The 55181-nt window shown below is 57.9% G+C and carries 59 protein-coding genes (1 of these 59 only partly in view); 35 read left to right on the top strand and 24 right to left on the bottom strand.

Annotation, left to right across the window (positions count from 1 at the left end):
• From flhA to ACR0LX_RS07510, 5 genes are all read right to left on the bottom strand, one after another.
• Positions 1 to 1885, bottom strand: partial view of a flagellar biosynthesis protein FlhA gene (flhA, locus tag ACR0LX_RS07530; RefSeq protein WP_480783170.1) — the 5' portion only. Its footprint begins 203 nt before the window's first position; the window shows 1885 of its 2088 coding nt (coding positions 1-1885); the start codon lies at positions 1883 to 1885; its stop codon lies beyond the left edge, outside the window.
• A gap of 9 nt (positions 1886 to 1894) precedes the next feature.
• Positions 1895 to 2566 (bottom strand): lytic transglycosylase domain-containing protein, encoded by a 672-nt coding sequence (locus ACR0LX_RS07525; protein WP_480783169.1) that lies wholly within the window; start codon positions 2564 to 2566, stop codon positions 1895 to 1897.
• Between the two features lie 72 nt (positions 2567 to 2638).
• Entirely contained in the window at positions 2639 to 3067 is a 429-nt protein-coding gene (locus ACR0LX_RS07520) for an Lrp/AsnC family transcriptional regulator (protein ID WP_480783168.1), read from the bottom strand.
• 35 nt (positions 3068 to 3102) lie between these two features.
• Positions 3103 to 4326, bottom strand: coding sequence for an MFS transporter (locus ACR0LX_RS07515; protein ID WP_480783167.1), 1224 nt, complete (start codon positions 4324 to 4326; stop codon positions 3103 to 3105).
• A gap of 3 nt (positions 4327 to 4329) precedes the next feature.
• A complete protein-coding gene (locus tag ACR0LX_RS07510; RefSeq protein ID WP_480579313.1) occupies positions 4330 to 4593 on the bottom strand; it encodes a metal-sensing transcriptional repressor in 264 nt (87 codons plus the stop codon).
• Positions 4594 to 4725: 132 nt separating this feature from the next.
• On the opposite strand from ACR0LX_RS07510, the gene ACR0LX_RS07505 reads away from it, so the two are divergent.
• The 8 genes from ACR0LX_RS07505 to ACR0LX_RS07470 all read left to right on the top strand — a co-directional run bounded on the left by ACR0LX_RS07505 (position 4726) and on the right by ACR0LX_RS07470 (position 10637).
• Positions 4726 to 5340 carry a ribonuclease D gene (locus ACR0LX_RS07505; RefSeq protein WP_480579315.1) on the top strand — a complete coding sequence of 205 codons (615 nt, stop codon included), beginning with the start codon at positions 4726 to 4728 and terminating at the stop codon, positions 5338 to 5340.
• Positions 5337 to 6299, top strand: a complete 963-nt coding sequence (locus tag ACR0LX_RS07500; RefSeq protein WP_480783166.1) for a KpsF/GutQ family sugar-phosphate isomerase — start codon at positions 5337 to 5339, stop codon at positions 6297 to 6299. The genes ACR0LX_RS07505 and ACR0LX_RS07500 overlap by 4 nt, the downstream gene beginning before the upstream one ends.
• Positions 6300 to 6309: 10 nt before the next feature.
• Positions 6310 to 6909 (top strand): LPS export ABC transporter periplasmic protein LptC, encoded by a 600-nt coding sequence (gene lptC / locus ACR0LX_RS07495; protein ID WP_480579319.1) that lies wholly within the window; start codon positions 6310 to 6312, stop codon positions 6907 to 6909.
• Between the two features lie 3 nt (positions 6910 to 6912).
• Positions 6913 to 7404 (top strand): LptA/OstA family protein, encoded by a 492-nt coding sequence (locus tag ACR0LX_RS07490; RefSeq protein ID WP_480579321.1) that lies wholly within the window; start codon positions 6913 to 6915, stop codon positions 7402 to 7404.
• Positions 7404 to 8162, top strand: a complete 759-nt coding sequence (lptB, locus tag ACR0LX_RS07485) for an LPS export ABC transporter ATP-binding protein (protein ID WP_480783165.1) — start codon at positions 7404 to 7406, stop codon at positions 8160 to 8162. The genes ACR0LX_RS07490 and lptB overlap by 1 nt, the downstream gene beginning before the upstream one ends.
• A 252-nt stretch (positions 8163 to 8414) precedes the next feature.
• Positions 8415 to 8978 (top strand): ribosome hibernation-promoting factor, HPF/YfiA family, encoded by a 564-nt coding sequence (hpf, locus tag ACR0LX_RS07480; RefSeq protein WP_480579325.1) that lies wholly within the window; start codon positions 8415 to 8417, stop codon positions 8976 to 8978.
• Positions 8979 to 9035: 57 nt separating this feature from the next.
• Entirely contained in the window at positions 9036 to 9500 is a 465-nt protein-coding gene (locus ACR0LX_RS07475) for a PTS sugar transporter subunit IIA (RefSeq protein WP_480579327.1), read from the top strand.
• 105 nt (positions 9501 to 9605) lie between these two features.
• Positions 9606 to 10637, top strand: a complete 1032-nt coding sequence (locus ACR0LX_RS07470; RefSeq protein ID WP_480783164.1) for a hypothetical protein — start codon at positions 9606 to 9608, stop codon at positions 10635 to 10637.
• Here ACR0LX_RS07470 and dalA read toward each other — a convergent pair.
• Positions 10634 to 11149: a divisome-associated lipoprotein DalA gene (gene dalA / locus ACR0LX_RS07465; RefSeq protein ID WP_480579331.1), complete on the bottom strand. Its 516-nt coding sequence runs from the start codon at positions 11147 to 11149 to the stop codon at positions 10634 to 10636. The two genes, ACR0LX_RS07470 and dalA, sit on opposite strands and share 4 nt — an antisense overlap.
• Positions 11150 to 11317: 168 nt before the next feature.
• On the opposite strand from dalA, the gene ACR0LX_RS07460 reads away from it, so the two are divergent.
• Positions 11318 to 11917: a L,D-transpeptidase gene (locus ACR0LX_RS07460; RefSeq protein ID WP_480579333.1), complete on the top strand. Its 600-nt coding sequence runs from the start codon at positions 11318 to 11320 to the stop codon at positions 11915 to 11917.
• Positions 11918 to 12057: 140 nt separating this feature from the next.
• Positions 12058 to 12240, top strand: a complete 183-nt coding sequence (locus ACR0LX_RS07455; RefSeq protein WP_010442520.1) for a hypothetical protein — start codon at positions 12058 to 12060, stop codon at positions 12238 to 12240.
• Between the two features lie 64 nt (positions 12241 to 12304).
• On the opposite strand, the gene hemH is transcribed toward ACR0LX_RS07455, so the two are convergent.
• Together hemH and ACR0LX_RS07445 are read right to left on the bottom strand one after the other, a co-directional pair.
• Positions 12305 to 13354, bottom strand: coding sequence for a ferrochelatase (gene hemH / locus ACR0LX_RS07450; RefSeq protein WP_480783163.1), 1050 nt, complete (start codon positions 13352 to 13354; stop codon positions 12305 to 12307).
• A gap of 55 nt (positions 13355 to 13409) precedes the next feature.
• The gene (locus ACR0LX_RS07445; RefSeq protein WP_480783162.1) at positions 13410 to 14240 is read right to left on the bottom strand and encodes a class I SAM-dependent methyltransferase; all 831 of its coding nucleotides are present in this window, start codon (positions 14238 to 14240) and stop codon (positions 13410 to 13412) included.
• On the opposite strand from ACR0LX_RS07445, the gene ACR0LX_RS07440 reads away from it, so the two are divergent.
• Genes ACR0LX_RS07440 through ACR0LX_RS07425 form a run of 4 tightly spaced genes read left to right on the top strand, consistent with a single transcriptional unit; the run spans position 14221 to position 16567 of the window.
• Positions 14221 to 14985, top strand: a complete 765-nt coding sequence (locus ACR0LX_RS07440) for a double zinc ribbon domain-containing protein (RefSeq protein WP_480783161.1) — start codon at positions 14221 to 14223, stop codon at positions 14983 to 14985. The genes ACR0LX_RS07445 and ACR0LX_RS07440 overlap by 20 nt on opposite strands.
• A gap of 38 nt (positions 14986 to 15023) precedes the next feature.
• Positions 15024 to 15281, top strand: a complete 258-nt coding sequence (gene grxC / locus ACR0LX_RS07435) for a glutaredoxin 3 (protein ID WP_480579341.1) — start codon at positions 15024 to 15026, stop codon at positions 15279 to 15281.
• Positions 15281 to 16111, top strand: coding sequence for a carbon-nitrogen hydrolase family protein (locus ACR0LX_RS07430; protein ID WP_480783160.1), 831 nt, complete (start codon positions 15281 to 15283; stop codon positions 16109 to 16111). Before grxC ends, ACR0LX_RS07430 begins: the two co-directional genes overlap by 1 nt.
• A gap of 15 nt (positions 16112 to 16126) precedes the next feature.
• Positions 16127 to 16567 carry a MarR family winged helix-turn-helix transcriptional regulator gene (locus ACR0LX_RS07425; protein ID WP_480783159.1) on the top strand — a complete coding sequence of 147 codons (441 nt, stop codon included), beginning with the start codon at positions 16127 to 16129 and terminating at the stop codon, positions 16565 to 16567.
• Positions 16568 to 16577: 10 nt separating this feature from the next.
• Here the strand turns inward: ACR0LX_RS07425 and ACR0LX_RS07420 are convergent, their stop codons facing one another.
• A complete protein-coding gene (locus ACR0LX_RS07420) occupies positions 16578 to 17003 on the bottom strand; it encodes a hypothetical protein (RefSeq protein ID WP_480783158.1) in 426 nt (141 codons plus the stop codon).
• A 103-nt stretch (positions 17004 to 17106) separates the two neighbouring features.
• Complete coding sequence (gene ubiG / locus ACR0LX_RS07415; protein WP_480783157.1) at positions 17107 to 17853, bottom strand: bifunctional 2-polyprenyl-6-hydroxyphenol methylase/3-demethylubiquinol 3-O-methyltransferase UbiG; 747 nt, start codon at positions 17851 to 17853, stop codon at positions 17107 to 17109.
• Positions 17854 to 17901: 48 nt separating this feature from the next.
• Between ubiG and pip the strand changes: the two genes are divergently transcribed.
• The 6 genes from pip to infB all read left to right on the top strand — a co-directional run bounded on the left by pip (position 17902) and on the right by infB (position 25190).
• Positions 17902 to 18879 (top strand): prolyl aminopeptidase, encoded by a 978-nt coding sequence (pip, locus tag ACR0LX_RS07410; protein WP_480783156.1) that lies wholly within the window; start codon positions 17902 to 17904, stop codon positions 18877 to 18879.
• Positions 18876 to 19697, top strand: a complete 822-nt coding sequence (locus ACR0LX_RS07405; protein WP_480783155.1) for an ABC transporter substrate-binding protein — start codon at positions 18876 to 18878, stop codon at positions 19695 to 19697. Before pip ends, ACR0LX_RS07405 begins: the two co-directional genes overlap by 4 nt.
• Before the next feature lie 160 nt (positions 19698 to 19857).
• Complete coding sequence (rimP, locus tag ACR0LX_RS07400; protein WP_010442531.1) at positions 19858 to 20448, top strand: ribosome maturation factor RimP; 591 nt, start codon at positions 19858 to 19860, stop codon at positions 20446 to 20448.
• Positions 20448 to 22061 (top strand): transcription termination factor NusA, encoded by a 1614-nt coding sequence (nusA, locus tag ACR0LX_RS07395; RefSeq protein WP_480783154.1) that lies wholly within the window; start codon positions 20448 to 20450, stop codon positions 22059 to 22061. The genes rimP and nusA overlap by 1 nt, the downstream gene beginning before the upstream one ends.
• 22 nt (positions 22062 to 22083) lie before the next feature.
• Entirely contained in the window at positions 22084 to 22707 is a 624-nt protein-coding gene (locus ACR0LX_RS07390; RefSeq protein ID WP_480579355.1) for an RNA-binding protein, read from the top strand.
• A gap of 8 nt (positions 22708 to 22715) precedes the next feature.
• Entirely contained in the window at positions 22716 to 25190 is a 2475-nt protein-coding gene (gene infB, locus ACR0LX_RS07385) for a translation initiation factor IF-2 (RefSeq protein WP_480579357.1), read from the top strand.
• A gap of 173 nt (positions 25191 to 25363) precedes the next feature.
• Here the strand turns inward: infB and ACR0LX_RS07380 are convergent, their stop codons facing one another.
• The 5 genes from ACR0LX_RS07380 to ACR0LX_RS07360 all read right to left on the bottom strand — a co-directional run bounded on the left by ACR0LX_RS07380 (position 25364) and on the right by ACR0LX_RS07360 (position 30508).
• Positions 25364 to 26554 (bottom strand): S41 family peptidase, encoded by a 1191-nt coding sequence (locus ACR0LX_RS07380; RefSeq protein ID WP_480783153.1) that lies wholly within the window; start codon positions 26552 to 26554, stop codon positions 25364 to 25366.
• Between the two features lie 137 nt (positions 26555 to 26691).
• Positions 26692 to 27519 carry an alpha/beta hydrolase gene (locus ACR0LX_RS07375; RefSeq protein WP_480783152.1) on the bottom strand — a complete coding sequence of 276 codons (828 nt, stop codon included), beginning with the start codon at positions 27517 to 27519 and terminating at the stop codon, positions 26692 to 26694.
• Between the two features lie 87 nt (positions 27520 to 27606).
• Positions 27607 to 28635 (bottom strand): L-threonine 3-dehydrogenase, encoded by a 1029-nt coding sequence (gene tdh, locus ACR0LX_RS07370; RefSeq protein ID WP_480783217.1) that lies wholly within the window; start codon positions 28633 to 28635, stop codon positions 27607 to 27609.
• A gap of 14 nt (positions 28636 to 28649) precedes the next feature.
• Positions 28650 to 29834, bottom strand: coding sequence for a glycine C-acetyltransferase (locus tag ACR0LX_RS07365; RefSeq protein WP_480783151.1), 1185 nt, complete (start codon positions 29832 to 29834; stop codon positions 28650 to 28652).
• Between the two features lie 110 nt (positions 29835 to 29944).
• Positions 29945 to 30508, bottom strand: coding sequence for a helix-turn-helix domain-containing protein (locus ACR0LX_RS07360; protein ID WP_480783150.1), 564 nt, complete (start codon positions 30506 to 30508; stop codon positions 29945 to 29947).
• Between the two features lie 117 nt (positions 30509 to 30625).
• Here ACR0LX_RS07360 and ACR0LX_RS07355 point away from each other — a divergent pair, with 117 nt between their 5' ends.
• Positions 30626 to 31801 (top strand): acetyl-CoA C-acyltransferase family protein, encoded by a 1176-nt coding sequence (locus tag ACR0LX_RS07355; RefSeq protein ID WP_480783149.1) that lies wholly within the window; start codon positions 30626 to 30628, stop codon positions 31799 to 31801.
• Positions 31802 to 31897: 96 nt separating this feature from the next.
• Here the strand turns inward: ACR0LX_RS07355 and ubiB are convergent, their stop codons facing one another.
• Entirely contained in the window at positions 31898 to 33427 is a 1530-nt protein-coding gene (gene ubiB, locus ACR0LX_RS07350) for a 2-polyprenylphenol 6-hydroxylase (RefSeq protein WP_480783148.1), read from the bottom strand.
• Positions 33428 to 33430: 3 nt separating this feature from the next.
• On the bottom strand, positions 33431 to 34183 hold the full coding sequence (gene ubiE / locus ACR0LX_RS07345; RefSeq protein ID WP_480783147.1) for a bifunctional demethylmenaquinone methyltransferase/2-methoxy-6-polyprenyl-1,4-benzoquinol methylase UbiE: 753 nt from the start codon (positions 34181 to 34183) through the stop codon (positions 33431 to 33433).
• 162 nt (positions 34184 to 34345) lie between these two features.
• Here ubiE and ACR0LX_RS07340 point away from each other — a divergent pair, with 162 nt between their 5' ends.
• The 7 genes from ACR0LX_RS07340 to recF all read left to right on the top strand — a co-directional run bounded on the left by ACR0LX_RS07340 (position 34346) and on the right by recF (position 41597).
• Complete coding sequence (locus ACR0LX_RS07340; RefSeq protein WP_480783146.1) at positions 34346 to 35017, top strand: hypothetical protein; 672 nt, start codon at positions 34346 to 34348, stop codon at positions 35015 to 35017.
• Positions 34975 to 35826, top strand: coding sequence for a bifunctional DNA-formamidopyrimidine glycosylase/DNA-(apurinic or apyrimidinic site) lyase (gene mutM / locus ACR0LX_RS07335; RefSeq protein WP_480783145.1), 852 nt, complete (start codon positions 34975 to 34977; stop codon positions 35824 to 35826). Before ACR0LX_RS07340 ends, mutM begins: the two co-directional genes overlap by 43 nt.
• A 66-nt stretch (positions 35827 to 35892) precedes the next feature.
• Entirely contained in the window at positions 35893 to 36669 is a 777-nt protein-coding gene (locus ACR0LX_RS07330; RefSeq protein WP_480579375.1) for an enoyl-CoA hydratase, read from the top strand.
• A gap of 231 nt (positions 36670 to 36900) precedes the next feature.
• Positions 36901 to 37164 (top strand): 30S ribosomal protein S20, encoded by a 264-nt coding sequence (rpsT, locus tag ACR0LX_RS07325; RefSeq protein ID WP_142638226.1) that lies wholly within the window; start codon positions 36901 to 36903, stop codon positions 37162 to 37164.
• A 547-nt stretch (positions 37165 to 37711) separates the two neighbouring features.
• Positions 37712 to 39094, top strand: a complete 1383-nt coding sequence (dnaA, locus tag ACR0LX_RS07320) for a chromosomal replication initiator protein DnaA (protein ID WP_480783144.1) — start codon at positions 37712 to 37714, stop codon at positions 39092 to 39094.
• 224 nt (positions 39095 to 39318) lie between these two features.
• The gene (gene dnaN / locus ACR0LX_RS07315; protein ID WP_480783143.1) at positions 39319 to 40440 is read left to right on the top strand and encodes a DNA polymerase III subunit beta; all 1122 of its coding nucleotides are present in this window, start codon (positions 39319 to 39321) and stop codon (positions 40438 to 40440) included.
• 59 nt (positions 40441 to 40499) lie between these two features.
• On the top strand, positions 40500 to 41597 hold the full coding sequence (recF, locus tag ACR0LX_RS07310; RefSeq protein WP_480783142.1) for a DNA replication/repair protein RecF: 1098 nt from the start codon (positions 40500 to 40502) through the stop codon (positions 41595 to 41597).
• On the opposite strand, the gene ACR0LX_RS07305 is transcribed toward recF, so the two are convergent.
• Positions 41594 to 42160, bottom strand: coding sequence for a carboxymuconolactone decarboxylase family protein (locus ACR0LX_RS07305; RefSeq protein ID WP_480783141.1), 567 nt, complete (start codon positions 42158 to 42160; stop codon positions 41594 to 41596). The genes recF and ACR0LX_RS07305 overlap by 4 nt on opposite strands.
• A 100-nt stretch (positions 42161 to 42260) precedes the next feature.
• On the opposite strand from ACR0LX_RS07305, the gene ACR0LX_RS07300 reads away from it, so the two are divergent.
• Together ACR0LX_RS07300 and gyrB are read left to right on the top strand one after the other, a co-directional pair.
• A complete protein-coding gene (locus ACR0LX_RS07300; protein ID WP_480783140.1) occupies positions 42261 to 42833 on the top strand; it encodes a TetR/AcrR family transcriptional regulator in 573 nt (190 codons plus the stop codon).
• Between the two features lie 101 nt (positions 42834 to 42934).
• A complete protein-coding gene (gyrB, locus tag ACR0LX_RS07295; protein WP_480579387.1) occupies positions 42935 to 45352 on the top strand; it encodes a DNA topoisomerase (ATP-hydrolyzing) subunit B in 2418 nt (805 codons plus the stop codon).
• 379 nt (positions 45353 to 45731) lie between these two features.
• On the opposite strand, the gene ACR0LX_RS07290 is transcribed toward gyrB, so the two are convergent.
• A complete protein-coding gene (locus tag ACR0LX_RS07290) occupies positions 45732 to 47582 on the bottom strand; it encodes an adenylate/guanylate cyclase domain-containing protein (RefSeq protein ID WP_480783139.1) in 1851 nt (616 codons plus the stop codon).
• 285 nt (positions 47583 to 47867) lie between these two features.
• On the bottom strand, positions 47868 to 48503 hold the full coding sequence (locus tag ACR0LX_RS07285; protein WP_170641766.1) for a cation diffusion facilitator family transporter: 636 nt from the start codon (positions 48501 to 48503) through the stop codon (positions 47868 to 47870).
• Between the two features lie 73 nt (positions 48504 to 48576).
• On the opposite strand from ACR0LX_RS07285, the gene ACR0LX_RS07280 reads away from it, so the two are divergent.
• Positions 48577 to 48993 carry a MerR family transcriptional regulator gene (locus tag ACR0LX_RS07280; RefSeq protein WP_170492529.1) on the top strand — a complete coding sequence of 139 codons (417 nt, stop codon included), beginning with the start codon at positions 48577 to 48579 and terminating at the stop codon, positions 48991 to 48993.
• 22 nt (positions 48994 to 49015) lie between these two features.
• Here ACR0LX_RS07280 and ACR0LX_RS07275 read toward each other — a convergent pair whose 3' ends face one another.
• A complete protein-coding gene (locus tag ACR0LX_RS07275; RefSeq protein WP_254429233.1) occupies positions 49016 to 49234 on the bottom strand; it encodes a GDCCVxC domain-containing (seleno)protein in 219 nt (72 codons plus the stop codon).
• A gap of 4 nt (positions 49235 to 49238) precedes the next feature.
• Positions 49239 to 49562 carry a hypothetical protein gene (locus tag ACR0LX_RS07270; protein ID WP_480783138.1) on the bottom strand — a complete coding sequence of 108 codons (324 nt, stop codon included), beginning with the start codon at positions 49560 to 49562 and terminating at the stop codon, positions 49239 to 49241.
• Between the two features lie 99 nt (positions 49563 to 49661).
• Here ACR0LX_RS07270 and ACR0LX_RS07265 point away from each other — a divergent pair, with 99 nt between their 5' ends.
• The 3 genes from ACR0LX_RS07265 to ACR0LX_RS07255 all read left to right on the top strand — a co-directional run bounded on the left by ACR0LX_RS07265 (position 49662) and on the right by ACR0LX_RS07255 (position 52211).
• Positions 49662 to 50060 carry a MerR family transcriptional regulator gene (locus ACR0LX_RS07265; RefSeq protein WP_170724271.1) on the top strand — a complete coding sequence of 133 codons (399 nt, stop codon included), beginning with the start codon at positions 49662 to 49664 and terminating at the stop codon, positions 50058 to 50060.
• 103 nt (positions 50061 to 50163) lie between these two features.
• Positions 50164 to 51567: a sensor histidine kinase gene (locus ACR0LX_RS07260; RefSeq protein WP_170676366.1), complete on the top strand. Its 1404-nt coding sequence runs from the start codon at positions 50164 to 50166 to the stop codon at positions 51565 to 51567.
• Positions 51564 to 52211 carry a response regulator gene (locus ACR0LX_RS07255; RefSeq protein WP_170762969.1) on the top strand — a complete coding sequence of 216 codons (648 nt, stop codon included), beginning with the start codon at positions 51564 to 51566 and terminating at the stop codon, positions 52209 to 52211. The genes ACR0LX_RS07260 and ACR0LX_RS07255 overlap by 4 nt, the downstream gene beginning before the upstream one ends.
• A 75-nt stretch (positions 52212 to 52286) precedes the next feature.
• On the opposite strand, the gene ACR0LX_RS07250 is transcribed toward ACR0LX_RS07255, so the two are convergent.
• Positions 52287 to 53150: a hypothetical protein gene (locus tag ACR0LX_RS07250; RefSeq protein WP_480783137.1), complete on the bottom strand. Its 864-nt coding sequence runs from the start codon at positions 53148 to 53150 to the stop codon at positions 52287 to 52289.
• Positions 53151 to 53308: 158 nt separating this feature from the next.
• On the bottom strand, positions 53309 to 54190 hold the full coding sequence (locus tag ACR0LX_RS07245; RefSeq protein ID WP_480783136.1) for a cation diffusion facilitator family transporter: 882 nt from the start codon (positions 54188 to 54190) through the stop codon (positions 53309 to 53311).
• Between the two features lie 234 nt (positions 54191 to 54424).
• Between ACR0LX_RS07245 and ACR0LX_RS07240 the strand changes: the two genes are divergently transcribed.
• Entirely contained in the window at positions 54425 to 55123 is a 699-nt protein-coding gene (locus ACR0LX_RS07240) for a hypothetical protein (protein WP_480783135.1), read from the top strand.
• Positions 55124 to 55181: the final 58 nt, after the last annotated feature.

The following is a 55181-nucleotide window of genomic DNA, read 5'->3' as shown; positions in this document are numbered from 1 at the left end:
ACAGATTGGGCGGCAAGGCCACATCCGGGCCAGCATGGGGCGTGTCAATCTGGTAGGTGGTAAACGTATCCTCCCATTCCGGGGCCAGCTGGATCAGCGGGATCGAGCCGTCGTCGCGCTTCATGTCGGCGACCAATTGGAAGCCAAGCTGTTGACGGACCAGCTCGCAGATGCCTTCGGGCTGAGTCGTGGTCAGGCGCGCTTCGGCGATGCTTTCGAGGATCAGCGCCATATTTCGGATTGAAACGCGTTCGTCCAGAAGCAGGCGCAGAACCGAATGCAGCGTGTCGATAGGGACCTTGTCGGGGATCAGCTCGTCCAGCAGTTTCTGGTTCGCCTCGGCCCGGACCGGGTCGCTGAGCCGGGTCATCTCTGACAGCAGTCGGCGCAGCGACTTCAGGGTCAGCAGGCGCGGGAAGTTCTGCTTGATGATCTCCAGAAGATGCGTGGCAAGGATTTCAGGCGGGGTGACGATGGTTGCACCGCTGAGCGCTGCGGTTTCCTGGTCTTTGGGCAGAATCCAACGTGCCGGGGCACCGTAGACCGGTTCGGTCACATCGGTGCCCTCGGGCAGAAGATCGGCACCGTCCTGCACCAGCGCCAGCACCAGGTCGGAATTCAAAACGCCGCGTGCCTGCTCGACCCCGTGTACCTTTATCACGTAGGTGCCGATGGGCAGCTCGGCCCGGTCGGTCAGGCGGATTTCGGGCAAGATCAGGCCGAAGCTGGAGGCGACATAGGTCCGCATATTGGCGATGCGTGCATCCAGACCGGTCCCGGGGTTCAGCACCATGCTGACCAGATCGGGCGCAAATTCCAGATGCAGATCATCAAGGTCAAGAATATCGCCAATGGCTTGCGAAACCGGCGTTTCGGTCTGTGGGGGCGGGGTCTGTGCCGCCTCGGCCTCGGCCTTTTGGGTCTTGCGGACGGAATACGCCGCATAGCCCAGAACGCTTGCGCCAAGGATGAAGGGCAGGAACGGCAGGCCCGGGACCAACGCAAACAGCACCATCAGACCCGCCACCGTTCCCAACGCGGCCGGGTGCCGCCCCAGTTGCGAGAATATCGCGTTGTCCGTCGCACCCTGGGTGCCGCCACGCGCCAGCAGCAGCGCTGAGGCGATCGAGATGATCACGGCCGGGATCTGCGATACCAGCCCGTCGCCAACGGTCAGAATGGCATAGGTTTCAAAGGCCGATGTAACCGGCATGCCGTGCACGATCACACCCATCACCAACCCCATCACGAGGTTCAGCAGCGTGATGAGCAACCCGGCGATTGCGTCCCCCTTGACGAATTTCGAGGCGCCGTCCAGCGAACCAAAGAATGTCGTTTCCTGCTGCTCGCGCTCGCGTCGTTCTTTGGCCTGCTGGTGGTCGATCGCCCCGGCGGACATGTCGCTGTCGATGGCCAGCTGTTTGCCGGGCATCCCGTCCAGCGCAAAGCGCGCGCCAACCTCGGCCATGCGGGCAGCCCCCTTGGTGATGACCATGAAGTTTACGATCAGCAGGACGCCGAACACGACAAGCCCCAGAAAGATGCTGCCGCCCATGACGAACTGGGCGAAGCCTTCAATGACATCTCCGGCGGCGTTGGTGCCGGTGTGCCCCTGACCAATGATCAGTTTCGTGGACGAGACGTTCAGCGACAGCCGCAGCATCAGCGAGGCCAGCAGGATTGTCGGGAAGGACGAAAAGTCCAGCGGTCGTTCGATGAACAGCGTGAGCGAGAAGATCAGGATCGCCAGCGCAAATGACGCCGCAAGCCCGACATCAAGAACCCAGGCCGGCATGGGCAGGATCATCATCACGATGACTGTCATCAGTGCCAGCGCCAGCAGCACGGTCGGCGAAAACAGGGTGCGTATGTCGATCCGGGGCAAGGGCTGCTCCTAATTGAAGGCGATGAATGCGGTGGCGGTGCCGGAGGCGGGCATCAGCGAACCCAGAACGCCCCGTTGCCCGTGTTCCTGCGCAAGTGGAATAAGCGGACCTGCAGCGCCCGCAAACGGATCAGGAGGTCGCGATGGGGTCGTGCCGTCCAATTGCGCCAAAATGGTATGAAACCGATCCCGGTACGCCTGCGCCAAAGCGGGCGTGCGCGAATGATAGGCCCCTGCGGCGGCGGGCCAAGACCCGAGTTCGACATGAAGCCCTTTTAAGAACCGCGCTGCGTACAGGGCGTTCTCGGCGGGGTCGAACATGGCGTCGATGGACCGGAATGCCTTGCCGTGCCAGCGATAGTTTATCTGGAAACACCCGACATCGAAACTGCGCTTGCCGGCTTTGAAGATGTTGAACACATAGGCTTTGGCCTCGGCTTCCGAGGTGAACCAATATCCCTGTCCTTCGACATTAACGGTCCAGGGCCAGGGCTCGATCCTGCCATCGCGTTTGCGGCCCGTTTCCACCCGCGATATGGCCTGAAGCACGTCCAGAGGGACCCCTTCGGCCTGCGCTGCACGGCGCGCCGCGCGATCGCACACGCCGACCCCGCCGGGCATAGCTTCGGCGGCCAGCGCGGAAGAAATAAACAGATACAGCGCAACGATAGGTCTGGGCATTCTGCCGGTCCGAGATTCTGATCACTCTCGGGCACGCTAGCGGTCTTTGGGTTTACAGAGCGTTATCGCCGCTCAGTTTCGATCAATACGCCGACCAAAGACCACGCTGGTATTGGTGCGCAGGACGCCGGGAACTTTGGCCAACTCGTCCACCAGAATATCCAGATCCTCGATCCGGGGTGCCTCGGCGGACAGCAGCAGGTCGAACTCGCCATTGATCGACAGGCACAGTTTGACTTCGGGATAAGCCTCAAGTCGCTTGATGATGCGCGTGGTTTCCTTTTGCTGCACCTCAAGCAGAACGATGACCTGAACCTTGGGGGTATCTTCGGCTTCGCGCAGGATAACCGAGTATCCCGCGATCACCCCGCGGTCCTGCATCCGGTTGATGCGTTCATGCACGGTGGTGCGTGCGACACCCAGTTTCGCGGCGATCCGCGTGGTCGAGTCGCGGGCGTTGTGTTGCAGGGCGGCGATGATGCGGCGGTCAAGCTGGTCCATGGTTCCTTTGGTCTAGTGCAGAAGACAACCCAAGCTCAAGCCGTGTCGGGTCGGGGGCTGCTTTGCCCGTCGCGCGGCCACAGGGCAAAGGCGAGACACAGGCCTAGGACGGCGGCGATAGCGGTCCAGAACAAGGCCACCGTGACCCCCTGGCTTGTCATCAGCCAGCCGGCCATCGGGTAGAGCACCAGCCAGCAAGCGTGGGACAGGGTGAATTGGGCCGCAAAGACCGCAGGACGATCTTCGGGCCGGGCGGATCGTGTCAGCAAACGTCCCGAGGGGGTCAACGTTGCGGAATAGCCAAATCCAACGCAGGCCCACAGGCAAGTCAGCAAGCCCAGCGAGAGCGGGGCGCTGCTGGACAACAGCGCGGACAGTGCCATTGCGACAGTTCCGAACAGGGCCCCGCCAAGCATGACGCTGCGATCCCGGAAATGGTCCAGCAGTTTCGGCAGCGCAAAGGCTGCCACCATCGAGCCTCCGCCAAACCCGGCCAGCGCGATGGCCACCGCGCTTTCGGACAGGCCAAGATCGGATCGGACGATGACCACGGTGTTGACGATGACCATCGCGCTGAGAGCGGCGGCAGTCCAGTTCAGCGCCAACAACCCGCGCAAGCGTCGCGTGCGCAGATACAGGCGGATACCTCGGGTGGTACGGTCATAGATACCGCGCCGCGCCGCGGGTTTCGGGGACGGAAGCGCCACCGATACAACCAGCATGGCCGAGGCGATGAATCCGAGGCTGGTGCCCCAGAACAGCGTGTCGAAACTGACAAACGTCAGCAAAAGCGCCGCCAGCGCCGGGCTGATCAGGCTTTCCATATCATAGGCCAGCCGCGACAGGGACAGCGCCTTGGTATAGTCCTTTTCGTCGGTCAGAACATCCGGGATCGTCGCCTGAAACGCGGGTGTAAACCCGGCCGAGGCCGATTGCAGCACGAAGATCAGAACATAGACCTGCCAGACCTCGGTGACGAAGGGCAGGCCGACCGCAACCGCCGCACGCACCAAATCCAATGCTACCAGCATCTTGCGCCGGTCAATCCGCTCGGCAAAGGCGGCAGCCAGCGGTGCGACCAATACGTAGGCCACCATCTTGATGGTCAGCGCAGTACCCAGAACCAGCCCGGCCTGATCACCAGCCAGATCATAGGCCAGCAACCCCAGTGCAATCGTCGCCAGCCCGGTCCCCGACAGGGCGACGATCTGTGCCCCGAACAGATGCCGGTAGACCCGGTTTCTGAGAATACCGAGCATCTGTCAGAGGTACTTCGTAATGGTCTTGAACTCCTCAACACCGGTATTCTCGTCCTCCGCAGTTGCGGACAGACAGTGGTCGATGTGATCGTGGATCAGAACCCGTTTTGCATTTGTGATCGCCTTTTCCACTGCGAACAGCTGTTGCGCGATATCGGCGCAGGGGGCGTGATCATCCAGCATGGAAATGACCTTGGCCAAATGCCCGTGCGCGCGTTTGAGGCGCGCTGTGATTTCGGGGTGAGATTCGTGCGTGTGGTTTGACATGATTATCCCTATCCCCCCCATAGGGATATTGTCAATGTCGCGGCCTCCTCTTGCCGGTCGACCAACTGAGAGCGTTGAGTTTGCCTGACAAACCTCCTATCTCGGGGGCGATACGGGACAAAGGAACACTCCGTGGCGAACCACTTGTACAAAAACGACCTGCCGGACGGGTTGGATCTGGGCCCTGTTGTGGCCATCGACTGCGAAACCATGGGGCTGAACCCGCACCGCGACCGCCTGTGCGTGATCCAGATGTCGGGTGGAGACGGCCACAGCCATATCGTGCAGGTCGAAAAGGGCCAGACAGCGGCCCCGAACCTGTGTGCGATGTTGGAAAACCCGGACGTGCTGAAACTGTTTCATTTCGGACGCTTCGATATTGCCGCGATGTATCACGCCTTTGGTGCCCTGGCCGCACCGGTCTATTGCACCAAGATCGCCAGCCGACTGGTGCGCACTTACACCGATCGCCACGGGCTCAAGAATCTGTGTCAGGAACTGATCGGCGTCGATATCTCGAAGCAGCAGCAGATGAGCGACTGGGGCGCTGAGACGTTGACCGAAGCGCAGCTGGAATACGCAGCCTCGGACGTGCTGTACCTGCACCAACTGCGCGAGGCGCTGGACGGGCGTCTGGCCCGCGAAGGCCGCTCGGAAATGGCGCAGGCCTGTTTTGATTTTCTGCCGATGCGTGCGAAGCTTGACCTCGCAGGCTGGCCCGAAACGGATATTTTTGCGCACTCATGACCGACACTGAGTCTTTTCTCAAAACCGCCCGGCAGGTCGTCACCGACGAGGCGCGCGCGTTGGACGTTCTGAGCGAGAGCCTGGACGACAATTTCGCCGAAGCGGTGCAAATGATCCTGAACGCGACTGGCCGTATCATCGTCAGCGGGATCGGCAAATCCGGTCATATCGGGCACAAGATTGCAGCCACGCTGGCGAGCACCGGAACGCCAGCCTATTTCGTGCATCCTGCCGAGGCCAGCCATGGCGATCTTGGCATGGTGTCGAAGGGCGACGTGGTTCTGGCGATCTCGAATTCCGGCGAGGCGCCGGAACTGGCAAATCTGCTGGCCTTTACCCGGCGCTTTGGCATCCCGCTGATCGGATTGTCCAGCAAGCCGGAAAGCACGCTGATGAAGCAGGCGGATGTGCATCTGCTGATCCCCTCACTGGGCGAAGCTTGCGGCTTTGGCATGGTACCGTCGATCTCGACGACTTTAACGCTTGCGATGGGGGATGCGCTGGCGATTGCGTTGATGAAATATCGCGATTTCCGGCCCGAAAACTTTCGCGATTTCCACCCCGGCGGCAAGCTGGGTGCACAGCTTAGCAAAGTGCGCGATCTGATGCATGCGGATACGCCGGTTGTTCCGACTAGGACGTCGATGGGCGACGCCCTGCTGGTCATGAGCGAAAAAAGCTTTGGTGTCGTCGGCGTGACGGATGGTGCTGGTCGTTTGCTGGGCATCGTCACCGACGGCGATCTGCGCCGCAACATGACCGGATTGCTGGACAAGAGTGTCGACGAGGTCATGACGCGCGATCCCTTGACCATCGCACCAAATGCGCTGGCGGAAGAAGCCGTTGCGATCATGAACGACCGCAAGATTACCGCGTTGTTTGTTGTCGACCCCGAGGCAGACGGGCTGGCGCAGGGGCTGTTGCATATCCACGACTGTCTGCGCGTCGGTTTGGGCTGAGGAGGACGCCGTGGATCGCTATTCCCGTATGGTGCAGTTCTTCAAGGTGCTGTTGCCGCTGGCGGCGATCTTTCTGCTGGCGACTGTATTCTTGCTGTCGCGCAGTATCGATACCAATGGAACCGGACCGTTTACCGGGGACGCGATCGATCAGCGAATGGCCGATCAGGTGGTTACGCTGCCGGACTACCAGGGCGTGACTCGTAAGGGCGAAGAGGTTCGCATCGAGGCGCGTCAGGCCCGCCAGGGTCAGGAAGGCGACGACCCAACCGCGTCCGAGATCCACGGGCAATACGATCTGAGCAACGGGCGCGAAATCACCATGGTGTCCAACGAGGGCACGATCCGCCCCGACAAGGGCACCGCCACATTCGTTGGCGATGTCGTGATCACGACGGCAGACGGTATTCAGGTCACGACTGATCTGTTGAACACATCACTGGACGAAATTCGCGGAAACACGCCGGGGCAGGTTGATGGAACCGGCCCGATCGGTGACTTTACGGCAGGCCGCATGACATTTGGGACGGAAAAAAAGGACGGACCGGTCCATATTCTTTTTACAGATGGTGTGAAACTGGTATACGAGCCACAAAAAGCTGAAAGATAACCTGTGTTTGATTTACGTGTCGTCTCTGTTTCCCTTGCTGTTGCGTTTGGCGGATTGCCTGCGTTGGCGCAGGAGGCTCAGGTGGCATTCGGCTCACCAAACGCAGACCCGACCCTGCCGGTCGAGGTGACCTCCGAGACCCTGAACGTCAATCAGGAAGACGGATCGGCCGAGTTTCTGGGCAATGTCATTGTCATTCAGGGCGAGATGCGCCTGACGGCCGAGCGTGTTCTGGTCATCTACAACGAAGAACAATCCGCGATTGAGCGGATGGAAGCGACCGAGAATGTGGTGTTGGTCAGCCCGCCGGACGCGGCCGAGGGCGATTGGGCAGAATACACCATCGACTCGGGCGTGATCGAGATGAAAGGCAATGTTCTGCTGACACAAGGCCCCAGCGTCATCAGCGGTGACGAGATGATCGCCAACCTGAACACGGGTCTGGCCACCATGTCGGGCCGGGTCAAAACAATCCTGCAGCCGAGTGGAAATTGATGAACAGCCCGAAACTGTCCGTTGCCGAGGGCTATTCTGGTCTCAAGATCGAAAAGCTGCGCAAGTCCTACCGTAAGAAGACCGTAATCCGGGACGTGTCCATGACGCTGGGCCGATCCGAGGTCGTGGCCCTGTTGGGCCCGAACGGGTCTGGCAAGACGACAACTTTTTATTCGGTCGCTGGGCTGGTATTCCCTGAAGCCGGCACGGTCACGATTGATGGGCAGAACGTCACCACCCTGCCGATGTATCGCCGAGCGCGGTTGGGGATCGGGTATCTACCGCAGGAAATGTCGATCTTTCGCGGGATGAGCGTCGAAGACAATATCTCGGCCGTGCTGGATATCACCGTCAATCACGCGCATCGCCGCAAGGAACGGCTGGAGGAGTTGCTGTCGGATTTCTCGATCGAACACCTGCGCCGCGCACCCGCTCTGGCGTTGTCTGGGGGCGAACGCCGCCGGGTCGAGATTGCGCGCTGCCTGGCTGCAGATCCGAAGTATTTGCTGCTGGACGAACCTTTTGCCGGGGTTGATCCGATCAGCGTAGGCGATATCCGCCATCTGGTCGCCGACCTGAAGAAACGCGGAATCGGCGTGCTGATCACCGACCATAACGTCCGGGAAACGCTGGAAATCGTCGATCGTGCCTACATCCTGCATGACGGGCAGGTACTGATGTCGGGTACGCCGGACGAAGTTGTCGAGAACGAAAATGTACGCCGCGTGTATCTGGGCGAAAATTTCAGAATTTCATAGGCTTGCGCGAAATTGCGCCGGGTGCATGGCGGAAATCGCGTATATACACACCTGTTTTGATTGACTCTTCCCTCGTCTCTTGCCTCAATTGGGTCATGGCAATTATTCGGTTCCAGACTGGATCTCGATCTCCCTTCACTGAAGGGCCGGGCCAGAGGCAACCGCAGAAACTGCCGATATCCCCCACCCGATAAAAACAAGTTCGTCACATTACGTGACGTCAGAATGGGTGTGAATTGTGAAGGAGATCACATGCGTTACCAAATCAGCGGAAAACAGATCGACATCGGTGCGGCCCTGCAATCCCATGTGCAGACCGAACTGGGCGAGGTTGTGGGCAAATACGCCCAGCGCCCAACCGACGCCAACGTCGTCTTTTCCCGTTCAGCGCATGAATATGTATGCGAAACCACTGTACATTTATCCACTGGCCTGACGGCACAGGCCAAGGCCCACGCAACCGAGATTTATGCGGCGTTTGAGGGCTGCTGCGACAAGATGGAAACCCAACTGCGCCGCTACAAGCGCCGGTTGAAAGATCATCACAAGGACCGGTCCGAGCCGGTTGAACTATTCGGCGCCTCCTCATATATCCTCGCCTCTGACGAATCGGAGACGGCTGCAGAGCCCGAATCGCTTCAGCCTATGATTGTGGCTGAGATGGAGACGCAGATTCCATCGCTCAGCGTAGGTGAGGCCGTCATGCAAATGGAACTTGCCGGTGCGCCGGTGTTGGTGTTCCGTAATGAGAACAAGGACGGGTTGAATGTCGTGTATCGCCGGGACGACGGCAATATCGGCTGGATCGATCCGTAACAGGCAAGGACAACGAGGCACCCCCGGCGTGGCCGGGGGGCGCCATGGAGCATGATCATGGAGCTTTCGAGCATACTGAAGCCCGAAGCAGTACGCGTGTTATCGTCTGCTTCCAGCAAAAAGCGGCTGTTTCAGGAAATCGGCGACGTCGCCGCTGGTACGATGGGGTTGGATTCGCAGGCCATCGTCGAAAACTTGCTGGAACGTGAAAGCCTGGGCCCGACCGGTGTCGGCCACGGGGTCGCGCTGCCGCATGCGCGCCTGTCCGAAATTGAATCGGTTGCAGGGGTCTTTGTGCTGCTGGAGAAGCCCATCGACTTTGGCTCGGTCGATCGGCAGCCGGTGGACCTTGCGTTTTCGCTGTTTGCCCCCGAAGAGGCAGGCGTCGAACATCTCAAGGCGCTTGCGCTGGTGTCGCGCACTCTGCGCGAACCCACGGTCTGCGCCAAGCTGCGGGCCAACCCTGACCCGGTCAAGCTGTACGCCATCCTGACCGAAGCGCAATCGATGCAGGCCGCCTGAAGGCTCAGAGCTGGTCCTGTTTCCGGGCGGCGCCTAGCGGTCTCGCCCCGCACATGCGTAACACCCGGTCTTGTGCTATGTATTCGTTGAAAAACGAACGAACGCATGGGGACAGTTGTGGTCGAACGCCGGGTAAAATTGCGCTATTTCGCCATCGCGTTTGTTCCAATCAGTATTTTCGGGCTTAACGCGCTTATCTCGAATCATCTGATTGCTACGGACCTGAACGTCCCTCCGGAGATCCTGCAAAGCGATCGGCCGTGGCTCGAAGCGGTTGGGCGCTTTCGGTTCCTAGCTGCCACATGGTTTTTCGTTGCGCTTACGGCGTTGCCTGTTGCCCTGCTGGTCCGCAACCTGATGCGACCATTGGCACGCGAAACCCGATTTGCAGCCCTAGCGACGATGATCGCAATTCTGATCTTGGCGCTGACGCCGGTTGTTCAGCAAAACATGACCCCCGACGGGCCGCGTCTGTACCACCGTCTTGGTGCTGCCGTCTTTGAGACTGCCCTTTCGCAAGGAACCCTACCCGGGTGTACCGGGCCGGAGGACCGTTGGCTGTTGGGGCTATGCGGGGATGTGCCTGTTATTTCCCTGTTCAACCGCATTCTGGACATTGTCACTGCCCTTGCCGGGCTCGCCGTGGGCGCGTTGATCGTTGGGATGATCTTGTGTCTGGAATCCCGTGACGGTGATGATTTCGAGGACGCGGCTGCGCAACTGGCCAGAAACTTGCAACAGATGCGACAGCAACTCTATCTGTCCAGCGTCATTCTTACCTTCGGCATGTTCTTTGCTACAAGCTGGATGCACTGGCCGCTGCCTTTGGTCTCGGAATCGGAAAGATCGGCCTACAGCGCAGTTGTTTTGGCCTCGGCACTGTTCACCGGCACCTATTTCAGCTTGTTGCTGCTGAGCTTCTATCTGCCTGTCGCGCTGATCCTTGACGGTCGGGTCAAACGACTTGCAACTTCTGCCGCCCAAAGCACCGGGCCGCAGCAATCGCAGGAAGTCAGCGACTGGCAGGCCTCACATGGGCTGAAAGAAGGGGCAAGCGACTACATTCGCGCCGGCATTGCCTTGACAGCACCGATCCTTGCGGCGTTCACAGGCGGGATATCCCCGATCGCGTTTTAGCCGCCGGTTCCCATTTCCAGGGTCCACCAGATCTTGCCGCCACCTTCCTGATGCCAGGCAAATCCCATCTGGGTCGCCTTGGCGTCCATGATCACGGCACGCGGACCGGGTTCCTGCATCCAGGCGGCAAGCGTCTCGGTTTCAGTCTCATAGGTTTCGGAAATCGCTTCGCCCAGAAACGTTCCAAAATACCCCGCCCGCGCAGCGCGATCGATCGGCGAGGATCCGTCCGAGCCGAAATGCCAGGGCCGGTTCTGCCGGGCCATGTCCTTGGAATGGGTCGCTGCAGCCGCGTTCAGGCTTGAGTTCAGCTGAACAGGTTGTAGCCCCTGTGCCTGACGCAGCGCGTTGACCGAATCCAACATCCGGAATTGCAGTTTCTCGGGGTTGCCGCGGATCTTGTAGACCGACGGCAAGGGCCTGCCATCGGCCCCCAGCGCGGTGGTTCGCGAATCGGTACATGCCGCCAAAGCGGTGAAACAAATCAGTAGAAGAGAAAGAATACGCGTCATGATGGGCCTGAATTTAGTGTCAAACAGGGAAATAGCCTGCCTGAAGCGCCGGGGCAAATGCACAATGGCTTGGGCCTGCATGATTCTGCCGGTTTGATTTGCGACTGAAGCATTCTGGCCATAGAATACGTCAGATTTTCTGCTTTCCTGTACAGAAGGGCCACCATCATGGTCAAAAAGCATATTTTGAAACCCTCGCGCCGTGGATTCATCGCGGGCGCTGCTGCCAGCCTCGCCTCTCCTGCCGTTGCTCAGTACATCCCCGGCGATCCCCTGCGGCCCGCGCCTGAGCCAGAGCCGCAAGTGCGCCGCAACGTCTCGGGGTTCCGTGCGCTGGACTGGCGGCCATATTTTTCCAACACAAATAACGGTGCGATTCTTGTCGATACCGTCTCGCGTGCTCTGCACTATTGGTCGGATGATCAGAGGGTCTATAAACTCTACCCTTCGTCTGTGCCTCTGACCGAGGAATTGACCCGTCGCGGCCGCACCAGCGTCATCCGCAAGGTTGAAGGCCCAAGTTGGTCGCCAACGCCATCAATGAAGAAGCGTAATCCGGAATGGCCAGACTATATTCCGCCGGGACCAGATAACCCATTGGGAACACATGCTTTGTACCTGAGCTGGAAGTACTATCGCATCCACGGCACGCATGACACGCGCAAAATCGGGCGACGTTCGTCGAATGGTTGCATCGGACTGTTCAATGAAGACATTGCTGAGCTGTTCTCAATGGCGAAGGTTGGCACGCAAGTGTTGCTAATTTGACGACATTTTGGCGCGCGAACCCGCTTGTCTGGCAAGTTGCAATTGCAATCCCTGCGTATTGCTGATTAGAAAAAAACACGAGGTAAGTCTTGGATGCGCGTTCCAGATCGTTGGATTCGCGCAAATTCTGGAGGTTAATTATGAAGAAACTCGTTCTCGCTGCTGCACTGACCGCTGCTGCTTCGACCGCATATGCCGGTAACCTGGAAGAGCCGGTTGTTGAAGCACCTGTCGTTGTCGAAGAAACCCAAGGTTCGTCGCAGGGCATCATCCTGCCGCTGATCCTGCTGGTTGTTGTTGCCGCAGCTGTTGCAGCAAGCTAAGTCGACGAGACTCAGTTAACAGAAAAGGCGGTGGAGCTTTCCACCGCCTTTTTTATTGCAGCGGTCAGTCGAGCCAGCCGCGAAGGTTGTCTTCAATCACCTTGCCCAATGCCGCAATATGGGCGTCTTCGCCGTTAAGGCAGGGGATATAGGTAAAGCGCTCGCCCCCGGCCTCTTCAAAGCTTTCCCGGATCTCTTCATTGATCTCTTCCAGCGTCTCAATGCAATCGGCAGAAAATGCCGGGGCGATGACTGCGATATTCTTCTTTCCCTGCCGCGCCAGATCAGCCACGTGATCGACCGTATAGGGCTTCAACCATTCCTCGGGGCCAAAGCGCGACTGGAAGGTCGAAACCAGTTGATCGTCCGACCAACCCAGACGCTCTTTCAGCAGTCTTGAGGTTTTGGCACACTGACAGTGATATGGATCGCCCTGTTGCAGATAACGTTCGGGCATTCCGTGGTACGAGCAGACTAGAATATCCGGCTTGCGCTCCATCGCCGCATAGGCGTGTTCGACTGATCCCGCCAAAGCGTCGATATAGGCGGGTTGGTCGAAATAGGCCGGAACCGTGCGGCTGGCGGGCTGCCATGTCTCTTCCATCAGGGCGCGAAAGAACTGGTCATTTGCGGTGGCGGTCGTGGCGCCTGCGTATTGCGGATACAGCGGGAAGAACAGGATGCGGTCGCAACCCTCGGCCACCATCTGTCGTACTTTGGACTTGGTCGACGGGTTGCCATAGCGCATGCAGAAATCGACCAGTACCTGATCGCCATATCGATCCTGCATCGCTTGTTTCAGTTTGGCGGTCTGATCCTTGGTGATCGTCATCAATGGGCTTTCACCCTTGTCGTGGTTCCAGATCGACCTGTACGCCTCGCCCGAACTGAAGGGGCGTTTGGTCAGGATGATCCCTTGCAGGATCGGCTGCCATTTCCACTTGGGATAGTCGATCACGCGCTGATCCGACAGGAACTCGTTCAGATAGCGCCGCATCGGCCAGTAGCTGTAGTCGTCAGGAGTGCCCAGATTTGCCAGCAGGATGCCAACGCGGCCCATCTTGACCTTGGGGTGATCCGCAGGAGCATGCGAGGGGCGAGTGGCGTCAAACATATGAGGCTTCCTGAATTTGGTGTTCCGGTCTGAGATATAGGGAAATGCCCGGTCGTCAATCACGCAGTTTGCGTTCATCGGTGCGAAGTGCTTCGGCCAGTCGCACCTGCGCCGAACCGGGTCGCAGAGGTTTGGGCTGACTGTCATCCGGTGCCCAACCCGTCAGGCAAATCAACTCGAACGTGGCTTTCAACCGGCCCGAAGAGGTGGTGAAATGCGCGGCATAGATGTCTTGCGCGGTCTCGAACAGCGCGCGGCGCGTCGGGTGTTTCAATCGCGCGGTCAGCGCATTGGTTTCCCCCATCGCGCGCAGATCCTGCATCAGATGGCGCAGATCGCGGTATTCCACCGTCAGCGGAACCGTATCGGCAACCGGCAGCGCCAATCCCGCCCGTTGCAGCAACCCGCCCATGTCGCGCAGTTCCGCCATCGGGATTACGCGCGGGCTGAGGCCTTGGGCGACGGCGACTTCTGCCTGCCCAAGCGCTGCGCGCATTTCTGTCAGCGTCTCGCCGCCCAGACAGACCGCTAACAACAGCCCGTCAGCGCGCAGCGCGCGGCGACACTGGATCAGTTGCCCGACCGGGTCATTGGCCCAATGCAGCGCCATCGCGTGAACCACCAGATCATGCGCACCAGGGGTCAACGACAGAACCTCGTCATCGGCAACGATTTCCGCATTCGGCAGAAGGTCGGACCAGACCTGTGGAAACGGGCTCACAATCGCGGGGGCCGTAAAGGTTCTGTTAACCATGGAGAGGCGATCCTGCACCTCACCCACGGTGGCGTGGTGCAGAAAAAGCGCCTCGGTGCGCGCGCGGGCGCGATGCTGGGCAAGTGCCCGGCGATCGAACAGAGAGGCAGAGTTGGACGCTGGCAGTTTCATAGGTCGCAGGTATCGCATCCGCGAGCGGATTCAAACCGCCGTCAAACTGATTTACCCGCCGCGCTGCATGGGATGTGGCGACTTGACCGATTCGGACTTTGGCCTGTGTGGCACGTGCTGGCGGGACACACCCTTCATTGGCAGGACTGTTTGCGAAAGCTGTGGGGTGCCTCTACCAGGTGCGAGGGACGGTTTTCGCATTGAATGCGACGATTGCCTGAAGTCCCCACGCCCCTGGCAGGACGGGCGCGCGGCGCTGAAGTATGAGGGTATGGCGCGGTCGCTGGTTCTGGCATTGAAACATGGTGACCGGCCTGAACTTTCACGTCCCGCCGCGCGCTGGTTGGCGCAGGTGGGGCGTGAACTGTTTCATCCCGATATGCTGATTGCCCCTGTGCCCTTGCATTGGGCGCGCCTGATAAAGCGGCGGTACAATCAATCGGCGCTGTTGGCGCAGCATCTGGGGCGCGAAACCGGGCTGGAATGCTGCCCCGACCTGCTGCTCAGGACGCGACGCACACCTGTTTTGGATGGAAAAACCGCCGCAGAACGGGACAGAACCCTTGCCGAGGCAATATCCATCAACCCCAAGCGCGCCGGGCGCATGAAGGGCCGCGATGTGCTGCTGGTGGATGACGTGATGACCTCGGGTGCCACTTTGTCGGCGTGCGCCCGGGCCTGCCTTGCATCAGGGGCAAATCATATTTTCGTGTTGGTACTGGCGCGCGTTGCCAAGGATGCCTAATTCGCCCAAGATTGCGCGAAATTCAAAAGGTACGGAATATGAAACCGGTAGAAATCTACACCTCGCCGCTCTGCGGTTTTTGCCATGCAGCCAAGCGCCTGCTGAAGCAGAAAGGCGTCGAGTTCAAAGAGGTCGACGTGCTGATGCACCCCAAACGCAAACCCGAGATGATCCAACGCGCCGGTGGCAAACGCACCGTACCGCAGATCTTCATCGGCACCACGCATGTGGGCGGCTGCGATGACCTGTATGAGCTCGAACGTCAGGGCAAGCTGGACAGCCTTTTGGCGGCCTGATGAAAACCGCGCTGCTGCAAATCACATCGTCGGATGATCCGCGCGAAAACCTGGAGACGGTGCGCGCGATGATGGTTGAGGCCGCCGGGCAGGGCGCTCGGTTCGTCCTGACGCCCGAGGTGACGAATTGTATCTCAACCAGCACCACGCGGCAGCGAGAGGTCTTGCAGCACGAAGAAGATGACATCACCCTGGCTGGTCTGTGCGCGCAGGCCAGCGATTTGGGCGTGTGGCTTCTGATCGGTTCGCTGGCGATCAAAACCCACGATGCGGATGGGCGGTTTGCCAACCGGTCCTTCCTGATTGATCCGCAAGGGCAGATTGTGGCGCGGTATGACAAGATCCACATGTTCGACGTTCAGGTCACCGAGGCCGAGACGTTTCGCGAATCGAAAAACTACCGGCCTGGCGAGAAAGCGGTGATTGCCGAGACCGATTTCGGCACGCTGGGGCTGACCATTTGTTATGACATTCGTTTTCCGCATCTTTATGCCGCGCTGGCGCAGGCGGGTGCGCGCATCCTGACCGTTCCGGCAGCGTTCTCGCCCGTTACCGGGGCAGCGCATTGGCAATCGTTGCTGCGGGCGCGGGCGATCGAAAACGGCTGCTGGGTGCTGGCGCCGGCCCAGACAGGTGAGCATCCGAAAACGCGCGGAAAGACCCGGTATACCTACGGTCACAGCATGGTTGTCGCCCCTTGGGGAGAGGTGCTGATCGACGCAGGCACCGATCCGGGCATTCACATTTTCGATTTGCATGATAGTTCTGTGTCCGAGGCGCGCCGTCGTGTGCCCTCATTGACTCATGTGCGACCCTTCAAAGGTCCCTGATCCAGAACCGGATTTATGACGGACGAAAAAAATGCCCTGGCGGTCACGCTGTTCAGCGAGATCCTGACCGCCGACCAGCTATTGCGCAACCGGCTAAGCCGGGTGCTGCCCAAGGGCATGGAAATCTCGCATTTCTCGGTGCTGAACCATCTGGTTTTTGTCGGGGACGAACGCAGTCCAGCACAACTTGCGAACACCTTCCACGTGACCCGAGGGGCAATGACCAACACTTTGGCCAAGCTGGAATGGGCCGGATACATCCACATCCGCCCCGACTGGGACGACGCCCGCCGCAAGATGGTGGCCATCAGCCCCGCCGGTCGCCGTGCACGCGATCAGGCGATTGCGTCGATCGCCCCGCTGATCAACCGCGTGGTCGGAGAGCTTGGGCTGGAGCGGGTGCGGAGTACGTTGCCCGTGCTGCGGGATTTACGGTTGCAGTTGGAGGGGGAGTAGGTCTTTGAACTTATTTTGTCGGGTCAACGACGGAACTCCAAATCTCTAACGCGTTGTCGTCTTCAACAGTGATCATTCGCTTTGGCAAATCTTGCTGCCAGCTACCCGAAACTGCGTTCACATTTCGTAGTGCGCGTTCAAATGCTATACGTGCCTGATCGTTACGACCCAATTGCGACAAAGCGATGCCGCGTTCGAGGTGCAGCTTTGCGCCCTTGGCCCGTCCCCTTGGTGAAAGACGAGTCCACGAACTGGTAACTATAGCGGCGTTACAAAAGCCTAGCTTAGCATTCCCTTCGAAGCGATTGGATAAACACGTCCAACCAAGAGTTGCGACAAACAACCCAAATAGCCAAACGATAATGAAGGAAAAGGCTAGAATCGAACCAAGACTCTCGCGTGGCTTTGAGGTGTTTTTTGGCGGTTCAAATTTCATCCAAACAACTTTGTAGTGGTTAAGTAGATCAAACGCGCGATGAGTGCTTGCAACTATCTCCGCTTACCAGTTGTCCAATGAACGATAGGTGTAAACGCCCATCCTACCCCGGCTTCACACTCGCCGTCACATAATTCACGCTCAAATCCCGGTCCGAGATCGACCAGCTCCACAGGATCGGGTTGAAGACGAAGCCCTTGCGGTCCACCGGGTCCATTCCGGCCTGACGCAGCAGGTCGAACAGCTCATCCGGCGTGATGAACTTGTTCCACTCATGCGTGCCGCGCGGCAGCCAGCGCATGACGACCTCGGCCCCAAAAATGGCCATCGCATAGGATTTCGGGTTGCGGTTGATGGTCGAGCAGATCAGCAAGCCACCGGGTTTCAGCAAGTGCTGCGACGCGGTCAGAAAGCCCAACGGATCGGCAACGTGTTCGACCACTTCCATGTTCAACACCACGTCGAACTGTTCGCCTGCGGCGGCCATGTCTTCGGCGGTGGTGTGGCGATAGTCGATCTGCAAACCGGATTGTTCGGCATGGATGCGGGCGACGGGCAGGTTTCCTTCGGCGGCGTCGGCGCCCACGACCTCGGCCCCGAGGCGCGCCATCGGCTCGCTCAGCAGCCCGCCGCCGCAGCCGATATCCAGCAAGCGCAGACCCTCGAACGGACGCGCGGCCTTCAGATCGCGGTCAAATTCACCAGCAATCTGCTGTGTGATATAATCCAGACGGCACGGATTCAGCATGTGCAGAGGTTTGAATTTCCCATGCGGGTCCCACCATTCCGCGGCCATCGCCTCGAATTTTGCGATCTCGGACGGGTCAACCGTGTTCGGATGCGCTTGCATTCCTGTCTCCGTGTGCTCTTTTACGCTTAAGGACTATATAGGGCCATAATGGACAAGTACCCGGACCAAAAGCGCGCAGTTCAATATCTGTACCCGCCGATCGATCCTTTCGATCAGCGCATGGTCGATGTGGGCGACGGGCACCGCATATATGTTGAACAATCGGGCAATCCCGACGGTATCCCGGTGGTCGTGCTGCATGGCGGACCGGGCGGCGGATGCAGCCCGGCGATGCGGCGGTATTTCGACCCGGATGCCTATCGGGTGATTCTGTTCGATCAGCGCGGATGCGGGCGGTCGCGGCCCACTGCGTCCGTTCAAGACAACACGACCTGGCATCTGGTGGCGGATATCGAGCGCCTGCGTGAACTGTTCGACATCGACGAATGGATCGCGTTTGGTGGCAGCTGGGGGGCGACGCTGGCGCTGGCCTATGCGCAGACCCATCCCGACCGCGTCAGCCGTCTGGTGCTGCGCGGCGTGTTCCTGATGACCCAGGCCGAGCTGGATTGGTTCTATGGCGGCGGGGCGGGCAAATTCTGGCCCGAGCAATGGGCCAAATTCACCTCGCTGTTATCCGAGGATGAGCAGACGGATGCGATCAAAGCCTACAACAAGCGCCTGTTTTCTGGTGACCGCGCGACCGAGATCCTGTTTGCGCGGGCGTGGTCGCATTGGGAGAACGCACTGGCTTCGATTCATACCAACGGATCGGTGGGCGAAAGCCCCGGCGAATACGCGCGCACCTTTGCGCGGCTCGAGAATCACTATTTCATCAACGGTGGTTTCATGGAGTTTGACGGTCAGATTCTGGCGAACATGGATCGGATCAAGCATATCCCCGGCCATATCGTGCAGGGGCGGTATGACATGATTTGCCCGCCGCAGGCCGCGTGGAACCTGTCGCAACTCTGGCCGAATGCCGAGCTGCGAATGGTGCGCAACGCAGGCCATGCCCTGTCCGAACCGGGCATCAGCGCAGAATTGGTGCGCATCATGGATCGCGTGGCGGAGGGTGTGGCATGACCCGGATCGACCGTCGTGCCCTGTTCGCATCCGGTGCTGCCGCAGCGTTGTTGGCCGCGACCGGTGCTTCGCTGGCGGATACGCCCAAGAAGGGCGGTACGCTACGGCTGGCTGTTCCGCGCGACGACAGTCTGGAACAGGTTGCGCGCGGGGCCGTGTTCGATACGCTGACCGAGATCGCACCGGATGGAACCTTGCGTGGCGAATTGGCAAGCGGTTGGCAGACGGATGCCGAAGCGCGCGTCTGGTCTTTTGATTTGCGCGATGGAGTTATGTTTCACGACACGGCGCCATTGGAGGCCTGGGACGTTGTAGCGACGCTTGATGCACTTGGACGGGCCGAGGCACTGGCCCCAAACCGGATAAGGCTGGAATTGGCAGAGGCCAATCCGGGTTTGCCGTTTCTGCTGGCGGACAGCCGGTTTGTTGTGACCCGCAGCGGGCAGGTGGTGACTCCGCTGCACGCGGCCAACGGAACCGGGTGCTACCGGGTTGAACGGGCCGAGGATGGGCGGCATTTTCTGGGCCGCCGCGTCACGGGCCATTACAAGGATGGTCTGGCAGGCTGGGCCGACGCGATCGAGATCATCGTGATCCCGGATGCACATGTGCGCGCCGAAGCGTTGCGCGACGGGTATGTCGATGTAGCGGCCTTGCCGGAGCGGAACGCGCTGAAGGATGTGCGCGGCCTGAGATTCCACCCCAGCCAAGCGGATATGGCACTGGCCGTCGCGGCTCAGGTTGGCGTTCCGCGCCAGATCGGGCAGGACCGCGCCCTGGACGATGGCCGCATCGCAGAACGGTGGTGGCTGGCGTAAATCCGATCACGAAACCTGCCGGGGGTTGCAGACTCGGAAACTCCTGCGTATATGCATCTGCAACAGCGGCGCGTTGGACTTCTGGTTCAAGGCTCCACCGGAAAATTCGACGGGCCGCGCGCCCGTTTTTTTGTGCCCGACTGACAGGGTAGAGAACCTGATGACAAACGACCTGATAGCCAAAGCTGCCATCGACCGGCGACTGGCCGAGATCATCACCCCCGTGATCGAGGATCTGGGGTATGAGCTTGTTCGTATCCGCCTGATGAGCGGCAAGACCACCACGATGCAGATCATGGCGGACAAGCCCGATGGTGGCATCGAAGTGGACGATTGCGCCGAAATTTCCAACGCGGTCAGTGCCACATTGGATGTCGAGGACCCGATCCTCGACGCCTATACGCTTGAGGTGTCCAGCCCCGGTATTGACCGCCCTCTGACCCGTCTCAAGGATTTTGAGACGTTCGAGGGGTATGAGGCGAAGATCGAAACCGCCGAACTGATCGACGGTCGCCGCCGGTTTAAGGGTGAGTTGGCTGGGATCGAAGGGGATGAGGTTCTGATCAATATCCCCGAGGGGGATGAGACCATTACCATCGGCCTGCAATTCGACTGGCTGAGCGACGCCAAGCTGGTCCTGACCGATGACCTGATCAAGGAAATGCTGCGCCAGCGCAAAGACGCCGGTGCCCTGAACGAAAACGCTTTCGACGAGATTGAGACCGAAGGGTCCGAAGAGGAGACGAACTGATGGCAATCACCTCAGCCAACCAGCTGGAGCTGCTGCAGACCGCCGAGGCCGTGGCCCGCGAAAAGATGATCGACCCCGGTCTGGTTGTCGAAGCGATGGAGGAATCGCTCGCCCGCGCCGCCAAAAGCCGCTACGGCGCAGAAATGGACATTCGCGTGTCCATCGACCGCAAGACCGGCAAAGCGACCTTTACCCGCGTCCGCACCGTGGTCGAGGATGAAGAGCTTGAGAACTATCAGGCCGAGATGACAGTCGAGCAGGCCAAGCAATACATGGAAGCGCCCGAGGTTGGTGACGTCTTCGTCGAAGAAGTTCCACCGGTTGAAATGGGTCGGATTGCGGCTCAGTCCGCGAAACAGGTGATCCTGCAGAAGGTGCGCGAAGCCGAGCGTGACCGTCAATACGAAGAGTTCAAGGATCGCGCAGGCACAATCATCAACGGTGCAGTCAAGCGCGAGGAATTCGGCAACGTCATCGTCGATCTGGGTGGTGCCGAGGCCGTTCTGCGCCGCAACGACAAGATTGGTCGCGAAAGCTATCGTCCGAATGACCGTGTGCGCGCCTATATCAAGGAAGTCCGCCGCGAAGTGCGTGGCCACCAGATCTTCCTGTCGCGCACCGCGCCGGAATTCATGGCCGAGCTGTTCAAGATGGAAGTGCCGGAAATCTATGACGGCATCATCGAGGTCAAGGCAGTGGCCCGTGACCCCGGCTCGCGCGCCAAGATTGCCGTGATTTCCTATGATGGTTCGATCGATCCGGTTGGTGCCTGCGTCGGTATGCGCGGCAGCCGTGTGCAGGCCGTTGTGAACGAGCTGCAGGGTGAAAAGATCGACATCATCCCGTGGAACGAAGATCAACCGACTTTCCTGGTGAACGCGCTGCAACCTGCCGAGGTGTCCAAAGTGGTTCTGGACGAAGAAGCGGGCAAGATCGAAGTTGTTGTTCCCGAGGAGCAACTGTCCCTCGCCATCGGTCGCCGTGGTCAGAACGTGCGTCTGGCCAGCCAGCTGACCAATCTGGACATCGACATCATGACCGAGGCCGAAGAATCGGCCCGCCGTCAGAAAGAATTCGAAGCGCGCACCCAGTTATTCATGGAAACGCTGGATCTGGACGAATTTTTCGCGCAATTGCTGGTCTCGGAAGGCTTCACCAACCTTGAAGAGGTCGCTTACGTCGAAATCGAAGAGCTGCTGGTCATCGACGGTGTCGACGAAGGCACTGCGCAGGAACTGCAGACGCGCGCGCGCGAATTCCTGGAAGCACAGGCCAAGGCCGCTCTGGACGCTGCCCGTGCCTTGGGTGCCGAGGAAAGCCTCATTGAATTTGAGGGTCTGACACCCCAGATGGTTGAGGCGCTGGCCAATGACGACGTGAAAACGCTCGAAGACTTTGCGACCTGTGCCGACTGGGAACTGGCCGGTGGCTGGACCACGGTCGATGGCGAGCGCATCAAGGATGACGGCGTTCTCGAGCCTTTCGGCGTCACGCTGGAAGAAGCGCAGGATCTGGTCATGACCGCCCGCATCATGCTGGGCTGGGTCGATCCGGCCGAGCTGGAGCAGGCCGAAGAAGACGGCGAAGCGACCGACGAGGAGGTCGAGGCCTGATTTCAGGCCTCGGGTGGCGCACATGGGTCGCGGTGGCGTCCATAAGGATCGGTCGGAAGGCCCCGAGCGCAAGTGCATCGCCACGGGCGAGGTTCAGCCTAAATATGGGTTGATCCGCTTTGTGACGGGGCCGGACGGTCAGGTCTTTCCCGATGTCGCGGCAAAACTGCCGGGGCGCGGGGTCTATGTGTCGGCGGATCGTGCCGCGCTGGACAAGGCGATTGGCAAGAAGCTGTTCGCGCGTGGGTTCAAGGCGCAGGTGAGCGCGCCGCAGGACCTGACCGACGAGGTCGAGCGACAGGTTGCACGCCGGGTGATCGAGCTGCTGAGTTTAGCCCGAAAGTCAGGCGATGCGGTCGCAGGATACGAAAAGGTCAAGACGTGGCTGGACCGTGAAGAGGCCCAGGTACTGATTCAGGCCACCGACGGATCGGGGCGCGGCAAGTCGAAACTGAGCACGCCGCACTTCGGAAAATACATCGGCTGGCTGACGGCGGACGAGTTGGGACAGGCATTTGGGCGCCAAACCGTGATTCATGCGGCGCTGGCCTCTGGCGGACTCGCCAAACGTGTTGTAGAGGAAGCGCAGCGCCTGCGTGGCTTGCGCGAAACGGATGACGGCGGCAGGGGCCGCGCGGAAGGGTAAAAAGCTTTATGAGCGAGAATGACGGCAAAAAGACATTGGGTCTTCGTGGCGGGGCACGCCCCGGAAATGTGAAACAGAGTTTCAGCCACGGACGCACCAAGAATGTCGTGGTGGAAACCAAGCGCAAACGCGTGGTGGTCCCCAAGCCGGGCGCGACCAAGCCTGGTGGCGGAGCCACGCCCTCGGGTGATCCGTCGCGTCGTCCTGCGGGAATTTCCGACGCGGAAATGGCGCGCCGGATGAAGGCATTGCAGGCCGCCAAAGCACGCGAGGCCGAAGAGGCCGCAGCGCGCGAGGCCGCCGAAAAGGCGCGTGAAGAAGAACGCGCCCGCCGCCGCGCCGAGCAGGAAGCCAAGGAACGCGAACAGCGTGAGGCCGAAGAGCGCGCGCGCCAGAAGGCCGAGGACGAAGAGCGCAAGCGCAAAGAGGCAGAAGAAGCCGCTAAACGCGCTGCTGCCGCCCCGGCACCTGAAGAACCCAAAGCTGCCCGCAGCCCGGCCAGCAAACCGGCCCCAGCTGCAACGCCTCGCAAGCAGGATCGCGAGCGTGAACAGCGCGGACGTGGCAAGGGCCGCGACGACAACCGTCGCTCGGGCAAGCTGACACTGGGTCAGGCGACCGGCGGCGAAGGCAACCGTCAACGCTCGATGGCGTCGATGAAGCGCAAGCAGGAGCGTGCGCGTCAGAAAGCCATGGGTGGCCCTGTCGAGCGTGAAAAGGTGATCCGCGACGTTCAGCTGCCCGAGGCGATCATGGTCTCGGAACTGGCCAACCGTATGGCCGAGCGTGTGGCTGACGTTGTCAAATCGCTGATGCAGATGGGCATGATGGTCACGCAGAACCAGACCATCGACGCCGACACCGCTGAACTGATCATCGAAGAGTTTGGCCACAAGGTCACGCGTGTATCCGATTCGGATGTCGAAGACGTCATCAAAGAGGTCGAAGATACCGAAGACGATCTGCAACCGCGTCCGCCGGTCATCACCATCATGGGCCACGTCGACCACGGCAAGACCTCGTTGCTGGATGCAATCCGCGATGCGCGCGTTGTGGCAGGCGAGGCCGGTGGGATTACTCAGCATATCGGCGCCTATCAGGTGAAAACCGATGGCGGCACCACGCTGACCTTCCTGGATACACCGGGTCACGCGGCCTTTACGTCGATGCGCTCGCGCGGGGCTCAGGTCACGGATATCGTGGTTTTGGTTGTCGCTGCAGATGACGCGGTGATGCCGCAGACGATCGAGGCGATCAACCACGCCAAAGCGGCCGAAGTGCCGATGATCGTGGCGATCAACAAGATCGACAAGCCCGAGGCGAACCCCGACAAAGTCCGAACCGATCTGCTTCAGCATGAAGTCATCGTCGAAAAGATGTCCGGCGAAGTTCAGGACGTCGAAGTTTCGGCCGTCACCGGTCAGGGCCTTGATGAACTGCTGGAAGCCATCGCGCTGCAGGCCGAGATTCTGGAACTGAAAGCCAACCCCGACCGCGCCGCCCAAGGTGCCGTGATCGAGGCGCAGCTGGATGTAGGTCGCGGTCCCGTGGCCACCGTTCTGGTTCAGAACGGCACGCTGCGTCAGGGTGATATCTTTGTTGTGGGTGAGCAATACGGTAAGGTCCGCGCGCTGATCAACGACAAGGGCGACCGCGTTAAGGAGGCCGGGCCTTCCGTTCCGGTTGAGGTTCTGGGTCTCAACGGCACGCCCGAAGCGGGCGACGTTCTGAACGTGACCGAGACCGAAGCGCAGGCCCGCGAAATCGCGGCCTATCGCGAACAAGCCGCCAAGGACAAACGCGCCGCCGCCGGTGCCGCGACCACCCTTGAGCAGCTGATGCAGAAGGCCAAGGAAGACGAGAACGTGGCCGAGCTGCCCATCCTCGTCAAAGCCGACGTGCAGGGCTCTGCCGAAGCCATCGTTCAGGCGATGGAAAAGATCGGAAACGACGAAGTGCGCGTGCGCGTTCTGCACTCGGGCGTTGGTGCGATCACCGAGACGGATGTCGGCCTTGCCGAAGCCTCCGGCGCGCCGGTCATGGGCTTCAACGTTCGTGCCAACGCATCGGCCCGGAACACCGCGAACCAGAAAGGTGTCGAGATTCGCTATTACTCGGTGATCTATGACCTCGTGGACGACGTGAAAGCCGCCGCATCCGGCCTGCTGAGCGCCGAGATCCGCGAGAAGTTCATCGGTTACGCCGAGATTCGCGAAGTCTTCAAGGTCACCGGTGTCGGCAAGGTTGCTGGCTGTCTGGTCACCGAAGGCGTGGCGCGTCGTTCCGCAGGCGTCCGTCTGCTGCGCGACAACGTGGTGATCCACGAAGGTACGCTGAAGACGCTGAAACGCTTCAAGGACGAAGTGGCCGAGGTTCAGTCGGGACAGGAATGCGGTATGGCGTTCGAAAACTACGACGATATCCGCGCCGGCGACGTGATCGAAATCTTCGAGCGCGAAGAGGTCACCCGAACGCTGGATTGATCCGGTATTGTTTTTGAAACAAGAAGCAGCGGCTCGTTTGGGCCGCTGTTTTTTTGGAAGACGCGAAGCTTTGATCGTTTGCCCGAGACTTTCTGAAACCAGTCGGTACAAGCGCGCCCAAAAATCCGTTCCTATCGACCATGTAGGTCTTAGCTAACATCAGCGGTGTGGACTCACCGGTCGATCGTTTTGTCGCTCACGCTTTTGAGAACGCGTTGATAGAACGCGCCTTGTGCGTCCTCGCTAGTAGGTCTTGCGATCCACTCCCGATCCAAGTTCAGCGCACCTGCAGGCACGATTTGTCGCGCGATCTCGGGCGGTGTGGTTTCGTCTGACGTTCCATTCTTCCAGTCGTGAAAGGCTGATGAGTATCGAACGACCGCTCCGCTTGTCCGTAATTCCAGCGACCCGCCTTCGGCAAAGAACGTCAACCCATCGCCCATTTCTTCGCCGATGAGTTTGAGCCTATTTCCCAACCGATGTTTAAGGATGGCTACGAACACGATCGCTGCGGAAAACGTGAATTTATCGACAAGCACAACAACCTGCTGACTTTCACATTCCGCGATCGCATCAATCAGGGGCATCGTTAACAGAAAATCGCCACCAGTGTTTCCGCGGACATCAACTAATAATGTTTTGCTCGAGCAGGCGCGCACGCGTCCCACTACGGCTGAGATGGATTTGGGCAGCGCACTTCCGCTCGGATCAAAGAAGCTGGGTAGCGTTATCGACAGCCCAAGCTCTTGCCAGTCCTGTATTGCCACAAAGGTCTCGGGTTCCCAGGCTGGATCCGCTTTGCCGTGCTCATTTCTCGGGTAGAGTGTTGATGCAGGAACAGTATTTTCATTTACCACTTTCAGATTGGTCGGCTGCCCATTTTTGCGCTGCACACGATACTCGGTCGTGCCGTCGTTTGAAGAAAAACCCAGACGAGACAAAGCGTAAGGCCAGGCCAGAAGAATCGGTCCGATGACCCGTTTCCTTTGGCATGTTCCCGCCAGAAATTCCTCTGCTGCGGCTTCGATTTGGCTCAGATCTGTGCCATTGATTGCTATCAGCTCTCCTTGTGGTGCGGTTATCCCTGGTGCCGTACCAATGACTTGCACTGAGCGCCCCACGCTCACGAATCTCAGCGGTAGCACCGAGATCGCATCATTCGGAATCAGCCGTGTGTGCCCATTGTCGGGCAGCGCCAATAGGCGCATTGCGGACAACAGAAAGGCTTCGATTGAGCCCTCTGATGCGTATTGTCGGCAGTCATGAATGCAATTGTCTATCACGGCCCTTTCGATCCGCCGAAAGCTGGGATCGGTTGGCAGGGCAACTTCTAGAATTTGCTGCAAGTCTTCCGTGAGCGACATGGTTCACAATGCGCGTAGCAGCTCATCAATGTCCAGATTGGGTACAGAGAGGTCATTCAAGGCTCGGTCGTTAGATGCGGTTTGCTTAGGTTTTTTGTGATGCAAAGTTCAAACCTGCTTCCGCCAAATACGCTTGATCAGCGCAAAGCGGGCAGAAATGTACTTGGATGCATGATGATGTCGAAATGGTGCATTCCCATTTTCAGATCGAAACTGACCGCGTGTCCGCCCTTGCGTAATAGCTCGGCATATTCCTGGCTTTGACGAATGAACTCTGCCGTGTCCCGTTCCGCCACCGTCACTTGGTAGCGCGGGCCGGGTGCGGGTAGGTGCAGGATCGGGGACAGGTCGTGTACTTCGACTGGTGTCAGTTGCAGCGGATCGTTCACCGTTGTCTGGTTGATTGGCTCCAGGTCGTAAACGCCGCTGATCAGGATCACATCGCGGATACGCAGCCCGGCGCGGGCCAGTGCGTCGGCCGAGGTTGCCATGACCATCGCCACCAGATGCGCCCCGGCGCTGTGGCCAGACAGAGTGATCCGCGCGGGATCGAAGCCCAGATTGGATGCGTTCGCGGCTAGCCACAACAAAGCGTTGCGGCATTCGCCGACCATATCGCCAATGCGCGCGCCGGGTGCGAGCGTGTAGTTCAGCGTGGCAAAAGACTGCTCGGCGTCAATCAGCGCGGGTGCCATCATGGCCGATTCACGCTGGCTGAGGGCTTGCCAATAGCCGCCATGGATAAACACATGCAGCGGGGCGCCGCGTCCTTTCGCCGGATAGAAATCCAGCACCTGCGATGGGTTATCGCCATAGGCGAGGTTCTGGCGCACCTCCAGATCGGCCCGCGCCTGCGCGCTGAGCGCTGCGTAGCTGGCCACATAAGGTGACAGGTCACCCCCAATCATCGAACTGGGGGAATATTCCTGCTCAAGCTCTGACTGAGAAAACCCGCGATAAAGCATGAATTGCGCCTGCTCCTGTCCCTGCCGCCCATGATACGGGCCAAATTTCCCTAGGTTTAGGGACTAATACAGCGCTGTTCCAGTGCTTTAGGTCCAATCCAATACAACCTTGCCCGATTGCCCGGATTTCATCGCGGCAAAACCTTGGGCAAAGTCATCGACGCCAAATCTGTGCGTGATCACGCGGCTGACATCCAGACCGTTCTGCAACATGGCGATCATCTTGTACCAGGTCTCAAACATCTCGCGCCCGTAGACGCCCTTGATGGTGATTGCCTTGAACACGATACGCGACCAGTCGACCGGGGATTTTCCGGGTGGGATGCCAAGCAGGGCGATCTTGCCGCCCATCACCAGTGCCTCGACCATCTGGTCCAGCGCGATTTGCGAGCCTGACATTTCCAGCCCGACGTCGAAACCCTCTTTCATGCCAAGTTCCGCGATGACGTCCTGCAGCTCTTCCCTGGACACGTCGACGGTACGCACTGTCGGCACCACATGTTCAGCCAGTCTCAGGCGGTCCGGGTTGATATCGGTGATTACAACATGTCGCGCCCCGGCGTGGCGGGCCACGGCTGCAGCCATTATGCCAATTGGGCCCGCGCCGGTGATCAGAACATCCTCGCCCAGCAGATCAAAGCTGAGCGCGGTATGAACCGCGTTTCCAAGCGGATCGAGGATGGCGCCGATCTCATCGGGAACGTCATCGGGCAGGGGCACCACGTTGAAGGCGGGCAGTTTCAAGTATTGGGCAAATGCCCCTTGCTCGTTCACTCCGATCCCACGGGTGCCGGGATCGAGATGAAACTTGCCCGCGCGGCTTTGGCGGCTGTCAGTGGTGATCAGGTGTCCTTCGCCGGAACAGCGCTGGCCGATCTCGAGCCCGGTCACGTTGCGGCCGATCTCGACGATCTCGCCGGCAAATTCATGCCCGGTGATCATCGGGACCGGCACCGTGGCAGCGGCCCAGTCATCCCAGTTCCAGATATGGATATCGGTGCCGCAGATGCCGGTTTTGTTGACGCGGATAAGCACCTCTTCCGCACTGATTTCGGGCACCGGTGCCTGTACCATCCACAGGCCTTCTTCGGGCTTGGATTTCTCAAGTGCCTTCATGGTGTTTGGTCGCATCAGATCACCCCCAGTTCTGTGCCAACTTTGCCGAATGCCGACAGCGCGCGGTCCAGTTCGTCCCGTGTTAGAGCCGCATTCATCTGTGTTCTGATACGCGCCTGACCACGCGGAACGACCGGAAAGAAGAAGCCAGAGACATAGACGCCCTCATCAAACAGGCGGCTGGCCATCTCTTGCGCCAATGTCGCCTCGCCCAGCATCACGGGAATGATGGGGTGTTCCCCGGGTAACAGGTCAAAGCCCAGCTTTTCGAGCCCCGCGCGCCAGTATTTGGCGTTACCAAACAGCTGCGCGCGCAGCATGTCGCCATCTTCGACCAGACGGATCGCCTCAAGCCCAGCGGCGACGATGGAGGGTGGCAGCGAATTCGAGAACAGATAGGGCCGCGCCCGCTGCCGTAGCAGGTCGATCACTGGCTGCGGCCCGGCGATGTAACCGCCGATAGCCCCCCCAAGTGCCTTGCCCAAGGTTCCCGTCAGAATGTCGACATCGATGCCGAAATGATCGGGCGTTCCCGCCCCGTTTGGCCCCATGAAGCCCGTGGCGTGGCAGTCATCGACCATGACGATGGCGTCGTATTTGTCCGCCAGCTCCCGGATTTTCGGCAGGTTCGCCAGATAGCCATCCATCGAGAACACGCCGTCAGTCGCGATCATGATGTGCCGCGCCCCGTCCTCGCGCGCCTGTTTCAGCCAGGCTTCGAGGTCGTTCATGTCGTTGTTCAGATAGCGATAGCGTTTCGCCTTGCACAACCGCACCCCGTCGATGATCGAAGCGTGGTTCAGACTGTCCGAGATGATGGCGTCTTCAGGCCCTAACAAAGGCTCAAACAGCCCTCCGTTGGCATCGAAACAGGCGGCGAAGAGGATCGCGTCGTCCTTGTTCAGAAACTTTGCCAGACGCTGTTCAAGCTCGCGGTGGATATCTTGCGTGCCGCAGATGAACCGGACCGAGGCCATGCCGAACCCTTTGGGTTCCATCGCAGCTTTGGCGGCCTCGATCAGCGCCGGATGGTCTGCCAGACCCAGGTAGTTGTTGGCGCACAGGTTGATGACCTGTTTGCCAGCTACCGTAATCTCACCGCCCTGAGGCGAGGTGATCATTCGTTCACGCTTGTACAGACCCTCGGATTCGATCTGCGCGAGGGTGTCCGTGATGTGGGACAGGAATGCATCAGCCATGGCGGTCTCCGTTTGTCTGAGTCGCATATCTAACATAACGGACATAATTCCCAAATGAGGGAATGGCAATATACGAGAAAAAAATCCGTAAAGGCGGATTCTTGCCGGTGTCAGGCGTTTTTGACGATCAGGAAGACGCGCGCATGCCCATCGGCGACGATCGAATGCGCGACATCCGCTGCATAGCGGGCGGTGTCGCCCTGTCCGAGATCGCTGGAGGCCGTGCCAGAGGTCACGCAAACGGCTCCTTCCAGCACGGTCAGCTGTTCCCGTGCGCCCCGCGCATGAGGCTGGCTGTTCAAGGCACCACCTTTATCGAACTGGATATCATAAACTTCGTGGCCGCCGGCCTCTTCAGGTGGCGAGAGGATGCGAATACGGCAATTCTGGCCCATATTGTCGATGCTGGGCACTTCGGAATTGCGCAAAACCTCGATCTGGCTCGTCGCGTCGGTGTCCTCCAACAGACCGGCAAAATCCACCTGCAACGCGCGGGTCAGATTCCACAGGGTCGAGATCGTCGGGCTGCTTTCGCCTCGCTCAATCTGGCTGACCATCGATCGCGAAACGCCGCTGAGATTCGCCACGGCTTCAAGCGACAGTCCCTTGGCACGGCGCGCTTCTTTCAGGCGAGCGGGCAGGCGTATCAGAATATCGTCAGTTTTTTCCGTCATGGCGGAATTTCATGCGCGTTGCACAGGCGGTTGTCAATTCCGGGCGTGACGGGACGTCTCATGGGACAGGTCGATGCCGCAGGTGCATACTTGCGCCGAATCCCCGAGGAGGCTGACATGACCGATATCGTATTGCTGGACGGTGCCCGCACCGCAATTGGAACCTTTGGCGGGGCGCTGGCCTCGACCGCGCCCATCGATCTTGCGACCGTTGCGACCGAGGCCGCGCTCGAACGGTCGGGTGTGGAAGGCGCACAGATCGGGCATGTGGTCTTCGGTCACGTGATCAACACCGAGCCACGCGACATGTATCTGTCCCGTGTGGCAGCGATGCAGGCGGGCATTCCGAACGGCACGCCGGCGATGAACGTAAACCGCCTGTGCGGGTCGGGTGCGCAGGCGATCGTTTCCGCAGTTCAGTCTCTGATGCTGGGGGATGCGGAATTTGCTGTCGCGGGCGGCGCCGAGAGCATGTCGCGCAGCCCCTATATCGTACCGCAGGCACGCTGGGGCGCGAAGATGGGGGACGTTTCGTCGTTGGACATGATGCTGGGGGCGCTGAATTGCCCGTTTGGTACGGGGCATATGGGCGTCACCGCCGAGAATGTCGCCGATGAACACCAGATCAGCCGCGAACAGATGGATGCCTTTGCCATGACCAGCCAGACCCGCGCGGCGGCGGCTGTCGAAGCGGGGTATTTCGAAAGCCAGATCACTCCGGTTCAGGTTAAGATCAAGCGCGACATGGTCGATTTCAAAGTCGATGAGCATCCCAAGGGGACCACTGCCGAGGCTCTGGCCGGGCTGCGGCCTGTGTTCAAGAAAGACGGGCGCGTGACCGCGGGCAATGCTTCGGGCATCAATGATGGCGCGGCGGCCATGGTGCTTGCGACGGCGGATGCTGCCGAGAAAGCCGGGTTGAAACCCAAGGCACGCGTGCTGGGGTATGCCCATGCGGGTGTGCGCCCTGAAGTGATGGGGATAGGTCCGGTTCCGGCGGTTCAGAACCTTCTGAAAAAGACCGGCCTGTCAGCCGATGATTTTGATGTGATCGAAAGCAACGAGGCGTTTGCCGCACAGGCGCTGGCGGTCAATCAGGAGCTTGGATTGGACGCGGCAAAGGTCAATCCGAACGGTGGTGCAATTGCGCTGGGTCACCCTGTGGGTGCGACCGGTGCAATCATCACTCTGAAAGCAGTGTACGAACTGGAACGTGTCGGTGGGTCCAAAGGTCTGATCACCATGTGCATCGGTGGTGGTCAGGGAATCGCGATCGCTATCGAGCGGCTTTGACTTGAAGCCGGGTTGGGGGGCTGTCTGCCCCCCATCGCGTCAAGGCGCGTTTCCCCCCGGGGATATTTTGAGCCAGATGAGCCAGGCGGGTCGGTACTAGCCGATTGCGTTGATCAGCAAGACCAGCGCCGCACCGGCGGTTGCGCCAACCAAGGCGGGGAGGACAACCGACCAGAGCGACGATTTCGGAGGATCTTCCTTGTGCGTCTGGGCGATCAGGGCGTTTTCGACCAGCCCGGGCAGGCGAGGGCCAAAGCGGGCCAGGACCAAAGCAGTTTTTCCCAGATCGCGCAGGGCCGCGCGCGGGCCGATGGATTGCTTGATGTAATCTTCGACAACCGGGCGGGCGACCTCCCAGATATTCATATGAGGATCAAGCGAGCGGGCGACGCCTTCGACGACAACCATGGTGCGTTGCAGCAGGATCAACTCGGTCCGGGTTTCCATGCCAAAGCGTTCGGTGACTTCAAATAGGTAACTCAGCAGCCGACCCATCGAAATGTGCGTCGCGTCCATGCCAAAGATCGGTTCGCCGACTGCGCGCAGGGCGCGGGCGAATTCATCGACATCCTGGTTGGCGGGGACATAACCGGCCTCGAAATGCACTTCGGCCACGCGCTTGTAGTCGCGGCGGATGAAGCCGAAGAGGATCTCGGCATAGACCCGGCGCGTGTATTCGTCGATATGGCCCATGATGCCATAGTCATAGGCGATGATGTCTCCATTCGCGGCGACCTTGAGGTTGCCCTGATGCATGTCGGCGTGGAAATAGCCATCGCGCAAGGCGTGCAGCAGAAACATACGCAACACGCGTTCTGCCAGATCGCTCCGATTGTGACCGGCCGCGTCCAGCGCGTCATTGTCGCCAAGCGGAATGCCATCTGCCCAGCTGAGCGTCATCACCCGGCGCGCGGACAGAGACCAGACCACGGGCGGCAGCCAGAACCCGGCATCGTCCTTGGTGTTGGCCGCGTATTCCGAGGCGGCGGCGCTTTCCAGACGCAGGTCCAGCTCACCACGTACGACCCCATCGAAATGTTCAATCACCTCCATCGGGCGCAGGCGGCGCGCACCGGGGGCAAACAGGTCGACGATGCGAGCAGCAAAATAAAACGCGTCTACATCCTTGCGGAAGGCGCGCTCGATATTCGGGCGCAGGACTTTTACGGCCACGTCTTCGCCAGTGCTGGTGAGCTTGGCCTTGTGAACCTGCGCGATCGAGGCAGCAGCGATGGGCTCGCTGAAGTCACTGAAGATCTCGCTGGTCGGTTGGCCGAGCTCTTTCTCGACTTCTGCCATGGCCTCTGCCTTGGAAAAGGGCGGAAGCTTGTCTTGTAAGACGCGCAACTGAGCGGCCAACTCGTTGCCCACCACATCCGGGCGGGTCGAAAGGACCTGTCCAAACTTGATATAGGCCGGGCCCAGGGCGGTCAGCGCGCGGGTGGCGGGCGGCATATCAGGATCGCCTTTGTAACCCAGCCATTGGAACGGTTTTCCCAGCGTGTGGGCAAGAATGCGGATCGCGCGCGGAGCTTCGAACGCGTCGAGCACTACGTTCATCGCACCCGTGCGCTCTAACGTGGCGCCTGTTCGGATCAGGCGGATGATGTTGTGAGGGCCTCGCATACGTCAGATCTTCCAGCCGGAATGCAGCGCGGCGATGCCCATGCTCAGGTTTCGGTACTTGGCGTTCTCAAAGCCCGCAGTGCGGACCATGCTCAGGAAGGTCTCCTGATCAGGAAATTTGCGGATCGATTCGACCAGGTACTGATAACTGTCGTAATCATTGGCGATCAGCTTGCCCATGCGTGGGATGACGTTGAAACTGTAGAGGTCATAGAGTTTTTGCAGCCCGTCATTGGGTAGCTGGCTGAACTCCAGCACCATAAGGCGACCGCCGGGTTTCAGGACGCGAAAGGCTTCGTTCAGCGCCTCTTGTGGGCGGGTTACGTTCCGGATGCCAAAGGAAATCGTGTAGACGTCGAAAGTGTTGTCTTCGAAGGGCAAGGCCATCGCATCGCCCACCACCCAGTTCAGACTGTCGGACATCTGATCGGCTTCGGCACGTTGGCGGCCCTCGATCAGCATCGGTTCGGTCAGGTCTAGAACCGTGGCGTGGCCGTGGCCTGCGCGTTTGAGGAAGCGAAACGAGATATCGCCTGTGCCACCCGCAACATCCAGCAGGCGCTGACCGGGACGCGGGGCGAGCCAATCCATCATTGCGTCCTTCCAGACCCGGTGGATGCCCATCGACATGACATCGTTCATCACATCGTATTTCGAAGCGACCGAATTGAACACGCCCTGCACACGCCCGGCCTTTTCAGCCTCGCGGACGGTCTCGAAACCGAAATGAGTGGTCTTGTCGTTGCTGTCGGACATGAACGGATGCCTCTGTTTGTGTTGTCCTTCCTTATAGGTTCCGAGTCCGGGAAGACAATCGCGTGAAAAGGTAGCAGGGCACGCGATTTGGTTGCACGCCACATATTTTCCTTAGTCGCCGGTTAGGAGATGGTCGTTCATCAAGAAGTTCTGGGACCTTAGATGTTTGCAGCTATTTTGGGGACGCTTCTGGCGTTTCTTTATATCGCTTGGCGGGCCAGGGCCGTCGTCCGCACGATTTTCAGGGTGCATCGCGCTGAGGGTCTTGGAGACAAACTTGATGCGTTTACGCGGCACATTCCCAATGATGTTTTGCAGGATTCGATGTTTGGGGCCGGTAGCGAACGGCCTGCGCAGCAATCGTTGACCCGGATGAGTTTTAGAACAACGCCGGGTGTGATCGTAGTGACCGTGATGGTTCTGATTGTGTTGTTCTATATCAGCTTCGTGAGGCCGGAACTGGCGCGTGCAGACGAAATATTCTCTATGCTGCACCCTGAGACCATAGTGCTGATCAAGTTGGCTATAATGGCGCTGGGTGCCTATACTTTGGTCTTTCACCTCGCCAATTCCATCTCGATCGATGGGTCAGAACTGGTGACGATGAGCCCTTTGTTTCAGCGGCGCTACTATGATCTGAACAAGCTCAAATCGATACGCCTCGGGCACAACGGAAATTACCTTCTGCGATTTTCCGATGGGAAGACGGCACGGATTCTGAAATACGTAACCGGACATGATGAAATGGTGCGGGCGCTGGAAAATGCCATCGCAGCAAATCAGGAGAGGACATGCCGGAACTTCCCGAAGTCGAAACGGTCCGCCGGGGTCTAAGCCCCGCTATGGAAGGCGAGTTGATCGAACGTGCGGACGTGAACCGCCCCGATCTGCGCTGGCCGTTCCCCGAGCGGATGGCTGAACGGCTTACCGGGCAGCGGGTTGATCGGTTGCGGCGACGGTCAAAGTACATTTTGGCGGATCTCGGCAGCGGTGAAACCCTGCTGATTCATTTGGGGATGTCGGGGCGGATGACGGTCTCGGGCGATCCGCTGGGACAATTCGCACATGAACACCCGATGCCGGAAAAACACGACCATGTGGTGTTCCATATGGCTAATGGCGCTCGCATTACCTTCAACGATCCACGCCGGTTCGGTGCGATGGATCTGATACCGACGGTGTCCGCTGAAGGTCACAAGCTGTTGTCGGTTCTGGGGCCTGAACCGCTGGGCAACGATTTTCACGAACAGCATTTGATCGAGGCCTTCAAGGGCAAGAACACGCCGGTCAAATCGGCGCTTCTGGATCAGGGAATCGTTGCCGGTCTGGGCAACATATACGTCTGCGAGGCACTTTTTCGCGCTGGCGTGTCGCCACGTCGCAAGGCGGGGCAAATCTCTGCTGCGCGGGTCGCAGCGCTGGTCCCAATCATCCGTCAGGTGTTGCAGGAGGCGATCGAGGCGGGCGGCTCGTCGCTGCGCGATTTCCGCCAAGCCGATGGAGAGCTTGGATATTTTCAGCACAGCTTTGACGTTTATGGCCGCGAAGGCGATCCCTGTCGGACCGAGGGCTGTGGTGCAGCAATCAAGAGAATCACCCAGTCCGGTCGCTCATCCTTCTACTGTGCGCAATGTCAAAGATAGCTTGATCCAAGTTTTTCGCGTGGTAAGGAATCGTACTTGAACGGAACAACCGGAAGCTTTTACCTCATGGCTTTTGAGACGATCATCGTCGAAATCGAAGACCACGTCGCCCTAATCAAACTCGACAGACCCGATGCGCTGAACGCACTGAACACTCAGTTGCTGGGTGAGTTATGCGAAGCGTTGGAAGACGCGGATCGCAATGACAAGGTGCGCTGCATCGTCATCACCGGCTCGGACAAAGCCTTTGCCGCTGGCGCGGACATCAAGGAGATGTCCGACATGAGCTATGTCGATGTGTTCAACGTGAACCTCTTTGCCGACGCAAACAACCGGCTCACAGCCATTCGCAAGCCGATCATCGCCGCCGTCGCCGGTTACGCGCTGGGCGGTGGATGCGAACTGGCCATGCTGTGCGACTTCATCATCGCTGCTGACAACGCCAAGTTCGGACAGCCCGAGATCAATCTGGGTGTCATTGCCGGCCTGGGGGGAACGCAGAGACTGACCCGGTTCGTGGGCAAGTCCAAGGCGATGGACATGAACCTGACCGGTCGCTTCATGGACGCCGAAGAGGCCGAGCGCGCAGGCCTGGTCAGTCGGGTGGTTCCAGCCAAAAAGCTGATCGAAGAGGCCACCGGCGTTGCCCAGAAGATCGCCGAGAAATCCTTGCTGACCGCTATGGCCGCCAAAGAGGCCGTCAACCGCAGCTATGAACTGCCGCTCAGCGAGGGGATGCTGTTCGAGCGGCGCGTGTTCCATTCGATGTTCGCTACCGAAGATCAGAAAGAGGGCATGGCGGCGTTTCTCGAAAAGCGCTCGGCCCAGTTCCGCGACAAATAGTTGGCGCGCCATTGGGCTGATCCGGGGCGGGCCTTGGCCCGCCTTGTTCATGGCGGCTATGCAGATGACAAGAATCGGCTTGTCAAACCTTGTGAACTTGGATAGTCAGCGCCGCTATACATGCGCGTGCGGCCCGCTTGGCCCGACTCACACTCGTGATTTCTGATCCGGTGCGGACATGTCCGTGGCGCGCAACCCAAGATAACCGTACCGAACAAAGGTCAGAGACACATGGCAAACTCGCCCCAGGCAAAGAAACGCGCTCGTCAGAACGAAAAGCGCTTCGCCGTCAACAAAGCACGTCGTTCGCGCATCCGTACCTATCTGCGCAAAGTTGAAGAAGCCATCGCATCCGGTGACAAGGACGCAGCAACCGCAGCCCTGCGCGCGGCTCAGCCCGAGCTGATGCGCGGCGTCACCAAAGGTGTCTTCCACAAGAACACCGCGTCCCGCAAAATGTCCCGCCTGTCGGCCCGCGTCAAAGCGCTGGGCTGATTCTGCTGGAAAACGCGTCAAGCGTTGGTCTGAGAAAAAGGCGTCGCGCTGCGCGGCGCCTTTTTCATTGTTGCCGGAAAGCCGCGCCTTCACGAAACTGAGAGATTCTTTCGGGCCGAACCCCGAGTCAATATCAGAGTTTCATTGCCGCGACCGGTGCCCTCTTGCTACCACTGTTTCAGCGATTCACTCGCTTGGGGGGACAGGCTGTTCCAGCGATTGACCTGACGGGCATCAGGAAGATCAATGGGGCGAATGTTCGAAAACCGACCTTGGTCGGACGGACGATCTGCTGTGGATCAAGGTGTTGCCATTGATCCTGGCCCTGTCGAAAATTTGAGCTGTGATGCGTCACCCGAAAAGCGGGTGCGGCCCTGTTTTGGGGTCGAGTAAGGTGTGACTGCGCTGAACATCGAATTGACTACCCGCCAGACCTTACTCGGTCTGGCGCAAAGGTAGCCTTGTGCGTGAACGCAATAAACCGGGGAACCGGACCATAGTAATAAGGCCGACAGGCCAATAAAGAATGGGATGCGTGAGGCGCCGTATGACACAAGAGAAATGGGGGCAGCTGCGTAGCAAGTTGCTCAAGGCTGTGGGACGAAACAACTTTACCACCTGGATCGAACCGCTCGAGTTCCAGGAGTTGCAGGATGGCGTGGCCGTCTTTTCTGTACCGACCAATTTCATGGGAAACTATGTCAGTCAGAATTTCGCTGATCTGATTCTGTATGAACTGAACACGTCGGGTGAATCCGTTCAGCGACTGGCGTTCCAAACCGCTGCCAATTCTTCAACACGTCCGGTTCAGTCCGCAGATGCAAAGATCAAATCCGAAGCCCCGGCAAAAGCGCCCTCGGCCGAACCGGCAGGGGAAGCGCTGGAAGCGTTGCAGGCCGCGCCGCTGGATGCGCGCTTTACCTTTGACAGCTTTGTGGTTGGCAAGCCGAACGAGCTTGCCCATGCCGCCGCGCGCCGTGTGTCCGAGGGTGGTCCGGTCACGTTCAATCCACTGGTTCTTTATGGCGGCGTAGGTCTGGGTAAGACGCACCTTATGCACGCCATCGCGTGGGAACTGAAAACCCGGCATCCCGAACTGAATGTTCTGTACCTGTCGGCAGAACAGTTCATGTACCGCTTTGTTCAGGCCCTGCGCGAGCGTCGGATGATGGATTTCAAACATCTGTTCCGCTCGGTCGACGTGCTGATGGTTGATGACGTGCAGTTCATCGCCGGCAAGGATTCCACTCAGGAAGAGTTCTTTCACACATTCAACGCGCTGGTGGACCAGAACAAGCAGATTATCATCTCTGCCGACCGTGCGCCGGGTGAGATCAAGGATCTGGAAGACCGCGTGAAATCGCGCCTGCAATGTGGCCTCGTCGTTGACCTACACCCGACCGATTACGAACTTCGTCTGGGCATTCTTCAGAACAAGGTGCAGCAATACAGCAGCACCTATCCTGATCTGACGATCTCGGATGGTGTTCTGGAATTTCTGGCGCAACGCATCTCGACCAATGTGCGCGTGCTGGAAGGGGCGCTGACCCGTCTGTTCGCTTTTGCTTCGCTGGTCGGTCGCGAGATCGATATGGATTTGACGCAGGATTGTCTGGCCGACGTATTGCGCATGTCCGAGCGAAAAATCACCGTCGAAGAGATTCAGCGCAAGGTATCGGAATATTACAACATCCGCATGTCAGACATTATCGGGCCGAAACGCCTGCGGTCCTATGCGCGCCCGCGGCAGGTGGCGATGTATCTGTGCAAGCAATTGACCAGCCGGTCCCTGCCTGAAATCGGCCGCCGTTTTGGCGGGAGGGATCACACCACGGTCATGCACGGCGTCAAACGCATCGAAGAGCTGAAGCTGACCGATGGCCAGATCGCCGAAGATGTCGAGATGCTGCGCCGGGCGTTGGAGGCCTAAACCTATACATCCCCATTTTGAACGCGCCTCGGGTCTTTGGTCCGGGGCGTTTTTGTGCGCTATTGCCCACGGTCCGCCATGAACTGTGACAGATGGACCACGCGCCCCTTGACGCATCGGGCATTCCAACCCAGAAATCCGTAAAAAATCCTTGTGCCTCAGGGTGGAACCGCTAACGTGCCAGTCCCGCCTGTTTCGGCACGCAAGTCAGAGGAATTGAGGGTATGAAGATCAGCATCGAACGCGGCACCCTTCTCAAGGCCGTTTCGCAGGCCCAATCAGTTGTCGAACGTCGCAACACAATTCCGATCCTGGCAAATGTGCTGATAGAAGCCGAAGGCGATCAGGTGCAGTTTCGCGCCACAGATCTGGATATCGAAGTGGTCGACAAGGCCCCAGCACAAGTCGAGAAAGCCGGGGCGACGACAGTGGCGGCAACCACGCTGCACGAGATTGTCCGCAAACTGCCCGATGGCGCGTTGGTGACGCTGACCGCCGACAGTGCGGCAGGTCGTCTGACGGTTGAAGCCGGGCGGTCGAATTTCTCGCTGGCGACGCTGCCGAAAGAGGATTTTCCGGTCATGGCGTCCTCGGAATATCAGTCGAACTTTACGGCCTCGGCGGCGCTGTTGCGGCGGTTGTTCGACAAGTCGAAATTCGCCATTTCCACGGAAGAGACACGGTATTACCTGAACGGCGTTTATATGCATGTCACCGACGGCTCGGATGGCGGCAAGGTGCTGCGCTGCGTGGCCACCGATGGCCATCGTCTGGCGCGCATCGATGCGGATTGCCCGGATGGCGCCGTGGACATGCCGGGGGTGATCGTGCCACGCAAGACGGTGGGTGAGCTGCGCAAGCTGCTGGAAGATGACGAGATGGATATCGCCGTGTCGGTCAGTGAAACCAAGGTGCGTTTTGCCACGCCCGACATCACGCTGACCTCGAAAGTGATTGACGGTACTTTCCCCGATTACACCCGCGTTATCCCGCAGGGCAACACCCGCAAGCTGGAAGTGGACGCTGCCGAGTTTGCGCAGGCCGTCGATCGGGTTGCGACGGTGTCCTCGGAACGCTCGCGCGCGGTGAAGTTGCAGCTGGATGGCGACAAGCTGGTTCTGTCGGTGAACGCGCCAGATAGTGGCGCGGCTGAGGAAGAATTGGCCGTGGCCTATGGCGACGAGCGGTTGGAGATTGGGTTCAACGCCAAGTATCTGTTGGAGATCGCCTCGCAGGTTGACCGAGAGAACGCGGTGTTCCTGTTTAACTCGGCGGGGGATCCGACCCTGATGCGCGAAGGCAATGATCAGAGCGCGGTTTATGTCGTCATGCCGATGCGCGTCTGATCGCGCTGACGCGCGATGCCTCCGGCGGGAGTATTTTTGAAAAGATGAAGGGAGGGGTCATGGGATTGGCCCTGACCGAGCTTACGGTCTCGCATTTTCGGTCTCATAAGCTGGCACGTTTGTCGTTGGACGGGCGGCCGGTGGCGATTCACGGGCCGAACGGAGCGGGGAAGACCAATATACTTGAGGCTGTGTCGCTGTTTTCGCCCGGGCGCGGGATGCGGCGGGCTAGCGCGGCGGAAATGACGCGGCGACCCGAAGCGCTGGGCTGGAAACTGTCGGGGGTTCTGGCAGCGCAGGGGCGGCACTATGAGGTTGAGACCTGGTCCGAAGGCGGCGCAGCGCGGCAGGTCCGGATTGATGACAAGGCGGCCAGTCAGATCGACCTGGGCAAGCTGGCGCGGGTTGTCTGGTTGGTGCCGTCAATGGATCGGCTTTGGATCGAGGGGGCTGAGGGACGGCGGCGGTTTCTGGACCGGATTGCGCTGAGTTTTGACCCTTCGCACGCTGAAGCATCGCTGACCTATGAGAAATCCATGCGGGAACGCAATCGTCTTTTGAAAGAGCAAGTGCGGGATGCCCATTGGTACACGGCGCTTGAGGGGCAGATGGCAGACACCGGGCACCGGGTACACGCAGCGCGGCTGGCGGCGCTGGGACATCTGCGCATCGCGCAGGAGCGGGCAGAAACCGCGTTCCCCTCTGCCGAGCTTGAACTTGTGCAGACCGAAGGTGAGATGCCCGACACAAGCGACGACTTGCGCGAGGCATTGAATGAAAGCAGGTTCCGGGATTTATCGGCTGGGCGCACGCTGATCGGGCCGCACCGGTCGGATATCTATGGTGTTTTTGCCGCCAAAGGAGTTCCGGCCAAGGATTGTTCAACCGGAGAACAAAAGGCGCTGTTGGTGTCGCTAATCCTGTCGAACGCGCGCGCTCTGGCTGAACTGGTGGGTGCACCACCAATTGTGTTGCTGGATGAGGTGGCCGCACATCTGGATGCGGATCGGCGGGCGGCGCTCTATGACGAGATTTGCGCCTTGGGTGCTCAGGCCTGGATGACGGGCACCGGGCCTGAACTGTTTGCGGAACTGGGGGATCGGGCGCAGACCTTGGATGTCACCGAAGGTGATCAGGGCTCGGTCGTCAGCGCTTAGGCGGGTTCGCCGACTTTGCGTTCCCACAGAAAGCCGCGCATGACCTCGTCGACCGGGGTATGTGCCATGTGATTGACGTAGTTCGACATTGTTTTCTGCGCCAGACCCAGAACCACATCCAGCACGGCACGATGCGAATAGCCAGCATCAAAGAAGGCTTGCAGCTGTTCCTCGGTCGGATTGCCGCGGCTTTGCATCAGTTGCAGGGTGAAGGTGCGCAACGCCTCAAGCCTGGCTGAGGGTAGCGGGGTTTCGTTGCGCAGCGCCTCGGTTATCTCGTCCGAGACTTTCATCATTTTGGCGATTCCGGTGTGTGCCGGGACGCAGTAATGGCATTCGTTTTCGACGTTGATGGTCTGCCAGACGACGGTCTTTTCGTCATTGTCAAAGTCCGTTTGCAGGAACAGACCATGCAGCACCTGATAACCTTCAAGATGTTGCGGGCTTTCGGCCATCACTTTGTGCAGGCCAGGCAGGCGACCGAACGCCGCTTGCGATTTTTCCAGCAGGGGTTTGGATCCCTCGGGGGCAGTTTCGAGGTCATGAGAGGGGAAGTTTGCCATGTCAAAGCTCCTGTTTCTGGCGCGGTAGCTCAGAAATAGGGTTTCTTGAGCGATCACTCAAGTATATATTTGAGTGACCGTTCAAGAATTGGTGAAGACCATGCCGCGCAAACCCGCTTACGACCGAGATGTTCTGATTGCCAAGGCGCGCGATATCTTTTGGCGTCAGGGTTGGGCCGGGACCTCGTTGAAGGATCTGGAGCGGGAACTGAAACTGAAACCCGGCAGTTTCTACGCGGCTTTTGGTTCCAAGGATGCTCTCTATGCGCTGGCGTTGGAGCGGTATGCGCAGGACGGGATGGCCAATATGATGCGTTTGGCGCAGGAGATCGGACCACTTGAGGCGCTCAAGGCGCAGCCACAACTGGTGATCGAATCCGCAGAGTTGCCAACCAAGGCCTGCATGCTGGCCAAGACATACGCAGAGCTACAGTCCAAAGATCACGATCTCGCGGAGCAGTCGCGGATTCACATGACACAGATGAGAACATGTTTCGCCGACCTGTTTCGCAGAGCTCAGGAAGTCGGTGACATTGATGCCGATCGCGATCCTGACCGGCTGGCGGCGCGGTACCAATCTGACCTTTTGGGATTGAGATTGTCGGCTGAGCGTGAGGATGTGAATGCGGCTGAAATTGCTGCGGACATTGCCGCCGATCTCGACCGGCTGTGATCAACAAAATTTCCGGAATGGTACCACAAAATGTGGGGGATCGCGTGACATTCCCCACCAGAAAACGTATAAGTTACCAAAATAATATAGGTACGAACGGTATGTCCGAAGACGCACAGGCACCGCAGGAATACGGCGCGGATTCCATCAAAGTTCTTAAAGGCTTAGAGGCGGTTCGCAAGCGCCCCGGTATGTATATCGGGGATACGGATGATGGCTCGGGCCTGCACCATATGGTGTACGAGGTCGTGGACAACGGAATTGACGAGGCGCTGGCCGGTCACGCCGACCATGTAACCGTGAAAATCCACGCGGATTCCAGCGTCTCGGTCAGTGATAACGGACGCGGAATTCCGGTGGATATCCACCCGGAAGAGGGTGTCTCGGCCGCTGAGGTCATCATGACCCAGCTGCATGCGGGAGGTAAGTTCGACAGCAACTCGTACAAAGTGTCGGGCGGTCTGCACGGTGTGGGCGTTTCAGTGGTGAACGCGCTGTCAGATTGGCTGGAACTGCGCATTTGGCGTGCTGGCAAGGAACATGTGGCACGTTTTGAAGGTGGGGAGACGGCCGAGCATCTGAAGGTGGTTGAGGAATGCGGCGATCGCACCGGAACCGAGGTGCGCTTTCTGGCTTCGACCAATACCTTCTCGAACCTGGAATATTCATTCGAGACGCTGGAAAAGCGCCTGCGCGAACTGGCCTTCCTGAACTCGGGCGTGCGGATCATCCTGATCGATGAGCGTCCCGCAGAACGGCTGGAGACCGAGCTGTTCTATGAAGGCGGCGTCAAGGAGTTCGTCAAATACCTGGATCGGTCGAAAACCCCTGCGATGCCAGAACCGATCTACATCAAGGGCGAACGCGACGATATCGGCGTCGAAATCGCCATGTGGTGGAATGACAGCTATCACGAGACGGTGCTGCCGTTTACCAACAACATCCCACAGCGCGATGGCGGCACCCATGTGGCCGGTTTCCGGGGGGCTCTGACCCGGACGATCAACAACTATGCGCAGTCGAGCGGAATTGCGAAGAAGGAAAAAGTAAGCTTCACCGGCGATGACGCGCGCGAAGGCCTGACTTGTGTGCTGTCGGTGAAAGTTCCCGACCCGAAATTCTCGTCGCAGACCAAGGACAAGCTGGTATCGTCCGAAGTCCGTCCGGCTGTCGAAGGTCTGATGAACGAAAAGCTGGCCGAGTGGTTCGAGGAAAATCCCAACGAGGCCAAAGCCATTGTCGGCAAGATCATCGAGGCTGCGCTGGCCCGCGAAGCCGCCCGAAAGGCGCGCGAACTGACCCGCCGCAAGACCGCGATGGATGTGAACTACTTGGCGGGTAAGCTGAAAGACTGTTCCGAGAAAGACCCATCAAAGACCGAAGTGTTTCTGGTCGAGGGTGACTCGGCGGGAGGGTCCGCCCAGACCGGACGTGACCGTCTGACCCAAGCAGTTCTGCCCTTGCGCGGTAAGATCCTGAATGTCGAACGCGCGCGGTTTGACCGGATGCTCTCGTCGCAGGAAATCGGCAACCTCGTAATGGCCTTGGGTACTGGCATTGGCCGCGACGAATTCAACATTGAAAAGCTACGCTACCACAAGATCGTCATCATGACCGATGCGGACGTGGACGGCGCGCATATCCGCACCCTGTTGCTAACCTTCTTCTATCGCCAGATGCCGGAGCTTATCGAGGGCGGATTTCTCTACATCGCGCAGCCACCGCTCTACAAGGTTTCGCGCGGTAAATCAGAGGTGTACCTGAAAGATCAGGCTGCGCTGGATGACTACCTGATCAATCAGGGTGTTGAAGGCGCGGTGTTGAAACTCGGTTCGGGTGAAGAGATCATCGGTCAGGATTTGACCCGTGTGGTTGACGAAGCCCGTCAGTTGAAACGTGTGCTGGACGCCTTCCCGACCCATTACCCGCGCCACATTCTGGAACAGGCTGCGGTGGCCGGAGCCTTCGTGCCCGGTGCCGTGGATGCGGATCTGCAAGGCGTCGCCGACAAGGTCGCTGCCCGTCTGGATCTGATCGCCCTGGAATACGAACGCGGCTGGCAGGGTCGGATCACCCAGGACCATGGCATCCGTCTGGCCCGCATCCTGCGCGGCGTCGAAGAGGTCCGCACCCTGGACGGCCCCATGTTGCGTTCCGGCGAGGCGCGCAAGACCGGCAGCTTCACCCAAAGCCTGCAAGAGGTTTACAACACCCCCGCCACCCTGATCCGCCGAGACCGCAGCCAGGTGATCCACGGACCGCTGGACCTTTTGCGTGCCATTCTCGAAGAAGGCGAAAAAGGTCTGTCGCTGCAACGCTATAAGGGGCTGGGCGAAATGAACCCGGACCAATTGTGGGAAACAACTCTGGATCCCGACGCCCGGACGCTGCTGCAGGTGCGCGTGGATGACATGGTCGAGGCAGACGACCTGTTCACCAAGCTGATGGGCGACGTGGTAGAACCCCGCCGCGAGTTCATTCAGAAAAATGCCCTGAGCGTCGAGAACCTGGATTTCTGATTTTTTGTAAGTGCTCTCATAACGCTGTATTACCGGCATTGATTTCATTTAAGAAAATCCTTGAAGTTTGCCCATAACTTTGCGCGACGTTTGCGCATAACTTTGCACGATTTGCCCAAAAGTTTGCGTAGCTTGCCCATAGTTTTGCGTTGCGCGATTGTCTGCCTTAGCGATGAATTCAATCAGTTTTTGGCGTAGTTGTTACGGTTTTGGTCCTTTGCGGTGCCCAACCCCGCATGGGGCCTCCTAAGGCCCCTTGGGTTCCATGCGGCCTTTTTGCTTGGATTCTCGCGAAGGTCTGTGATGCGCAGGAAGCGGACTTTGCATATTCTGGCGCGCAGCCTGTATCAAACTTGAAGAAGCCGTTTTTTATGCAGTGTCATTCAGGCAGCCCGGCCGCGCGTAATCCTTCTTGAAAGCGGCTTTGTCCGATTGGATCGGTAATCTGAATAAAGCTGGTGGAAATGCTCGCATCTGGCATCCGTTCCAAAATGGCGTCAATTGCTAAGTTCGCATTTTCGGCATCTCCGAGTTGGCCATAGACAGCCGCACGCCACCATAGATTTCCAATAAAGCGTGGATTTTTTGCCCGAGAAATCTCAAGATGTTCCAGCGCTTCTTCGTAGCGACCTTGCAGATATATGGCTTGCCCCAACAGCTGGTCTGCCAGCCAATTGTGATAGGGATTCAAGCGCACTGAAAGACGAAGCAGTTCTTCGGCTTCCCTGCCGCGACCAAGAAAAATCAAAGCCAATGCCGAGCGGGTCAACAGTTGCGGATGTGCGGGTTCAAGCTCCATTGCGAGCGTAAACTGCTCAAGCGCCCCTTCATAGTCACGCAGGTTCAATAGTGATTGCGCAAGGACCTGACGCGAGTACCAGTCACTGGGTTCAAGACGCACGACTTCCTGCGCAATATCAAGACCAGTCTCCAGAGCAGTTGTCGGGTCGTCGGCAACTCGAAAGTACCCAGTTTGCGTCTCAACAAATCCCAACAAAGCTTTGGCTCTCACAAAGTTGGGATCCAGTGCAAGTGCTTCTCGAGCCAAAGCGCGCGCTCTTTGATAGGAAGCTGGGGTATTTACCCAACTTGCCTCGTCCGCGCGCGCCCAGAGTAAAAAGGCTTCGGGGTTCTCAGTGAAGCGATGCTGGCCCGTGACGCGTTCCAAATCTTCAGAAAACTGCTGCGCCAATTGTTCCACGAGTGAGTCCTGAAGCTCGAAAACGTCAGCGGACGCGCGATCAATCCTGTCGCTCCACATTATTCGCCCGGACAAGGTATCGATCAGTTCGACGTCGACGCGCACCTGTTCGCCTGAACGTCTCAATGAGCCGCGCACAACGTGAGCAACGCCCAATTCTTCCGCAACGGAGGCGGGACTGGTGTTTTGGTCGCGATATCGTTCTGTCGAACTGCTAGCAATTACGAAAAGCCCGTCTACCCGTGCAAGAGCACGGGTCAGATCCTCGGTAACTGCATTGGCCAACAGCGTTTCTTCTTCAGAGCTTGATAGTGTCTTGAAGGGAATAATTGCAACCGATGGCTTATCGGGCAGTGCTAGCTGCATTCTTTCTAGCGACGCCGCTTCCATCTCGCTGTGACGCAATTGCTCCCAGGCTGAGGGGCCAAAAATGAGTAATGCCAACAAAATAATGCCCGCCGCAATCGGTTTCCAGAAACGACTTTGCCGCTTGAACAGAGCCTGAGTTTCTGAGACTGTGTTTGAATCCACCACATTGAAAACTCGAACAGGTCGGGCAATGTTCTTTACCTGAACTTCCCCAAGATCTTGTAGAGTGATGTCCAATTTATCGAGGATCTGGTCCCGCGCCGAGCGTGAGATTGCGATACCACCGGGCTCTGCCAAAGCCTCGATCCGCGCCGCTACATTGATCCCATCTCCGTGAAGATCATCTCCCTCGACGATGACATCACCCAAGTTAATCCCGATCCTTAACGTAAGGTCGTTGTGATCGGAAAAGCTCCTTTGAATTGACGCCGCGCATTCGACAGCTTCGACAACAGAGGCGAATTCAGCCAGATATCCGTCCCCCATTGTTTTGAACAAACGTCCGCGATGACGTTCGAAAGCCGGAGCAATGATTTTGTCAAATGCTGCGTTCAAAAGCGCTCTAGTGCCAGTTTCATCACGCTCGATCAGCGAGGAGTAACCGACCACGTCGGCAGCGAGTATCGCGGCAAGCCGGCGCTCGACCCTGACCTCAGTCATAATTGTTGTCCTATGCGGCCATGCTCAACAATTGCTTAAGTTCGATGAGATTGCACGTCTCACCTTAAGTATACACGTACAAAATCACAGCCCAACAAGGAGTTCCGAAACCGCCATAGATTATTTTTGAGCTTTCTTTTTAGGGATGTTCTCAAACAAAAAAGATGCCGGAATCAGTGCCGCAGCGCTAAAGTCGACAAAAAACTTGGTCAAACTTCGTAGGCTGACGCCTTACAAAACAATATTCTTGCTCTGGCTCAATTTGGCGTCAGGAGCTTCGTTCGGCTAGGCGCTAATCTGTTGATGGAACTTGCTATCACGCCGCTCCGCCAGAGCTTGGCGCACAATTTGCACAGATGACGACAAAAACAAACCTGCCATGATCGTCGCGACGATGAGGTCGGGCCATCCTGTGGCTGTGCCCCAAACGCCGAGAGCGGCAAACATCACTGCCACGTTCCCGATGGCGTCATTGCGGGAACAAAGCCAGACGGAGCGGACATTCGCGTCTCCATCTTTGTACCTGACGAGCAGAAGAACACTGGCAAGGTTAGTAAGCAGAGCAAGGAACCCCACCACCCCCATGATTTCAGCCTCAGGAACTCCGACGTAGAACACGCGATAAACTGTCGATCCGAGCACCCATGAACCCATCAGAAAAAGGCTGAGACCTTTGGCTAAAGCAGCATTTGTGCGTGCACGGATCGACGCACCAATTACAGCCAGAGAAATGCCATAGGTCAGGGCATCTCCCAAAAAGTCGAGTGCATCGGCCTGTAGTGCCTGGGATTTCGCATAGTGCCCTGCGGTCATCTCGACCACGAACATTGTGGCATTGAGTGCAATGACGATCCACAATCGCCTTTTGTAATCATCTGAAACGCCGTCAAACTTAGCGTCGTGTCCACAACATCCAGACATAGTTAGGCCTCTTTGAATCTGTCTTTAGCATAGTGTAGTGTCTCTAGTGACTAGAGGTTCAAGGGGTAATTTGATGTTTTCGATTGGTGACTTGTCCAAGCGCACAAAGGTCAAGATTCCGACCATTCGTTACTATGAGGAAATGGGGCTGCTCAGTGCGCCAGAACGCACCGAAGGCAATCAGCGGCGTTACGATGCGGCGGGAATGGAACGCCTTAGTTTCATCAAGCACGCGCGTGACCTTGGGTTCTCGCTGGAGGCGATATCTGAATTGATCGATTTACAAGGCCATCCGGATCGCTCGTGCAAAGCCGCAACCGATATAGCAGCCGCTCAGCTCTCGGAGGTCCGGGCAAAAATCAAAAGGCTCCGCGCACTTGAGAAAGAGCTGAACCGGATTTCAAAAGGCTGTAGTGGAGATGGGGTTTCAGAGCACTGCTACGTGCTTGCTTCACTCGCCGACCATGATCTGTGCCGTCACGAACACTGATCTTTGGAAGCTGATTTTGCCTTTAACCGCAGCACGAACTGCCTACTTGAATTGGCGGGCACGGGACAGTTGCGTAGGAACAAAAAACACAGCAATCGCCTTCTAAAGGCTTCAAGACTGCTTTGCATGATTTGCATTCATAAAACCACTGGCACGAGTCAGTTGGCATTTTCTCGATTTCAACGTGCCCACACCGAGGGCAGGTCAAAGTGCTATCCAGCACCACAGTTTGTTTTGTCATTGTCTCACATCTGCATGATTAGATAATCGTTGATTTGAGCCTCATTGAACACGATGACCCATGCCAGCGCGGTGATCGCCGTGCTTCCGACAAGCCACCATTTCAGGTTTGCCAACGTCCCGTTTCGAAGCGCTACGAACCACGAAACCGCGATCAGCGCTGTTGAGATGGCGAGAACATAGTAGCTTGCTGCCGCTATTTTTCCGAATATCGCCAACCAACTGCCACCCAAGCCGAGCAACATCATGGCCATTGGAAGAACACAGCATGTCGCAACTCCCAGAGCGGAAACCGATCCCAGGTAGCTGAGGGTCAAATACTTCTTCATCTTTCGCTCCCTGGGTACTCGATTTGAATGTGTTGAGGCACCGGCATTCAGAGCGTATAACTCCTGTAGTAACTACAGGATCAAGCGGAGGCACTTCACATGATTGCGATAGGTGAGGCTTCTCGGCAAAGCGGGGTTGGAATAGAAACCATCCGCTATTACGAGCGCGAAGGTATCGTACCGAGACCCGCGCGAGCTCTGAACAATCGCCGCCTCTATTCAGCAAGCGATGTTGGAAGACTTCGATTTTTGAAGAAATGCCGCGACCTGGGGTTTCCTCTCTCAGACGCAAAAGCGCTTTTGGAGTTGTCAGAAGGAAGTGCCGAAGACTGCCGATCAGTGAAAGAACTGGCCGAGACACACATTGCCAGCGTTAGAAGCAAGATTGATGAGCTCAGACGTCTGGAGCACGCCTTGAGTGAGCTTACGGCCAATTGTGATAGCGGAAACGTTCAATGCCCGATGCTGCAAAGACTGAGAACGATGGATGATATCTGACTCTGGCCACTGGGTGGAATCAAAGTATCTGAGATTTGGTCAGATCGCGTCAGACCAAGGTCTGTGGTGCGGTAACAGATTGTAGTTCATAGTCGATTTCACGATGAGAGTGAAAGTAACTGACCTGACGATTGGCAATTGGTCGTTGTCGCGAGTGTTTCTTGCGGCCAGCATCGTTGTGATGGGCACTGCTACCGCAATTGTCGGGGTCTGGGTGTCAAATCGAATCCAGAACGCAGTCGTGCAAAACTCCGCCAACTCTGCGGCTCTATATATGGAAAGCGTAGTATCCCCGCTCAGCCAGGAATTGGCTCATGGCGACCGCATTTCTGAGCAGGCGAGCCTGGCGCTGGACGAGATTTTTATGACCCAGCCAATGCGTGACCGCATCGTCTCCTACAAATTCTGGAAGCAAGGCGGTGTGATTGCGCATGCCTCGGATACAGACATCATTGGAAACCGTTTCAATCCAACGGATGACTTAAGGCGGGCGTGGAGCGGTGATATCTCCGGCTCTTTCGAAGAGCTTGATCATGCCGAGAGCGCCGCCGAGGCGGCATTGGGGATACCATTACTTGAAGTTTACAGCCCCATCCGCGAACTCTGGTCCGGCGAAATCATCGCAGTTGCGGAGTTCTACGAAAGAGCCGATCAGCTGGAGATAGATTTGGCCAAGGCCAGGCGAACAAGTTGGTTGGTCGTCGGTTCCGCATTTCTGGCAAGTACTATTGTTCTGTATTCCATCGTCGCAATTGGTGACAAAACAATTCGACGACAGGGGGCTCTTCTTAAACAGCGCCTGACAGAAAGTGAGAGGATGGCCGAGCAGAATGCCCGGCTGCGGTCGCGTGTAGTCGAGGCGTCAGAAAGATATGCTACGCAAACAGATCGGTTCCTCAAGAAACTCGGTGCCGAGCTACATGATGGTCCTGCGCAGTACCTGTCGCTCGCCGCTCTTAGACTGGAGGCGGCGTTTTCCGAAGAGTCCGAAAGGCCTATGGAGGCAGAAGAAATTCAGCAGTCTTTGCAAAAATCTCTTGCTGAGATTCGTGCAATATCGCGAGGGCTGTCCGCGCCAGATATCGACAGCCTGTCATTCGTCGATGTTGTAAAGAGAGCCGTAGAGGATCATGCCGAACACAGCCCGTTGCGACCAGATATTTCATTCCAAGGTAGCCAGGCCCCAGAGTTGTCATTGTCGGACAAGCTGTGCGTTTTTCGGTTCCTTCAGGAAACGCTTTCCAATGCCGCAAGATATGCTCCAGCTTCCAAGTGTACGGTTATCTCTGAGGCGCAGAACGACCGCATAGTTGTAAAGGTCAAAGACGACGGACCTGGATTTGACAGGTCAGAAGAAACCGCGTTGCGAGACGATGGTGGCCAGGGGCTTATGGGCTTGCGAGATCGGGTCGAGAGTATTGGTGGCAAGTTCGAAGTCGTATCGAGACCGGGCGAAGGCACCACCATTGCTATGACACTCTTTCCCAGAAAGTTAGGCACATCATGACTACATCCGTCGTAATAGCTGATGATCACCCGATATTTAGGGATGGTTTGCAACGCACGTTAGATGAAGCTGATGGTTTCGAAGTTTTGGCCGCTGGGTCCAACGCTGAAGAGGCAGTATCGCTGGTCGGCACGCATCAGCCGGACATAGCTATTCTTGACCTTTCTATGCCCGGCGGTGGAATAAATGCGACACGTAAAATTGCGGCAATGGCAAATCCACCCGTCATTGCAATCTTGACGGTCTCAGAGAACAGCAGCGATGTCGCGGACGCCTTAGAGGCGGGCGCGATTGGGTACATTGTGAAGGGAGTAACCGCGAGCGAATTGACCGCTTCCCTACGCAGCATCGCCGCAGGTGAAGGGTTCGTTTCTCCGGGCTTGGCCTCGCGAGTATTGCTGCAAATCAATGCTGACAGCGGCATGTCTATAAACAGCAGCATTCTCGATGACCTTACGCATCGTGAGGAAGAAATACTGAGACGTGTAGCCAAAGGACTGAGTAATCGTGAAATCGCTGACGAGTTAGACCTTCAGGAAAAGACCGTGAAGCACTACATGACGGCAATCCTGTCCAAGCTTCATGCGCGAAATCGGGTAGAGGCCGCGCTCATTGCCCATGATGTTTGGAACAAGGGAGATTAACAGCGGTCTCTTTATCGACGATGGCGGCCCCTCTCTATGAGAAGCCGCCAACAGATTATCGACTGGTGTTGCTGTTCAATTGGCAACCGATTGTAACCTCTGGCGATCAGAGGCCGTTGCATTTCTCTCAACAACAGTCCGGTTGTACGGGTCTTTCAACTCGTAGCGCCCAAACTCGATCTCCTCTTTCCACCCATTGGCATAGTTTACTTCGATATTGTTGCCCTGGCGTTCGATTTTCGTGGGCCGACTTCCAGTAGTGCCGCCTTGCCCAGAAGAACGCACGCTGTCGATTGAGATACCATTCGCCAAAGACCGAAGCCTTGAGACGTCAGCACCGGTCGCAGGGCGCTCCTCAACAGTTCGGTTCTGCGCATTCTTTCTCTCATACCGCCCGTTTTCGATCTCCTCCTTGGTTCCGTCGGCGTAACGTACTTCAATGCCATTAGCGTTTGTTTCGACCTTTGTTACCCCAGCCGAACGCGACGGTTTGCCCCCTGCTTGAGACCGGTCCTTCTTTCCGCTGCCTCTATTGGAGCGTTTCGAGTCGTCATCGTCATCGTCATCGTCATCGTCGTCATCATCGTCGCGACCACTTTTGCCTGACCCTGAATTGTCGTCACGATCATCATCTCGGTCGTCGTCGCGATCATCGTCTCTATCGTCATCACGATCATCGTCCCGGTCACCACCACGGCCGCTACTACCCGACCCCGAGTTGTCGTCCCGATCATCATCTCTGTCGTCGTCACGATCATCATCCCGATCATCGTCGCGACCATCCCCGTCTTTCCCCTTGCCGCTCTTGGCAAAGGCATATGACGGTTCAAAATGTAAGCGACCATCGGCATCGAACGCTGGCACATAAGGCGTCGCCGCAATCAACGAAGCCAACGCCGCTGTACTAAGAAGTTGACCCAGCTTTCTTTGAATTTTCATTTTCGCCTCCAATTCTGATCATCACGCGTCGTGACATTGAAGACAGGTTACTTCTGGTTCGGCTTTCCCACATCGGGCTTAGGTCTGACGAATTTCAAGCCGAACGTCTTAGTCAGATCAGTCATACTAATAGAGTTTTGCTGACCCATTTGACCAGTTTAGTGGGAATTAACCCCGTCACCCTTCAACTCGTCATCAGGTTCGAGGTGAATGACAAAGACGGAACCCGGATACAAACGATCCAATTCTTCCTCGATGTCATTGCAAATATCATGCGCCGCGCTGACTGGCATTGTGCCGTCCACAACAAGATGAAACTCCACGAAGATGACATTCGCGGATCTGCGCCCTTTGAGGTCGTGATACTCTAAGGCTGTGCCGAGGTTTGCTTCGATTGCATTAGAAACAGTCTGCAAGTCATGTTCCGACAGGCTCACATCCATCAGGCCATCGACGGACGACCGAATAACTTTCCAACCCTCCCACAAGATGTTCAGTGCAACGAGAATTGCCAGAATCGGATCGAGGATCAGCCAGCCGGTGACAAGCGCCAGTATCAGACCTGCAATGACACCAACTGAAGTCATGACATCTGTAAAAATGTGCCGGGAGCTTGCCTCCAATGCAGGCGAACCCTCGCGCCTGCCGATTTTGAGCAATAGGTAAGCCCATGCGCCATTCACACCTGTTGCAATAACATTGACGACGATTCCAAGCAGCGGTGCATCCTCAAGATGCGGGTTTGGGAGCGCCAGCACAGCTTCTCTGATGATCAAGAACGCCGCCAGCACAATCAGAACGCCCTCGACGACGGCAGAAAGATACTCGGCTTTTTTGTGACCAAAGGGGTAGTTTTCATCAGGGGGTCTATTGGCAACCCGAACTGCGAAGTATGCCAGCAACGCCGCAACGACATTCACGGTAGATTCCATTGCGTCCGACAGCAATGCCACCGAGCCTGTCAGCCACCAAGCCAACAGTTTTAGAGCCAGTACCGCAATGGATATCGGAATGGACCAAAGAGCGATTTTTTGTGTCATTCCGTCACGACCCTTAGTCAATCGTTACAAATGATCCTGGGAACAGGTGAGCGCCCGTACTTAACACGTAAGACAGGAGTTGGGTAATAATGAATAGGGCCACAGGGTCGGTCATGCACGACCGGCTGTAGTGAATGGCTCCAGCACCATAGTGTCATACATCCGTTGCTTGGATGGACCTGATGGTTACATAGAGCTAGCATCTGTGATCAAACAGTACGAAGGGAGACACACATGTCGAAGTTCACCAACAGAAAAACTGCTCATGGGGTTGTTGCACTCGTAATCTGCTGTATCGCTGCGACTGCACACGCGCAATCGGCAGGCGAGGAGATGTCGTTTTTCATCACTAGTGTGGGCAAGGGGGACGGTGCAAATTTAGGCGGCCTCGAAGGCGCCGATGCTCATTGCAATGCGCTTGCTTCCGCGACCGGTTCTACCAAGACTTTTGCGGCCTATCTGAGCACCTCAATGTCCATTGATCGCAGCACCGACCCAATGACAATCACCAATGGCGTTTCTGCTCGCGACCGGATCGGATCGGGTCCGTGGTACAATGCCAACGGAGAGCTCATCGCCAACAACGTTGAGGACCTGCACAGCAACAGCGTGAACATTTATCTACAGACCGCGCTCGACGAAAATGGTAACCCTGTCAATGGGCGTGGCAGTCAGCCAAACAAACACGACATTCTGACCGGCTCCGATTCCGCGGGATACTTCTCGACGGCAGGAGGCGACACAACATGCAGTAACTGGACTTCGAATAGTGAAGATGGATCTGCGATTGTCGGGCACCATGATCGTGTAGGTCTCAACGATGCTCGAAACATGATGTCCTGGAACTCATCGCACGGCTCGCGCGGTTGCGGAGAGGAACATCTGCCACGTTCAGGCGGGGCAGGTCTGTTTTATTGCTTTGCAACGGACTAATCGGGCAGCATTGGTACGCGTGACGCCCGCATTGAACCTGACATTACCAAGTCAGTTT

The sequence above is a fragment of the Ruegeria sp. CH11 genome (assembly GCF_056537105.1).
Note: the sequence above shows the minus strand (reverse complement) of the source record. Positions and strands in the feature narration are given on the sequence as shown.

Bases quoted from the DNA above. Each gene is read 5' to 3' on its own strand.
- ACR0LX_RS07510 (WP_480579313.1), bottom strand. From the start codon at position 4,593: ATGTCAAACCACACGCACGAATCTCACCCCGAAATCACAGCGCGCCTC.
- hemH (WP_480783163.1), bottom strand. From the start codon at position 13,354: ATGTTTGACGCCACTCGCCCCTCGCATGCTCCTGCGGATCACCCCAAG.
- ACR0LX_RS07250 (WP_480783137.1), bottom strand. From the start codon at position 53,150: ATGAAAATTCAAAGAAAGCTGGGTCAACTTCTTAGTACAGCGGCGTTG.
- tdh (WP_480783217.1), bottom strand. From the start codon at position 28,635: ATGAAGGCACTTGAGAAATCCAAGCCCGAAGAAGGCCTGTGGATGGTA.
- rpsT (WP_142638226.1), top strand. From the start codon at position 36,901: ATGGCAAACTCGCCCCAGGCAAAGAAACGCGCTCGTCAGAACGAAAAG.
- ACR0LX_RS07430 (WP_480783160.1), top strand. From the start codon at position 15,281: ATGAAAACCGCGCTGCTGCAAATCACATCGTCGGATGATCCGCGCGAA.
- ubiG (WP_480783157.1), bottom strand. From the start codon at position 17,853: ATGCAAGCGCATCCGAACACGGTTGACCCGTCCGAGATCGCAAAATTC.
- ACR0LX_RS07260 (WP_170676366.1), top strand. From the start codon at position 50,164: ATGAGAGTGAAAGTAACTGACCTGACGATTGGCAATTGGTCGTTGTCG.
- ACR0LX_RS07500 (WP_480783166.1), top strand. From the start codon at position 5,337: ATGACCGACACTGAGTCTTTTCTCAAAACCGCCCGGCAGGTCGTCACC.
- nusA (WP_480783154.1), top strand. From the start codon at position 20,448: ATGGCAATCACCTCAGCCAACCAGCTGGAGCTGCTGCAGACCGCCGAG.
- ACR0LX_RS07305 (WP_480783141.1), bottom strand. From the start codon at position 42,160: ATGGCAAACTTCCCCTCTCATGACCTCGAAACTGCCCCCGAGGGATCC.
- ACR0LX_RS07240 (WP_480783135.1), top strand. From the start codon at position 54,425: ATGTCGAAGTTCACCAACAGAAAAACTGCTCATGGGGTTGTTGCACTC.
- grxC (WP_480579341.1), top strand. From the start codon at position 15,024: ATGAAACCGGTAGAAATCTACACCTCGCCGCTCTGCGGTTTTTGCCAT.
- ACR0LX_RS07520 (WP_480783168.1), bottom strand. From the start codon at position 3,067: ATGGACCAGCTTGACCGCCGCATCATCGCCGCCCTGCAACACAACGCC.
- ACR0LX_RS07420 (WP_480783158.1), bottom strand. From the start codon at position 17,003: ATGAAATTTGAACCGCCAAAAAACACCTCAAAGCCACGCGAGAGTCTT.
- ACR0LX_RS07245 (WP_480783136.1), bottom strand. From the start codon at position 54,190: ATGACACAAAAAATCGCTCTTTGGTCCATTCCGATATCCATTGCGGTA.
- ACR0LX_RS07270 (WP_480783138.1), bottom strand. From the start codon at position 49,562: ATGAAGAAGTATTTGACCCTCAGCTACCTGGGATCGGTTTCCGCTCTG.
- ACR0LX_RS07300 (WP_480783140.1), top strand. From the start codon at position 42,261: ATGCCGCGCAAACCCGCTTACGACCGAGATGTTCTGATTGCCAAGGCG.
- dalA (WP_480579331.1), bottom strand. From the start codon at position 11,149: ATGACGCGTATTCTTTCTCTTCTACTGATTTGTTTCACCGCTTTGGCG.
- ACR0LX_RS07515 (WP_480783167.1), bottom strand. From the start codon at position 4,326: ATGCTCGGTATTCTCAGAAACCGGGTCTACCGGCATCTGTTCGGGGCA.
- ACR0LX_RS07460 (WP_480579333.1), top strand. From the start codon at position 11,318: ATGGTCAAAAAGCATATTTTGAAACCCTCGCGCCGTGGATTCATCGCG.
- ACR0LX_RS07425 (WP_480783159.1), top strand. From the start codon at position 16,127: ATGACGGACGAAAAAAATGCCCTGGCGGTCACGCTGTTCAGCGAGATC.
- ACR0LX_RS07255 (WP_170762969.1), top strand. From the start codon at position 51,564: ATGACTACATCCGTCGTAATAGCTGATGATCACCCGATATTTAGGGAT.
- ubiB (WP_480783148.1), bottom strand. From the start codon at position 33,427: ATGCGAGGCCCTCACAACATCATCCGCCTGATCCGAACAGGCGCCACG.
- ACR0LX_RS07405 (WP_480783155.1), top strand. From the start codon at position 18,876: ATGACCCGGATCGACCGTCGTGCCCTGTTCGCATCCGGTGCTGCCGCA.
- ACR0LX_RS07265 (WP_170724271.1), top strand. From the start codon at position 49,662: ATGATTGCGATAGGTGAGGCTTCTCGGCAAAGCGGGGTTGGAATAGAA.
- ACR0LX_RS07355 (WP_480783149.1), top strand. From the start codon at position 30,626: ATGACCGATATCGTATTGCTGGACGGTGCCCGCACCGCAATTGGAACC.
- ACR0LX_RS07365 (WP_480783151.1), bottom strand. From the start codon at position 29,834: ATGGCTGATGCATTCCTGTCCCACATCACGGACACCCTCGCGCAGATC.
- ACR0LX_RS07330 (WP_480579375.1), top strand. From the start codon at position 35,893: ATGGCTTTTGAGACGATCATCGTCGAAATCGAAGACCACGTCGCCCTA.
- ACR0LX_RS07275 (WP_254429233.1), bottom strand. From the start codon at position 49,234: ATGACAAAACAAACTGTGGTGCTGGATAGCACTTTGACCTGCCCTCGG.
- dnaA (WP_480783144.1), top strand. From the start codon at position 37,712: ATGACACAAGAGAAATGGGGGCAGCTGCGTAGCAAGTTGCTCAAGGCT.
- ubiE (WP_480783147.1), bottom strand. From the start codon at position 34,183: ATGTCCGACAGCAACGACAAGACCACTCATTTCGGTTTCGAGACCGTC.
- ACR0LX_RS07470 (WP_480783164.1), top strand. From the start codon at position 9,606: ATGGGGACAGTTGTGGTCGAACGCCGGGTAAAATTGCGCTATTTCGCC.
- ACR0LX_RS07445 (WP_480783162.1), bottom strand. From the start codon at position 14,240: ATGAAACTGCCAGCGTCCAACTCTGCCTCTCTGTTCGATCGCCGGGCA.
- mutM (WP_480783145.1), top strand. From the start codon at position 34,975: ATGCCGGAACTTCCCGAAGTCGAAACGGTCCGCCGGGGTCTAAGCCCC.
- pip (WP_480783156.1), top strand. From the start codon at position 17,902: ATGGACAAGTACCCGGACCAAAAGCGCGCAGTTCAATATCTGTACCCG.
- hpf (WP_480579325.1), top strand. From the start codon at position 8,415: ATGCGTTACCAAATCAGCGGAAAACAGATCGACATCGGTGCGGCCCTG.
- ACR0LX_RS07375 (WP_480783152.1), bottom strand. From the start codon at position 27,519: ATGCTTTATCGCGGGTTTTCTCAGTCAGAGCTTGAGCAGGAATATTCC.
- ACR0LX_RS07475 (WP_480579327.1), top strand. From the start codon at position 9,036: ATGGAGCTTTCGAGCATACTGAAGCCCGAAGCAGTACGCGTGTTATCG.
- ACR0LX_RS07280 (WP_170492529.1), top strand. From the start codon at position 48,577: ATGTTTTCGATTGGTGACTTGTCCAAGCGCACAAAGGTCAAGATTCCG.
- gyrB (WP_480579387.1), top strand. From the start codon at position 42,935: ATGTCCGAAGACGCACAGGCACCGCAGGAATACGGCGCGGATTCCATC.
- lptB (WP_480783165.1), top strand. From the start codon at position 7,404: ATGAACAGCCCGAAACTGTCCGTTGCCGAGGGCTATTCTGGTCTCAAG.
- dnaN (WP_480783143.1), top strand. From the start codon at position 39,319: ATGAAGATCAGCATCGAACGCGGCACCCTTCTCAAGGCCGTTTCGCAG.
- ACR0LX_RS07390 (WP_480579355.1), top strand. From the start codon at position 22,084: ATGGGTCGCGGTGGCGTCCATAAGGATCGGTCGGAAGGCCCCGAGCGC.
- rimP (WP_010442531.1), top strand. From the start codon at position 19,858: ATGACAAACGACCTGATAGCCAAAGCTGCCATCGACCGGCGACTGGCC.
- ACR0LX_RS07285 (WP_170641766.1), bottom strand. From the start codon at position 48,503: ATGTCTGGATGTTGTGGACACGACGCTAAGTTTGACGGCGTTTCAGAT.
- ACR0LX_RS07525 (WP_480783169.1), bottom strand. From the start codon at position 2,566: ATGCCCAGACCTATCGTTGCGCTGTATCTGTTTATTTCTTCCGCGCTG.
- infB (WP_480579357.1), top strand. From the start codon at position 22,716: ATGAGCGAGAATGACGGCAAAAAGACATTGGGTCTTCGTGGCGGGGCA.
- ACR0LX_RS07290 (WP_480783139.1), bottom strand. From the start codon at position 47,582: ATGACTGAGGTCAGGGTCGAGCGCCGGCTTGCCGCGATACTCGCTGCC.
- recF (WP_480783142.1), top strand. From the start codon at position 40,500: ATGGGATTGGCCCTGACCGAGCTTACGGTCTCGCATTTTCGGTCTCAT.
- ACR0LX_RS07380 (WP_480783153.1), bottom strand. From the start codon at position 26,554: ATGTCGCTCACGGAAGACTTGCAGCAAATTCTAGAAGTTGCCCTGCCA.
- ACR0LX_RS07360 (WP_480783150.1), bottom strand. From the start codon at position 30,508: ATGACGGAAAAAACTGACGATATTCTGATACGCCTGCCCGCTCGCCTG.
- ACR0LX_RS07340 (WP_480783146.1), top strand. From the start codon at position 34,346: ATGTTTGCAGCTATTTTGGGGACGCTTCTGGCGTTTCTTTATATCGCT.
- ACR0LX_RS07455 (WP_010442520.1), top strand. From the start codon at position 12,058: ATGAAGAAACTCGTTCTCGCTGCTGCACTGACCGCTGCTGCTTCGACC.